Consider the following 57,671-nt stretch of genomic DNA (forward strand, 5'->3'; position numbering starts at 1 on the left):
CGTATCTCGGCATGGTGACATCGGTACGCGAGGCAGACGTGCTTGCGGCGAAGATTGGCTAAGAATATTTTAGAATCAAGAACCTCGGACTGAGAATAGGCAGTCCGAGGTTCTTGTGTATGAGAATTCTTTAATCAAGAATACGAGTGTGAAGTTCAAGTCTGTGGGTGCAATGGTCAATGTTGTACCCGTTGATGTGCAAAATTGCCAGATCGACGTTCAGAGTTGTCCGATATCTGGGTTTCATTGACCAATTTTTAGATTTCCGTGTCCAGTTTTTCTGGCTAGGGTGTGCAAATGCACCCCCTTTCACTATGCCGCGAAGCCTTGATTTATGCGGCTTCACGGCGTATACTCTCTTAACGATAGTCAGGGGGGTGCAAGGGGGTGCATCGTTAATCGGGTATAGGGGGTGCATCGTTAGATTGTATCAAAGTTAGGGATAAGACGGACATGTTATTTCAACTTTGCTGCAAGGAGCGCACAATATCTGCAAGGATGACGTTTGTGCATGTGGACATGAGCGGTGGTTCGCTTCTTCCTGCAGGCTCTGGACGAGTCGGCGGCGGATGCCGTTGAGGCGATCGATCGCTTGACGGAGCTGCATGAAAAAACGCGGCTTTCGTAGACACGTTGGGAAGGGTGAAAAAATGCCTCGCGCGTCTTTCGCTATATCGAAGCGAATCCGATCGCCGATATACGAAAGATGGCAGAGGCATGGGGGATGTCCTTCAATACGGCCACGGCGGTAATCCAGCGGCTGGCGAATGCGAAATCTTGGTAGAAACAAGCGAGAAGAGAAGAAGACGCATCTTTGCCTATGAAGCTTATTTGGACATATTGAGGAAGGGAACGTGAAAAAACGGCAAGTTGCAACGCATAGATGGTCTGATAAGCTGCCTTTCACCGTAAGAAATTGCGCCAGATCGTAAAAGCTGCGAAGACGATGAGGAGGAAGAAAACGAAGGGACGAGGCGGCTCTTTTCTTTTGCCTTGCAGAATCCAATGGAGATCGTCGCGCAGGAGAAAGATGCACAGAAGCGGGCCTAGAATGAATATGGCTTCATTCGCATGGAAGGCGGCAGCGAGGTCGCCTTCGGAGAGCGAGAGCATCAAACGGGTGATGCCGCAGCCGGGGCAATCGAGTCCTGTCATGGCGTGGAAGGGGCATGGCAGACTGAGTCCCGTCGTGCGGCAGAAGATGAGATAGGCGACGCCGACGGCGAGGAGTAGGGCGTAGCGCTGGAAAATGACCTTGGCGCGTGTTCGCTGCTCGGCAGCAAGCCATCTTGCTGCCCCTTCTGCATTGCCTGTGATGGTTTTTGCGGCAAAAAGAAACCGCCCGAAAGCGGACGGCTTCTCTCTTTTCGTATCGTTCATGATTTAGAAGGCCTGCGATGCGCCGCCATCGTGGTCGATGATGTCGTTGAGCGCACTCTGCATCAAGGCGTAACTGATGATGCCGAAGCCGAAGAGGGCGAGGACGAGATAGATGATGGGGAGGTTCGTGTCTGCCGTCATGCCGCGTTTCTGCTTCGCCATGACGATGGTCTCGCCCATCTTGTAGAGCCAGTAGAAGCTGTAGATGCCGCAGGTGAGGAAGGAGAAGAGGATGACCATGCCGCCTGAAGCGGTCGTACGTTCGCCCGCTGCTGCGTGCGCATCTTCGGTGAGCGTATAGACCCAATAGAGGGCGTAGAGACCGACGGTAATGAAGGAAAGAACGATGGCAAGGGGAATGCTTCTTTTTGTCATGAGGAATCTTCCTTTCTGGTTGAACAGGATAAAAACGGTGGCTCTTGGCGAGCGCTAGGCGTGCGGCTTTTGCAGAGATACGCGCGGTGCATCTGCCGAAAAGATGGGTTCGGACGGTGCGCCGCAGTTCTTTTGCTGCAGAAAGTCGTTGAGAGAGGCTTGCAGGAATGCCATGGTGAAATTGTAGGTGCGCAGAATCGCCATGAGCAGGTAGACGAGCGTCGGACTGTCGTCCTTGCGCTTGTAGACTGCCCAGAGGACGATGCCGGAAAGGATGGCCTGAACGATGGCGGTGACGAGAAGCCCGATGATGAACGCCAGGATGACAATGCCGATGGCCATGGCGTCCTCGGCAGAATCGTGATGCATCGGGGCGGCTTCCGTAGCGGCGCTGAGAATGAATTGGAAGGTGTATTCGAGCATCGTGAAGACGATGTAGATGACTGTCATGATAATGGTGACGATCGTATACGTCTTGTTGCTCACGGAGTCGGGAGGCAGGCCGTTTTCGCGGCGCAGTTCGACGAGTTCGCCGCCGATCTTGTAGAGCCAGTAGTAGAAGTAAAGAGAGCAGGTGAGGATCGTATAGAGTACGGCCGTGCCGCCGTCCACCGTGCGCGGCTTGCCCGAAAGAGCGTGGATCTCGTTCGTCAGCTTGTACATCCAGTAAAGTCCGTAGATGCCGCAGGTGATGACGGTCAGGACGATGGAGAGCGCGATGTCGCGCTTCTGTATCTGCATGAAAACCTCCTTATCAAATATTAGAGTTCCTTCAAAATGGCTCTTTTACGAGAGAAGCTCCATGGGGCACCTGCCTCATGGAGCTTCTTCTTCAGCGCACGCGTGCGGCAGGCTCTTCCTTCTCCTCTTCGGGGAAGACGACGCCCTGCACCTGTACGTTCGTTTCGACGACCTTGAGACCCGTCATGGACTCGATGGCGCGACGCACGTTCTTCTGCACGTCGGTTGCGACGTGGCGGATGTCGACGCCGTAGGTCACGACGATGGAGAGATCGACAGCGGCTTCCTGCTCGCCGACTTCGACCTTGACGCCCTTCGAGAAATTCCTGCGGCCAAGCATTTCGGCGATGCCGCCGATGAGACCGCCGCTCATTCCTGCGACGCCGTCGACGTCCATCGCCGCGAGTCCCGCGATGACGCTGACGACTTCATCAGCGACGCGGATCGAGCCGAGTCCTTCGTTGCTCGTCATGAGCGGAGCTGTATCTTCTGCCATGGAAAAAACCTCCTTGCTGCTGCTAAAACAACTTCTTCAATATCTCTGCCATTCCAGTATAACAGAAAATCGTATGGGTGGCAACGACATCGGTTTGCAAAGCGTCAGAGCGAGGCGGCAGCTCTTTGGGCGATTCGTTGAAAGAGCGCGATCGTCTCTTGGCGGTCGCGGCAGTTCTCGTCCATGACGACGAGAATCAGGTCGCCCGCGTCGCTCCACGCGATGCCGCCGTCGGCGTAGACGCCTGTGATTTCGCCCGTCTTGTTCGCGACGAGGAAGGCGGGGAGCGCCGACGGCAGACAGTCCTTGTCCTTCTGGCGCGAGAGGATCTGCAGCATCTTTTTGTCGTGCTCGTAGTCGACGCATTCGCCGCGGTAGATGAGCGAAAGAAGCGTGCCGATGTCCTTGACGCTGGAGAGGTTTGGCCGGCCTTGGTTGGAGAGCATCATCTTGTGCTGCAGGCGCGTGTCTGCGTATCCTTTCTGGCGGATGTAGCCGTCGATGTTCTCGATGCCGAGGCGGTCGATAAGGATGTTCGTCGCAGTATTGTCGCTGTCCGTGATCATGCGCTCTAAGAGCTGCTCGATCGTGAGCTGCTTGCCCCTGTCGTACCAGTTGAGCTGTCCCGCGCCGCCGACGATGTTCGTCTCGGTGATGGAGAGCGGTTCGGCAAGGGAGAGCGTTCCGTCTTTCGCTTGCTGCATGGCGTAGGCGAGAATGAAGAGTTTGATCATGCTCGCAGGCTGCATGGCATGCGACTGGTAGAGAAGCGGCTCTTTTTCTTCGCGCGGACGCAGCAGGAAGACGGAGCAGTCGGGAGCTTTTTGGGCGAGGATGGCGGAGAAGTCGGCACGCAGCGCTTCTTGATCGCTGCTGCGTTCGGCGAGCTTCGGCACAGGTGGCGCGCTCTTAGCCGCAGCCGAAGAATCCTGTTGCACGCTGCGTTCCGCCGCCTCCGCCTCGCCGCCCCTTTGCTTGGCGCGCACGGCGCTCGTAAGGCTCTGCCAATGCTCTTGCAGTTCTTTTTGCGCGGCGTCGCTGCCATCGAGAAGAGCGACGAGGAACGGAGAGGGCTTGTCTGGGTTCTGCTTCTGCCACATGTATTCGGCGACGCCGAGGCAGAGGGCAGTTTGCACGAGGATGAGCAAGGTGGTGCAGAGCATCGCTTTTTTCAGCCACGAGGAGGAGTTCTTCGGCGTCTTTTCATCCGCGTGGAGACGATCGAGCTTCCTTTGCAGTTCTGCACGTTCAGCGGCTTTTCCCGATTTTTGCGTGCGCTTCTTTACCACGGCTGCGCCGTCCGCGGCGTCATGACGCCGAAGGTGAAGCCTGCGCCCTGCAGCATGTCGATGATGGCGGGCAGCGCCTCGACCGTCGTTTCCTTGCCGTCCTTGCTGTGCATGAGGACGATGGCGCCGCGATCCTTGGGGCGGTTGGCGCAGGTGTAGCTGATCGAGCCGAGGATTTTCTGCACGCTGACGTTGTTGCCCGTCGCATCTTCGCTGCTGACGTTCCAGTCGTGGTTCACATAGCCGTTTTCCTTGAGCATGGCACTGTAGCCGGGCTTGAACATGCTGGCGGCGCCGCCCGGGGCGCGGACGATGAGCGGACGCACGCCGAGAATGTTGTAGATCACTTCATCGGTGTGGACAATCTCTTCGAGGAAGTTTTCCTTGTTCGGATAGAGAATGTCGTAGCGGTGGCTGTAGCTGTGGTTGCCGATGGCATGGCCTTCGGCGAAGATGCGCTTGAGGACGTCGGGGTGCGCTTCTGCCATGCTGCCGATGACATAGAAGGTGGCGTGTATGCCGCGCTCCTTCAGGATGTCGAGGATGGCGGGCGTGTTCTTCGCGTCGGGGCCGTCGTCAAAGGTCAGGTAGGCGACATTCGGCATCGTATAGGGGGTGAGGTCCGGCATCTCGGTGGGAAGGCCTTTTTCGCGGCGCTCGGCGAGCGTATAGATGTCGTAGACGGGCGTCTGCGCGTCGGTGATCTGAAGGTTGCTGAAGTCGTCACTGACGACAACGTAGTTGCCGCTCGGCGGCGTCTTTTTCGCAGGGTCGGCTGCGGGAGCGCCGCTGTCCGTTGTCTGTGCCGTCGAGGGTTCCGCAGCGTTGTCTTCCGTATGAAGCTCGCTCCATGCGATGCGCCAGCCTGCGATGCAGGCGATCATGAGGCAAGCGATGAGCACGAACATCTTCGCGTGGCGGTTCTGCAGGAAGTTCTTGCCGCTGGTGTTTTCCGTGTTCTTTTGCAAGACAAAATCATCCTTTCCGTATGTTCCGTGATTTCTTACATTCCGTTTCTCCGTCCTGGCGCATTTTTCATCTTTGGCTGAGGCAGCGGAGTTCTTCGAGAAGCTGCTTCATGTCCTCGTCCGTGCCGATGGTGATGCGCAGGTGTTCGTCGATGCGCGGTTTCTTGAAGTAGCGCACATAGATGCCGCGCTTTCGCAAGGTTTCGAAGAGCGTTTGCGCCGGGATGTCGGGATTTCGCGCGAAGAGGAAGTTCGTCTTCGATTCCGTGACGGAAAAGCCAAGCTTTTGAAGAGACGCCTTCGTTTCCTCGCGCGTCTTGATGATTTTTCCAAGCGTTTGCTGAAAGTAGTCTTCGTCCTCGATGGCGGCTTTTCCTGCGGCGAGAGAGAGCGTCGTCATCGTGTAGGAGTTGATCGACGCCTTGACGTCCTCCATGGCACGGATGAGCCGCTTTGCTGCGAAGGCGTAGCCGATGCGCATGCCGGCGAGAGCGCGCGACTTCGACATCGTGCGCACGATGACGAGGTTCTCGTATTTTTTGAGCAGCGGGAGCGCTGTTTCTGCGCCGAAATCGACGTAGGCTTCATCGACGATGACGACGGATTCGGGATTCGTCGCGAGGATTTCTTCAACGCCTGAGAAGGGAAGCGCGAGTCCCGTCGGCGCGTTGGGGTTCGCGAAGATGACGCCGCCGTTTTCACGCGCGTAGTCTTCGGGGCGGAGCGTGAAGTCTGCGGCGAGCGGCACGGTCTCGTAGGGGATGGCGTAAAGCTCAGCCCAGACATCGTAGAAGGAGTAGGTGATGTCGGGGAAGAGCACGGGCCTTTGCCCGGCAAAGAACGTGAGGAAGGCGAGCGCGAGAACGTCGTCGGAGCCGACGCCGACGAAGACTTCGTCCGGCTTGACCGCGTAATGCGCGGCGATCGATTCCTTCAAAGTGTGGCAGTCCGGCTCGGGGTAGAGGCGCAGGCGGCCGACGTCGCAGGCGGCGATGGCTTCGGCGACGCGCGGCGAGGGCGCGTAGGGGCATTCGTTCGTGTTCAGTTTGATGACCTTGCCCGCAGGCTGCTCGCCGGGGACGTAGGGGGTGACGCGGCGGATGTTATCGTACAGGCTCATGGCTTTCCCTCGTTTTCATTATGCTATAAGCGTTTTTCTTAAAGAATACATTCCTATTCTACGTCCTTTTTGCCCGAAGGGCAAGGGGGCGGCAGGAAAGCGGCGGCTTTTGCCGAAAATTTCTTTATTAGGGACAATGCGGGTGTGTGAAGATGGGTTGCTGCATTTATTCGGGATTCTTTAGGGAACGTCATTGTCGGTTTTGTTTTCGTGGGAGGAAAAGCGGCAGCATTGCCGCGTATTTGGCGAAAGGAGAGGATGGTCATGGAGGAAGGGACAAGGCTGCGTGAAAAGGAGCGCATCGAGCGCACGCTTGAAGCGTTTCACCGCAATCGTTACGACGTATCGCTGTTTCAGACGAAGGAGGAGGCGGCAGACTACCTCGCGCGGGAGATCGCAGGAAAGCGCGTGGGCTTCGGCGACTCGGAGACGCTGCGAGCACTGAGGCTCTACGAGAAGCTCAGCGTGAAAAACGAGGTCATAGATCCTGCGAGGAGCGGTCACAGCGGCGGTTTGGAGGCTTTCCTCGCGGCAGGCAGGGAGGCGCTGATGACCGATGTCTTCCTATTGTCGGCGAACGCCATCACGGAGGCGGGGCAGATCGTCAACATGGACGGCGCGGGAAACCGCATCGCAGGTTCTCTCTTTGGTCATGAGAAGACGTATTTCGTCTGCGGCGTGAACAAGCTCGTCAAGGATGTGGAGGCGGCAATCGAGCGCATCCACGCCATTGCTGCGCCGCAAAATGCAGCGAGGAAGAAGAAGCGCACGCCGTGCGCCGCAAAGGGCGACAGGTGCTACGACTGTACAAGCCCCGAGCGCATCTGCAACGCACTGACGATCCACTACAAGAAGATGAGCTATCGACCGATGGAACTGGTTTTGATTGAGGAGGAGTTGGGGCTGTAGATAGAGTTACGAAGGCGCTGCATGAACGCAAACAGCCTCCTGCACTTCGCTTGGCGAAACAGGAGGCTGCTTGCTATATCAGCTTGCCATGACGGCTGGCCTTCAAAATGGTTGCAATAAGATTCTCAGAACATGGTTTTCGTTATAGTAGAGGCTGGCGCTTTCCTTGCGGCAATTCCTATGCTATAATCGCCGTAGTGACTGGCTTCAGTCGGTTCTCCTCCATGCGAGGAGGTGATGTGTGTGACGCTTTATGAAAAGCTCTCACTTCTCATTGCAGCGCTTGCGCTTGCAGTAGACATCACTTTTCATCTGCTTAGATTCTAAGCAGAAAAAAGAACCGCTCTGCGGTTGCGGCGGCTCCTCTTTCCAATGAAACTAAAAATTTCCGAAGGAGAAACCGACGCTACCACCCGCCAGTCACTCTTCTTTTGTAATTATAGATTTTTTGTACGTTGCTGTCAATCTTTTAGGCTATGATTGCAAGCAGCTATTCGAGATATTCGATCTTTGCCTTGACGATGCGCCGGACGGAAGCGTCGAGGCGGTCTTTGGAGATCTCGCCGCTCTTCACGGCTTTCAGGAGGCCGTTGTAGACGGCGGTTTCGTGCGCGTAGTCGTGGCAGACGAGCACGAGGTCTGCTCCCGCCAGGATCGCTTCGACGCCCGCGCGGTCGAAGCCATAGTGGCGGGAGATTGCGCCCATTTCAAGGTCGTCGGTCACGATGACGCCGTCGTAGGAGAGTTCTTCTCGGAGAAGGCTCTGAAGGATGGTGGGCGAAAGGCTGGCAGGATTCTTGGCATCGAGCGCCGGGTACATCGTGTGCGTTGCCATGACGAACCAACCGCTAGCGCCTTTCGCATTCTTTGCAGCGTTCCTCCTGGCAATCATCTCGCGAAACGGCACGAGGTCACTCGCTTCGAGCGTGGCGCGGTCAGCGTGTACGGTGACCGTGTCCTCATGCGTGTCGCTCTCGCCGCGTCCGAGACCGGGGAAGTGTTTGATCGTCGCGAGAAGCCCGGCGTCGGAGTGACCTTCGAGGGCGGCGGCGACAAACTTTGTCGCGGTGGCGGCATCGTCGGCATAGGAGCGCCCATAGGTCGCACCGAGGTCGGCAACGGGCGCGAAGTTCAGGTTGAAGCCCATCGCCTTGAGTCCGTGCGCCGTGTCGGCAGCATAGCGGTATGCTGCTTGGGGGTCGCCCGTGCGGCCGATTTCTGCGGCGGCGGGCGGCGGCGGGAATGCCTCCTTCATGCGAGCGACGGCGCCGCCTTCCTCGTCAATGGCGAGAAAAAGCGGCAGGCCTGCATCCGAGGCATTTTTCTGCAGGGAATCGTTCAGTGCGCGCACCTGCTCCTGGCTCTTCATATTGCGGTCGAAGAGGATGATGCCGCCGATATGGTACTCCGAAAGCATGAAGCGGCTGTCCGCATCGAGCTCCGTTCCCTGTATGCCGATCATGAGAAGCTGCCCGACTTTCTCGGCGTCGCTCATCTTCTGTACAATGGCGGCCGCTTTTTCATCGGGCGAGAGGCTTTTTTGCGTATGGCTCGCAGCGGAATCTTTCGAGGCGGCATCGTCAGAGCGCGCAAGGCAGCCCGCGAGGAGCAGGCTGGTGCAGAAGATGGTCAGACAGAGGAGCAGAGGAACGAGGGAGGTTTTGCGGTTCGCGCGATTTTTCGTCATGGATGATTCCTTGCTGGGAGTGTGTTTCATAGCAACGACATATACTTGCTGCGAGCCATGGCGTCAATGCCGAGCAGATCCATGGCTTTCTCTGCCGAGACGCCCGCATTCTTCATCAGATTGCGGATGCTGCTGAGAAAGGCGCGTTCTTCGCCATGTGCTTTGCCGCGAGCTTCGCCGCGGGCTTCACCGCGAGCTTCACCGCGAGCTTCACCGCGGGCCTCACCGCGAACCTCGGCTTCGGCTACTTCGGCTTTGAGAATGTGTTCCAAGTCACTTTTGACGAGGTCTTCAATTAATTTGCACATGGTGGAGGCTCCCCTTTCGTTTTCTTTGAAAAATCTCGCTCGATTTGCTAAGACGCTGTAATGCATGTCGTTGGGGTTTTCACAGAAGAAATCATGCATCAGGCGACCGAGCGGCGTGTCGTCTTGATATGCGGCATTGACGTAGATAATATGTGCGCCGTCGTCGAAGGCGACTCCTGTTTCAGCGAAGGACTTCTGTACATGATATAGTGGTCGATTGCCTTTCCATACATCGTGTTCCGTAATGAAGATGACATAGGTTTCGGGCAGTTCCCTGAAGTCTTTCCCCTTGTCGAGCTCGCGTGCGTCCATCATGCAGCTGTTGTAGCGCGCTCGCATGGGATCGGCGCCCTCGTCATCGCGCTGGACTTCGACATCGAAGATGCGCTCACCGTCAGTGGCAATTGCATCGAAACGCACACCGCGTCCGAAGAGGTTTGGGACAGATCTTTGCGTCAATACTTCTTTGACGCGCAATTGCGGATTGCCAAAGATGATTTGCAGCAAAAGTTCCATACAGGCGATGTCGCCGTCAAAACAGCTGTTGAAAAAAGCGTCGTCAATCAAACGCAGTTTCTTGATGATGTCACGATAGATTTTTTGTCGCTCCGGCGTGTTGAAAATCGTCATGTGCCGCTCCTTTGCAACGAGGCTTCGCTTACCTCATATTTTATAAAAAATCCGTCCCATTGGCAAGCATTCGCGCTTCTCGATGCAGGAAAAGCCGGGTGCAGCTTTTTCTGCATCCGGCTTTGGCAGTCTGTTTGATTCCGCGTCTTACTTGAGCAGCACGCTCGCGTTTTCGAGCACGGTTTCGCCTGCCTGGCACGCGGGGCAGAAGCAGATCTTGTTGCCGGCAGCTTTGAACTCTTCGGCCTTCTTTGCGAGGTTTGCAGCTTCTTCGGCACCGAAGATGCTTTTCGCTTCGTCGGACTGGAAGAAGGCGAGTGAGGCGTCGATGCTGGAGACATCTTCCTTGAGAGCGGCGATGAGCTTTTCGGAGAGCTTCTTTTCCGCGTCCGTGCCGATGGCGGCGAGCCAGTCTTCGCCGAGTTTTCGGAGCCCTTCGTAGCAGCTCGGGGCGCTGACGATCTCTTTGACCTTTTCAATGAGGGTTTGCTTGTCCATGAACAACATCCTTTCTCTTTCGTTGATATTGCCTATTACGACTATAGAAGAAATGGGGCAGAATTGCAAGCGGTTATTGACAAAGCGCGGAAAATTTACGTAGTATAGTAATGGAAGAATGGTGGAAGCGCGGCTGAGATGGAGTCGTCCGGATATGCGAAGATGGGCGCTTGAGCTTATTCGTGCTTCCTTTGGGACGGAAAGGAGATTCAGGCATGAAGCATCTTCTTGTTATCGGACAGGGGCCTGCGGGCGTTTCGGCGGCTGTTTACGCGAAGCGCGGCGGGGCGGCGGTCACGGTCGTTGCGAATGGCATCGGTGCGCTCGAAAAGGCGGAAAGGATTGAAAACTACTATGGCTTCGGCGAACCGCTGACGGGCAGGGAATTGGCCGCACAGGGCATCGAGGGCGCGAAGCGTCTCGGCGTGGATTTCGTCGATGGGGAGCTTGTCGGCCTGCGCTTCAAGGACACGATGGACGGCTTCGTCGCTGAGCTCGTGCATCGGACGCTCGAAGCGGATGCTGTCGTTCTTGCCATGGGCGCTTCGCGCCTCGCGCCGCCGCTCTCAGGACTCAAGGAGTTGGAAGGGCACGGCGTGAGCTACTGCGCGATCTGCGACGCCTTCTTCTATCGCGGCAAGGAGGCCGCTGTCCTCGGCGCGGGTGATTATGCGCTTGCAGAAGCTGCGGCACTCCTGACGCACGCGGCGAAGGTGCATCTTTTGACGAATGGCGAGGCGGCGCCCGCGCATGTGCCGGCAGGGCTTCTCGTGCATACGGAACGGCTCGCCGCGGTCGAGGGCGAGGGCAGGGTCGAGCGCGTCGTCTTCGCGGGCGGCGCGACGCTTCCCGTCAGCGGCATATTCGTCGCCTTCGGCACGGCGGGCAGCACGGCGATTGCCAAGAAACTCGGAATTCTTCTCGACGGTGTATATCTGAAAGTGAATGAGAAGATGGAGACAAACGTGCCCGGCGTCTTTGCCGCGGGCGATGCGACGGGCGGGCTCCTGCAGGTGGCGAAGGCCGTGCACGAGGGCGCGGTCGCGGGGCTTTCGGCGCTGAAGTTTTTGCGCGGCAAAAAGGCTTGAATGGAAGACGTGCGGCTGAAGGAAAGTTTTCTTTGAAAAAATTGGGAAGAGACGCCCCTTCCATGCTATAATGATGGTCAAGGTATGTACGGCAGCTGGGCGCGGGCGTGTCCGGTTGGTTTCTTTGGGAAATGATGATAAGTTGAGGCCGCATAGAAGTGTAAGGATAGGCGGCCGAATTTATCCGTGCTTCTTTTGTCAGGAGGTTCGAAGGTGTTTGATTTTTTGAAGAGCAGAAAAGATGAGGAAGGGAAATCTTCTCTGCGCGACCGCGTGGATGCGAAGCCCTTGCCGCAGGTTCAAAAGGCGGCCGCGCAGAACGGAGCGCCGGCAGGCAGAGACTTGCAGGGCGCTGATGTCGCCGTCTGCTACCTGCATCGAAGCGAGATCGCGCGGGAAAACCTCGCGCCCATCGCCTCTCTGCCCGATGGCGTGGCGCTCGTCCTCGGCTTTGTCTCGCCCGATCTCGACTTGACGGACGTCGGCAGAGCCGTGCAGCAGGCGCTCGGCAAGGAGGTGCGCATCGTGCTCATGACGGACGCGGGCGAGCTTTGTCGTCCGCAGGGCAGTGCGACGCTCTACCAGGAAGCCGGCGAAGGACGCGCACGCGTGCTTCTGCAGGGATATTCGCGCCGCATGATCGAGGGCGTCTTCACGATGAGCGTTCCGCTTCACTCGCAGGACTTGAAGGCGGATCGCATCGACATGAGCCTTGAGGCGCGTCTCCAGGCGATCAAGGGCGAGCTTGAGCGGCATACGCCGCCGTTTCGCATCAGTCTCTACCACACGCTTGCGCTCGTCTACATCGATGGACTTTCGCGCTCGGAGACGTTCCTCATGCAGGCGCTCTACGAGTCGCGCAAGTTCCCGTGCCCCTATATCGGCGGCTCGTCTGCCCCCGATGCGCACGGGCGCGCCTGCGTCTACGACGGCGAAGCGAGCCTTGAAGATCATGCCGTCATCACACTCGTGCGTCTCAGGCGCGGCTACCGCTACGGCATCTTCAAGACGCAGGCGGTCGAAAAGACGGATACGTCCTTCATCATCGACAAGGCCTCGACGGCGCTTCGCTCCGTCGAGACGCTGCAGCTTTCGTCGGGCGAGACATTGCCGGCGTTGGAGGCTTTGAAACGCACGCTTGGCGTGCATTCTGCCGCCGATCTTGATGCGGCAATGCAGAAGTACACGTTCGCTTCCGATATCAACGAAGACTTCTTCATCCGCTCGGTCAGTGCGCTCGACCATGCACGAGGCCGCCTGAATCTCTACTGCGACATCGTGACGGGCGAGCGGCTTCATCTGATGAAGCGCGGCTCTCTTGCCGACACGCTCGCCAAGGGTCTCGCTGATTTCCAGCGCGGCAAGCCTGCACCGCTCGGCGGTATTCTGAACGACTGCATCCTGCGCCGCCTCTGCTATGCGTCGGAGACGGGGCACATTGACGAGTTCCGCGATGTGCCTGTCGCAGGCTTTTCGAGCTTCGGCGAAATCGCGGGCCTGCATGTCAACGAGACGCTGACGGCGCTCTTCTTCTATCATGTGCCTTCGGGCGTGAGTTTCCGCGATGACTACATTGATAACTTCGCGAGCATCTACGCCGACTGCGACGCCTTCTTCTTCCGCCGCATGATCGATCGGCAGGCGCATGTGGGGGCGCTCAAGGATGACCTTGTCGCCATGTTCCGCGACTATCAGCAGAAGATTCCTGCGATCATCGCCTCCATCACGCGCATTTCCGATGAGGTGCATGCGATTCAGGCGGCTCTCAAGAACCTTTCGGACGGCTCGGCCGAGCAGAAACAGCTCTTCGCTCAGATCGTGCACCAAGGCGAGGAGATCGGACCGACGCTCGAAAAGCTGGCGCAGGACACGAAGCGCATCGACGAGGTCATCCGCCTGATTGCAGGCATCGCTTCGCAGATCAACTTGCTCGCCTTGAATGCGACCATAGAGGCGGCGCGTGCGGGCGAGGCGGGACGCGGCTTCGCCGTCGTCGCGCAGGAGGTCAGCAAGCTCTCGGGCACGACGCAGGAAAACCTCACGGCATCCGACGAGGCGGTGCGAAAGCTGCTGAACGAAGTGCACAAGATTGACGCCATCATGGAGGCAAACGAGGAAATGGAGAAGAAGATTCGTGCTTTCGACGCGCAGTTCAACGAGCAGATGACTGTGCTGCAGAAGACGCTTGAAGGAAGCCTCGTGCACATCGCCGAGTCGGCGCGCTCAGTCAGCGAGCTGGAAAAGGTCAGCGAGTCGGCGAATATGCGCATGGAGGCGATCAACCTCCTGATCCGAAACATCGAGCGCGGCGCGTAGGTGGGCGGTACAGTCTGCTATATGCTGCTCATACAGTTCGTATTCATCTGAAGAAGCACGGATGGATGCAGCGCCTATCAAAAAAAGAGCCGCCACGGCTGCAAAACCATGGTGGCTCTTTCTCGTACGTCTTGAGGAAGTGCGGAATTTATCCGCGGTCCCTTCAGTCGAGCAGGCTCTCGACCATCTCGCGCGGCACGAAGCCGACGGATTCTTTCGTCTTCTTTCCGTCCTTGAAGACGATGAGCGTCGGAATCGACTGCACGCCGAACCGGACGGCGAGATCGGGCTGCTCGTCGATGTTGACCTTGCCGACCTTGAGGTCGGGATGCGCTGCAGCCACCTCGTCGATGACGGGCGTGAGCATGCGGCACGGGCCGCACCACGGCGCCCAGAAGTCGAGCAGCACCGTGCCCTTGGCGGCCGTGACCTCGCTCTCGAAGTTTTCCTTTGTAATCTCTATTGCATTCATGTTTATCCCTCGCAATCTTTTTTGATGGAACTCTTTCGCTATTATATCACATCCTTTTCCTCGGGAAAAGCGGGAAGGCGTGCGATTTCTTCCGTCTTGCCGTCAAATCTCTTGCAATATCGCGCTTTTTCCACTACAATGATGAACGAAAAATAATGATGGGGGAATCGCTGAATTTATCCGTGCTTCCCTGGAAAGGTGGATTCCATGACACGATTGGAAGAGATGCTGCAGGCGAATGAGGCGTACTGCAAGAACCCGCCCGTCGACTACACGGGAGAAGATGTGCACGAGAGCAAGCTGCCGAAGAAGAAAATTGCCGTGTTCACCTGCATGGACACGCGCCTTGTAGAGCTTTTGGAGCCTGCCTTGGGGCTAAAGCGCGGCGACGCGAAATTCGTCAAGACCGTCGGCAACACGCTCGTCGGCCCCTTCGACGGCGTCGTGCGAAGCCTCATGGTTGCGACATACGAGCTCGGCATTGAGGAGATCTTCGTCGTCGGACACGACGAATGCGGCATGGCGAAGACGACGGCGAAGAGCCTCATCGAGGCCATGCACGCGCGCGGCGTTGACGATGCGGCGATCACGCCCCTGCGCGAGGAGCTTGTGCATTGGGCGGACAGCTTCAGCCATCCGGCGGAAAATGTCAAGGAAGTCGTCCAAAAACTGCGCGAGAATCCGCTGCTGCCGAAGGATCTTAAGATTCACGGACTGATGCTGCACCCGAGGACGGGCAAGGTCGACCTGATTGAGAGCGGCGATGCGTGAGGGCGGCATCGGATATGAGGAGAAGTTTTTTGCTGCAGGTATGCCGAAGGAGAAGTCATGATGGCCGCTCAAAGAAAGAACCGTGAGTTTGCCGCGAAGGATCTTGTCTTGACGGCGCTGATGACGGCGATCGTCTTTCTCGCCACCTTCGTGCCTCACATCCCGATTCCGCTCGGCTACGCGCATTTGGGCGATGCCGCAATCTTCCTCTTTGCGCTCTTGGCGCCGCGGCGCTCGGCGCTCTTTGCCGCGTGCTTCGGCTCGGCGCTTGCCGACTTCATGAGCGGCTTCGCGCTTTGGATCGTGCCGACGCTCGTCATCAAGTTCGTCATGGCGGAAATCGTCTGCCGCATGGCACAGGAGCGAAGCGGGCTCTGGCGGATCGCGGCGGCGCTGGCTCTCGCGAGCCTTTGGATGGCGGCGGCCTACACGCTCGCAGGTGCTGTCCTTTACGACAGCCTTGCGGCGGCGCTGGCCTCCTTCCCCGGGCTTTTCGTGGAAGGCGTCGTCAACAGCGCCTTGGCGCTCGCCGCCCTGCCGTTTTTGCGCGGGCGTTTTTTGCGCAAGGATTGAATTTTATGGATGAGGAAAGAAGTGACGGAATTGCTCGCTCCCAAGGGCTATGAAGATATTGAAGAAAAGGTGCTGGCGAAAGAGCGCCTGACGCGCGAGGACGGCGTCCGCCTCTTTGACTGCAGGAACATCGCTTGGCTCGGTGCACTCGCCGACCATGTGCGGCGCGAAAAGTGCGGCGACGTCGTCTACTACAACGTGAACTGCCATGTGAACCTCACGAATATATGCTGCGCGCACTGCAAATTCTGCGCTTTCGGACGTGACGCCGAGGACAAGGGCGCCTATGAGATGGCGGCGGACGACGCCGTCGCCGTTGTCGAGGACGCGATGAAGGATCCGCACCTTGCGGGACTGCACGTCGTCTCAGGACTGCATCCCGCGTGGACGTTCGACGACTACCTCGCGCGGCTTCGTGCGCTGCACGAAAGATTCCCCAAGCTCTACCTCAAGGGCTTCACGGGCGTCGAGATCACGCATTTCTCCAAGATTTCGGGGCTTTCCGTGCACGAGGTGCTGCAAAAGCTCAAGGCGGCAGGACTTGACGCCATCGCGGGCGGCGGTGCGGAGATCCTTTCCGACCGCATCCGCGAAGAGCTGTGTCCGAACAAGGCGACGGCGAAGGAGTGGCTCGACGCTGCGCGCACGGCGCATGAACTCGGCATCAAGTCGAACGCCTCGATGCTCTACGGGCATATCGAGACGCTCGCCGAGCGCGTCGACCATCTGCTCGCACTGCGCTCTCTGCAGGACGAGACGGGCGGCTTCCAGACATTCATCTGCTTCCCGTTCCTGCCGAAGAACACGGCGCTCGCCGCTGAGAGCGGCATCTCTCAGACCTCGATGTGGGACGACCTCAGGACGATGGCGATCTCGCGCCTCATGCTTGACAATTTCACGAACATCAAGGCATATTGGGTCATGCTGACCGTCCCTGTCGCCCAAGTGGCGCTCGGCTTCGGCGCGAACGACATCGACGGAACGGTGCACAAGGAGACGATTTTGCACGACGCGGGCGCGAAGAGTCCGCGCGCGCTGACGGAGGACCGCATCATCCGCATCGTCAAGGAAGCCGGCCGCATCCCCGCGGCATGTGACTGCAACTTCAATATCCTTCATGTGTATGAATGAGGTGGAAAAATGAAAAAACTTTTTCTAGCATCTTATTTGGCCGGAGTGAAGACGTTGGTTGGAACATGGTTGGAGGAGAAAAGGCCGGAAGAGATTCTCTTCGTTCCAACGGCGGCGAATGTCGAAGAATATACCGACTATGTGGAGGAAGCGGCGGATACATTCGCCGCTCTTGGCTACCGTGTGAAACGTATGGATTTTAGCAAATTCGCACGGGAAGAATGTGAACGAGAATTGCAAATGTGCGATAGCCTTTATGTTTCAGGCGGTAATACCTTCTATTTGCTGCAGGAGCTGCGCCGCAAAAATCTTCTGGGGGCTTTGCATGAGAGAATTGAAGAGGGGATGCTTTATATCGGAGAGTCGGCAGGAGCAATGATCACGGCTAGGGATATTGCCTATGGTCAAATCATGGACGACAAAAAAGCCGCACCGGACCTAAAAGACATGAGCGGCTTATCTGTTGTGGATTTTTATATTTTGCCTCATCGAGGAGAAGAACCGTTTGTTGAAGCTGTGGAAGAAACGCTTCGTGTATACGATGGGAAACTGGAATTTTTGACAATGGACAACAGTGAGGCAGTGATTGTTGATGGTGCGGAGCACAGAGTGGAGAGAGAAGCGTAGGTGCGATCGGCTCCGCTTAGGCTTATAGGGACTCACTGTCGTCAAGTTTTGCAATTCTGCGTGCAGCGATTTTATATACGGCAGCATCGCTGCGCAGCCCAATGACGATGATAAGCATGTGATCGCGGTCTTGCACCAGTTTGTAGACGATACGGATGCCTGAGCGCTTCAGTTTGATTTTTAATAGACCGACGAGATTCGTGTCGGCATGTGCGCCCAATGGCTTGCCGTAGCCGCCCTCACTTGCAGGCAGTGGATTCTGAGAAACCTTGCAGATGGCTTTTGCCGTTTCCTGCTTCTGACTGCCGTCAAGACGCTCGAAGTCTTTTTGCGCTGCTTCCAGAAACTGTACTTGCCACATCATTCGATTTCAACGCTCTCAAAATCGAGAGAAGGAAGGTCGATGCCGTTTCGCTTGCAGACTTCTTCAAAGGGAATAGCCGCCTGCTCTTTGCTGTCGAAGTCTTTCAGTCTTTCGGAAGCGAGATGCAGAAGGTCAGTGTCTTCTAAGCGCTCGACAAGGGCGTTGTAATCGGCAGGCGACAGCAGGACGCACTCCGGTTCATTGTTCTTCATGACGACCGTCATGCCGGTTTGTTTTACGTTGGAGAAAATTTTTCCGGCTTGGCCGCGATTGAAGGCTGTGATGGGAATCATAGGGGGGAGCGGGTGTATTTGCGGCATGATGAACCATCCTTTCCAGATCATGCAGATACTCTGCGTTCAGTATAGCAAGATGTCGATAAAATGACAACGAATTTGTCGACACCCCTGCTGCGGGGATCGGAGCAGGGTATCCATTGGTATAACGCATGGTCGAGAAAAGAACTGTTTTATGCGTGTAGTTTATGAGTGAAAGGAGCATTTGCATGAAGAAGGGTCTTTTCGTATGCTATCCGCGCTGCACGACATGCCAAAAGGCGCGTCGCTGGCTGGAAGAGCGCGGTGCTGCAGTTGAGGAGCGCGACATCAAGGAGGAGCGGCCGACGGCCGACGAACTGCGGGCCTGGCACGCGAAGAGCGGCTTGCCGCTGAAACGCTTCTTCAACACGAGCGGCTTGAAGTACAAGGAACTTGGACTCAAGGACAAACTGTCCGCGTTGAGTGAGGCCGAGCAGTATGACTTGCTCGCTTCCGACGGCATGCTCGTCAAGCGTCCGCTTCTCGTCGCCACTGACTTTGTCCTCGTCGGCTTCAAGGAAAAGGAGTGGCAGGAGCACTTTGCATGAATTCCCGACGCAGATGCGTCGGGATGAGTGACTTCGTTTTATCCGCGCTTCCTTATGGCTGTGCCCGAGCTTTTTGCCTTGGGTGCAGCCTTTTTGCTTCTTGGAGGGAAGCATCTGACGGGCGGGGGGAAGCTATTGGAAAAATCCTTGAATCTTCCCTTAGGAATAGAGGCGTTCGCGACGATAGATACATTAGACGCATATATTTTGGCTACTTTTACGGAGAGAGGTACAAGATGAACGGAAATTTGAAAAACTGCCCTTCGTGCGGCAAGCTCTTTATCGCACAGCCGAAGCAGAGGCTGTGCATGGACTGTTTCGAAAAGCAGCGCGAGGAAGAAGAGCGCATCATCCGCTATGTGAATGCGCATCCGGAGGTGACGACGCTCGATGAGATCGCCGCAGGGACGGGGGCTGAGCCAAAGGAGATCCTGCGCATGATCCACGACTCCCGCCTCCTGCAGGCGGACCGGGAGATCCGCTATCCATGCGAGAGCTGCGGCACGCTGATCTCGCGCGGGCGCTATTGCGCGGGCTGTATGCGCGATTTCAAGGCGGGGGCGGACCGCATCGGCTGAGAGTGGATGGCCGCTTCTTTCCGGCGGCGCACTTCCGTGCCCGTTGGCAAGGAACAGGGCGCTTGAGAGCCGCTCTTTCGCAGAAACTTCTCATGGAGCGGCGCTTAAGCTGAAAGAATTTTTTTCCGATACTACTCATGAAAGACGGGTATGTGAGTGAGGATGCTCCGTTTCCGTCTATAACAAGAAAGGTGGTGAGGTGCGATGTCCATCCAGGTGCAGGGACGTGTGCAGACTCTTTACGGTGTCTATGCAGCGAATGAAGCTCTTTCCGCCGTGCAGACGCAGGACAGATACCGGACGGAAGCGCCGCGCAAGGACGCCGTTGTGCTTTCCGAGGAAGGCAGGACGTTCGGTGAGATTCTCAACCGCTTGAAAGCGGATAACGATAAGGTTCGAGAGGACAGAGTTGGTTTTTATGAAGAGCGCATCGCCGCAGGTGACTATTATGTTGCCGGGCGCGATATAGCTGCGAAAATGCTCGACCAGCGCATTTGAGAAAACCTTGTTTTGACGTGCTGTCACGAGGAGGATGCTTATGTGGCGTGAAATGAAGGAAGTCATGAAGGCACTTTCTTCGTGCTATGCGGAGCTTGCAAAAGTCAGCGGGGCAAAGCACAAGGCACTGGCCGCGATGGATCTCAAGGCGATCGAGCGCGTCGTGAAGGAAGAGGAACGGTTCGCGGCGGAGATCGAGCGGCTTGAGACGCGCCGCAAGGCGGTTCTCCGAAGCCTTGCGGAAAAGGACGCGGGCATAGAGGCGACGATGAAACTGCGCGAGCTTCTGGCACGCTGCCCAGATCAGCAGATTGCCGGAGAACTTGAGACGCTGCACGAGGAGCTTGATCGGCGCATGAAGGAGGTCGAGCGCCTCGGCGAGCGGAATACGCTGCTTGCCGAAGGTGCACTTGCCGCAGTGACGGCGAACCTCAATCGTATCGGCGGCACGGCGGCGGGCGCGTCCTACGGAGCGGGCGGCAAGGAAAGCGTGACGCGCGAGCGCCGCTTCGACTTCAAGGCGTGAAGCTATGGGAGAGATCATCAAGCTGCTCAGACAGCAGATCGACTTGTGCCAGAGGCTTCTCCTCGCGGTGGAACGTCAGCGCCAGGCTCTTTGCGACGGTTCGGGCGATTCGATGAGCAAGGAGACGAAGGCAATCGAGGTTCTGCTCATCGAGCTGCGGCGCATAGAGAAGCGCCAGGAGCTGCTCCTGAAGGGCACAGCAACGCACGACCTCGCGGAGCTCCTCTCGCGCACGGCTCCGTCTGAAGAACGTGCTGTCGCGAGACGCCTGCTGGAGGAAACGAACGGGATCATGCGCGAGATGCAGGAAGCGGTCGCCATGAACGACGCCCTGCTCGAACGCCACATGCAGTTTATCCTCTTCAACATCAATGTGATGGCGGGGACGCCTGCAGAGGCGACGTACACGGCGAAGGACGTGCGGAAAGGGAAGAAGCAGGCGGGCGCGGACACGAAAGTGTTTGATGCGAACGTCTGACGGGATAGATAGAGAAAGCGCAGATTCGCAAGAGCGAGGCGGCGCTTCCGAGGGAAAAGGGTGAAAGAATGCGATCAACATTTTCCGGACTGAACACGATGGTTCGCGGCATTTACAACAATCAGCTGTCCCTTGATACGGTGGGGCACAACATCACGAACGCGAACACAGAGGGCTATTCGCGCCAGCGCGTGAATCCTGCGACTACGCGGGCATTGGAGCACAGCAGTCTGTATGGCGGACTTTTCGTCGGTACCGGCGTCGATTCGGATTCGCTGACGAGAGCCCGCGATTTTTTCGCGGACAAGCAGTATTGGCAGGAGGAGGCGACGGAGTCCTACGCGAAGTACCGCCAGAAGAACTACGACAAGATCGAGGCGGTCTTCAATGATTCCAAGACCAAGGGCTTGCAGAACGAGATGCATAAGTTCTACAGTGCGTGGAACGACCTCAGCGTCTATGCGAGCGATCCCGCGAAGCGCGTCTCCGTCATTGAATCGGGCAAACAGTTCGCTGACCGCCTCGAGGAATCGGCGCAGAACGTGCAGAAGCAGCTTGATCTCGTCTATCGTGAGATGGATACCCAGGTCAAGGATGTCAACGAGATCACGCAGAAGATTGTCGAACTCAATAAGAATATCTCGCTCGCCGAAGCGAATGGTGCGATGGCGAACGACCTCCGCGACAAGCGCGATCTCCTTGTTGATAAATTGTCGGGCTACATGAGCCTGCATGTCTACGAGATGGATAACGGCATGTACCAGGTCGTCTCGGGCGGCGCGTCCATCGTCAACGGCGTCTCGCGCCTCGAGCTCAAGATGGACGGTCCCGTTGAGAACAAGCGTTACGGCGTCAATGACTACTCGTTGATTTTCAAGGATACGAACACACTCTTCGTGCCGGGAAATGGCTCGCTGCAAGCTGCCGTCGACTCCATCAAGGAGGACAAAGCGTACATGGATAAGCTCGCGAATATCGCGGCGACGTTCATGACGCAGTTCAATGACCAGCATCGCGCGGGTGCCGGAATTGACAAGGACAAGACGTCGAACCTCAACTTCTTTGGCAGAAATGACAAGTATTATATTTGGGACAAGGAACGTCAGTCGCTCCTCGCGGCGAAGGTGACGGGCACGGCGTCGACGACAGCCGGCTCGCCTCCCGTAACGACACATACGACGACGCTCTCTACGACGGCCGGCGATACGGAAGAGCTTGAAGGCCTTGAAATCATCAAGGCGATGAAGGTCAGTGCCGAACTCGTCGCACAGAACGGCGAGCTCAAGCTTGCTGCACGCGGCTTCGGTGACAACAGCGATGCGAAGAACTCCTACGTGCAGAATCTCGGCTACAACAATGCGACGATCCCGCCGAATCTTACGGGCGCGGGTACCGTCGTTCATACGACGAGCGACATGAACGGCACGGCGGACGGCAGCAACGCCGTTCTCTTGACGAACATCTTCAACATGGAACAGAAGGACACGGGCCTCACAATATACAAGAACCCGACGGCGGGCAGCCCGACGGAGCACCGTCCGACCGGCACGGTCTCGCTCAACAACTACTACAATTCGGTGACGAGTGCACTCGGCATCGATTCGAACGCTATGGACACGAAGGTCAAGTTCCAACAGGATGTCATGACGCAGATCGAGGCTTGGCGCACGTCGGTCTCGGGCGTCAACTGGAACGAGGAACTTTCCAACATGATCAAGTTCCAGCAGGGCTACAGTGCGTGCGCACGCTGCATGACGACAATGGACGAAATGCTCGACCGTCTCGTGAACAACACGGGGATGGTGGGAAGGTAAGGTGAAATAGATGAGAATCGGCAGCTTGCAGATGGTTTCGCGCTATCAGAAACAGCTGAACACCGCCGCGGAGGAGCAGGCGAAGCTCATGGAACAGTCGGACGGACAGTCGCTGCACCGCCCGTCGGACGATCCCGTGCGTTACTCGAACTGGCTTCGCTACAGCACGGAGCAAAACGAGAACGAGCAGTATCAGAAGAACGTCGACGCCGGCAAATCGTGGATGCAGCGCACGGACGGCGCCGTCTCGGGCATGGCAGACATCTTCAAGACGTTGAAGGAAAAGACGATTCAAGCGGCGCAGTCGCCGCACCAGGATACGGATATGGACGCAATTGCCAAGGAGATGACAGCAAAGCTGCATGAGATCGTCTCCCTCGGCAATTCGCAGCAGGGCGACCGCTACATCTTCTCTGGCCAGTCCGACCTCACGCAGCCGTTCCTCCTCACGGAGAAGAAGGTCGCGCGCGGCGTGCCCAAGACGCTCGACGATCAGCAGTCGAAGTTCTTCAACAATACGAACGTGTCGGGCCGCATGAAGCAGATGATCACGCTCCAGGGCGACGACAATAATGAATATTATCTCGACACGAAGACGGGCGACATCTATTCCTACGACTTCATGAAGGATGGCTACAAGAAGAAGGTCGCGGCAGGGCAGACGGAGGTCAACCCGTCGGCAGACCGTGCAGGCACCCTCGGTGGCGCATTCAACGTGTCAGACAACTTCCTCAATACGGGGCAGATCAAGGACGCCTCGACGACGCCGCCGGCTGCTGCCGGCAAGGGCGCAGGCTGGTCACAGAGCATCACGGTCGGTGGCAATACGGTTAACTTGAAGCTCAAGACCATCGACCAGCAGATCGTCAAGTACCAAGGCGATTTCAAACAGATCTCCATGGTCAAAAAGAACGGCGCCGTCGAGCCGACCGCCGACACCGTCAATGCGACGGCGGGCGACATCTTCGGCACAGACATCTTTGACGATGAAAATTCGGGCAACACCCAGTCGGGCACGGCGGCGATCAACGATATGCTGACCGTGGCGGCGAAAGTCGATTCCTCCGACGTCAACTGGCTGATTTCCGACGGCGTGACGCTCGCCGACGAGTCACACAACAACGTCGTCATATCGCAGGATCATATCGCGGCGCGCCACAATGTTTACAAGGGCATGGCGGACATCCTCGACGACTACGCCGTTTCCATCAAGCAGGATATTTCCGACACGAACAGCACGGATGTCGCGAAGCTCGCCGTCCAGCTCATGCAGGCGTCGGCAATCTACAACATGTCGCTCTCCGTCGGCTCGCGCATCCTGCCGCCGACTTTGACCGACTACTTGAGGTAAGAACAAGACAGAAGAAAGGAGGGACGCGATGCTTTCCAATATGACGTATCTGAATGTGCGCCATACCCTGCCCATGCTCGGCTGGCAGACGCGCTCCTTCCAGCTTAAAACGAGCATGACGCCGACACAGATGCGAGGGGTGCGGCGCGAAGCGAGCGCAAATCTCGGCGCGACGCAGGTGCGCATTGACATCGACAGCTACGAGAGCCGTAAGGCGTACGGTTTCCGCAAGGATGCCGATCTCTGCGCGGACTTCAAAAACGCAGGCCTTTCAGGCGTGAAAAGTGGCACGAGCCGCCGCTCATCGGAGGCTTGGCAGGCGATTGACGGTGCGGCGAAGCCAAATGCGGACTTTTTCCAAAAGCAGGCGAAGGGCAAGATCGAAGCTGAGATCAAGGAACAGAAGGAAATCGAGCTCAAGCCCATCCCGCGTCCGAAGATCACAGTGCATCCGGCAGAGCTTAAAGGATCGCCCGATGTCGGCGAGCACTCGATCGACATACGCTCCGATCCGTTCGCCACGTACGACTATGAGCCGGGCAGTATCGACTATCATATGAAAGTGGAAGGTTCCATTCATATGTGGACATCCATCGGCCATTATGATGTATACGCATAGGGGAGAAGAACATGAGAAAGATCACGACGACGCGCTTTGGAGAAATCGAGGAAGACGAGAGCAAAATTGTTCATTTTGCTGCAGGCCTTCCAGCCTTCGAAGACGAGCATGAGTTCATCATCATACCATACGACGAGGAAAGCCCCTACGTCTTTCTGCAGTCGGTGACAACGCCCGATCTCGCATTTCTGATGGCGATCCCGTTCATCTTCTTCCCTGACTACGAGTTCCGCTTGGAGGACGATGTTCTCGAAAGCCTTGCCCTTGAACGACAGGAAGATCTTCTGCTCTACACGCTCTTGACAATCCCAGGCAGTGACATACGCGAGATGACGGCGAATCTTCTCGCACCGATTGTCATCAACAGCCGCACGAACGAGGGGCGGCAGATCGTCCTCGACAAGAGCGGCTATTGCACGAAGCACAAGTTGTTTTCCAAGAAGGCGGAGGACAAGGAAGCAAGCGAGCGGGAGGCGAACTGAATGTTGGTATTGACGCGCAAGCCGCGCCAACAGATCATGATTGGCGACGACGTCGTCGTTCATGTCGTGGAAGTGCAGGGGGACAACGTCCGCATCGCCATCGAAGCGCCGCGCGAGGTCAAGATCTACCGCGGCGAAATATATCGCGCCATACAGGACGAGAACAAGCGGGCGGCAGCGCCTGCTGACATCGACCTCAGCGGCGCATTGCCCGGGACGGAGTGAAGCGTCTCATCCGAGGCAAGACTTTGGCAAGTCGTTCCTTGCAGGAGCAGGAAGCTCCTGTATTGCCCCGCGCAGGAAGCGCTCGGCAAACAAGGGATTGCATATATTTTATCTATGGAGGGAGAAACTATGATAAGCAAGATTCAGGACGCGCTCGGCGCGGCGGCCGTCATGCAGATGACCGATCTTGCCGTGGGGGGGAGTCCGGCACCCGCTCCTGCAGCACCCGCAAACAGCGGACAGCAGGCAGCGGCGACGGGCGTGGAAAACCCCGCGGCGAGCGGCCTTGCCGGCGAGGCTTCGCCCGCCGCCGTCGTCGACGAGCATCTGAGCACGCAGCTGCAGGCGCGGGAGATCAGCGAAGCGGCGAAGACGAAGAGCGAGGCGGCAGAGCAAGAGCGCAAGGAAAAGGCCGGCAAGGACAAGCCGGTCGACGAGTCGCAGATGACGTACCTCATGAAGGAGATCAACCGCATCATGAGCCGCATGAACTGCAACATCGCCTTCGAGTACCACAAGGAAGTCGACGTCATGAGCGTGCGCATGCTCGAAAAGAAGACGGGCAAGCTCATCAAGGAGATGCCGCCCGAGTACATGATCAAGGGCATGGAAAAGACGCGCGAATGGCTGGGCACGTTCCTGGATCAGCCGGCCTAAGGAGGAAGAATTATGGGTGTAAACGGAATTTACGGCCTTTCCGGCTCGGGTCTTGACGTAGAATCCCTCGTCAAGATGGGCATGAAGGGCAAGCAGAACCAATACGACAAGATGTACAAGCGCGAGATGACGAACGAGTACACGAAGACCGCGCTCAACGAGCTTTACAACAAGGTCAATACATACAACCTCTCCGAGCTTACGAAATACAAGCAGCAGTCCGACATGGCGGCGAAGAGCGCGTCAAGCTCGGACGACAAGACGGTTACGGTCAATGCGAACGGTGCGGCGGCCGTCATGAGCCATACGGTCACGGTCGAGAGTCTCGCGTCGAACGCCTATTTCGTGTCAAATGCGCCGATCACGCGCTCCTCGGATAATCCGAGTAAAGCACTGTCGACCGAGCTTGCCGACATCGCTTTCAAGCGCATCGATAAGCTGACGACGCCCGGCCCCGGCGGCGTGCAGCAGTATCACGTCTACTATGCGGACGGTACGGATGCCGTCGTCAATGAAGGCGACACGGCGATCGATATGGATCTCGCGGACAAGAGTTCGGCATCTGCCGACGATATCTACCACGTCAAGTATACGTTCAAGGATCTCGTGGAAAACAAGAAGACGCTGAATGACCTCGCGAGCAGCATACAGAACGCCAAGCGTCCGCCGAAAGGGCCGAAGGATGTCGCGCACAAGGCTAATTTCAACGCGAGTTACGATGCGGCGACGGGTTCTTTCAGCATCTACAACAAGAACGGCGGCGCTAGCAATGTCATCAGCGTCAAGACGCTCGACAAAGGTTCGACACAGCTCGTGAACAACCTTCACCTCGCGAAATTCGATCAGTCTACGAACACCTTGACGAACCTGCCCTCTTTCGTGCAGGGCACAGAGCAGCAGTTCGGCGGCACAGCAGGCAAGGTCAAGGTCGACGGCAGAGAGTACATTGTCGATGAGAATCGCCTCGTCGCGGGGGGCGTCACCTACAACTTCCTCAACAAGACGCAGACGGGACAGACCGTCACGGTTTCCGTTTCGCAGAACGTCGACGCCGTCGTCGACAAGGTCAAGAAGTTCGTCGAGAGCTACAACAAGCTCCTGGACGAGCTGCAGAAAGAATACAACACGCAGCACGACAAGGATTACGACCCGCTGACGAAAGATCAGGAAAAGGGCATGTCGGAAGAGCAGGTCAAGCGCTGGAACGAAAAGGCGAAGGGCGGGCTTCTCTACCACAACACCTACCTCGGCAGGCTCATCAGCAAGATGAGAGAAGCCGTCGCGACGCCCGTCGCGTCCGCCGAGTCGAAGTACAACTCCGCATCGACACTCGGCATCACGACGAAGGTCGGGAACAACCACGGTCATCTGTCGCTGGACGAGGACAAGCTCAAGAAGGCGCTGGCGGAAGATCCCGACTCCGTCTACCGCGTCTTTGGTTCGCTGGACGAGAAGGACGACTTCAAGAACTCGGGCGTTTCGATGCGCCTGTCGAAAGTCGCTCTGGACAGCCTCAAGGAGATCAGCAAGGAAGCGGGCACGAAGTCCGATTGGGACGATGCGTCGACGCTCGGCAACCTGATACGCTCGCAGAAAAAGAAGATGAAGGACTTCAAGAATCTCTTGGACGACTTCCAGTCACAGCTCTATAAGAAATACGACGCGATGGAATCGGCGTTGCAGCGCATGAACAGCACCTACAGCTCGATTTTCGGCGCGAAGTGATAGGGGAAGGCAGGGGGAAAACGAATGGTAAATGCAGCAGCGGAAGCATATAAGAGACAGCAGATCATGACGGCGACGCCCGAAGCCCTGACGCTCATGCTCTACAACGGCGCCCTGCGCTTCATGTCGGAGGGCAAGGAGGCTCTGGAGAAGAAGGACTACGAGTCGGCGAACAACTCGATCATCAAGGCGGAGAAGATCATCACGGAATTTCGCGTGACGCTCGACTTCGACTATGAGATCTCGCATCAGCTACTGCCGCTGTACAACTACGTCTACGACTGCCTCGTGCAGGGTAATCTGGCGAGCGACACGGCGAAGATCGACGAGGCGGCGGGCATCATACGCGAACTGCGCGACGCTTGGGCACAGGCGATGAAGAAGGCGCGCGCCGAAAAATCGGGCGAGAGCTTGGAAAGCGCGGCGCCGCCCGTGCCCGAGATCTCGACGACGCCTCCGACCGAGGGCGCGTGATGGAGATGCGCACGCCCGAAGCGCTTTGGCAGCTGTACCTGGAGCTTTCGCACGAGATGCTGAAGTTCATCAAGGAGGACGATATCGATCGCTTCCTCGATCTTGAAGCGCAGAGGGCCAAGGTATTTGGACAGATGGAAGAGTGCAGCATCGAAGCCTTCAAGGTGACGCAGGAGGGGCGAGCTCTCGTCGAAGAGCTCAAGCCCATCGAGATGCAGATCATCTACAACACGAAGGTCTGGCTGAACAAGTCGCGCACGCAGCATGAAACCGTACGCGACTATGAGGTCAGGGGTTTTGACCCCAGCGGTCATCTCGTGAATCGAGAAATGTGAAGAAGCACGGGGTGGTGCAGCCTTCCGTAAAATAAATTTTCACCGGCGGGAAAAAAGTTTCAAAAAACGCTTAAGAAAATAGAGCGTCCCACCGATAAACTAATTGAGCAAAGGCAAGAAGCACTTGTCGCTCATCAGATGTCAGCAGTCAGGCGGGTCTCCGATCAACCCGCTGCATGAAGCTAGCTAGCGGCGGCATGCAGCAAAGACGGAAAACGCCTGTTTTGCTTATTTGCGCCGCAAGGCGCAGGGACGGCAAAGCCGTCTCGAACGCCGGACAAGGATGCCCGGCAGAAGAGAAAATAGGAACAACCAGGGAGGAAAAGACAAATGGCATTGGTAGTTAAGAACAACATGATGGCGGTCAACACGCTGAACACGTTGAACAAGAATCAGAGCGCGCTCTCGACGAGCCTCAAGCAGGTTTCGTCCGGCATGAAGATCAACGGCGCTGTCGATGACGCTTCGGGCTATGCGATTTCCGAGCGCATGCGCGTCCAGATCCGTTCGCTCGATCAGGACAACCAGAACACGCAGAACGGCAACAGCATGATGAAGGTTGCTGAGGGCGCTGTTTCCAGCACGGTTGACATCCTCAAGACCCTCAAGGAGAAGGTCATCAACGCTGCGAACGATACGAACACGGATGACGATCGCGCGACGATCCAGAAGGAGCTCAACCAGAGCATCGACCAGATCAACGACAACGCGAACATCACGTTCAACGGCAAGTACCTCGTCGACGGCACGCACAACCAGAAGGTCACGGCTACGACGACGACGTTCACGAACCAGGCGATGAGCACGGCGACGGAGGGTGCTTCGGCTCTGACGGCGCTGCTTGACCGCACGGGCCGCAACCTCAACATCCATTCGCAGGATACGATCACGGTTTCCTACGTCAACCAGGGCAAGACGGTCACGACGTCCTTCACGGTTGGTCAGTGCAAGTTCAGCGAGATCATCGCCAAGATTTCCGGCGCTGGCAAGATGGCTTCGACCGTTGGTGGAACGTCCATCATCGGCACGAACGTCGCCGGCGATACGGTCTACACGGCTTCCGGTGAGAGTGCAATTTCGATCTACGCTGGCGGCACGGGTGTCGGCAACTCGATCGGCGGCATCACGTTCAGCATCACGGACACGCAGGGCAACATCAACAAGTCCGCGAATGCTGTCCTCGACGCTTTCACCGAGACGGTTCGTGCGCAGGATAACTCGCAGGACAACTCGATGAACTTCCAGATCGGCACGCGTGCCAACCAGGCGATCCGCGTCGGCATGACCGATATGCGCGCCCAGGCTCTCGGCCTCCAGGGTTCGGACGGCTCCACGCTGAACATCAGCACGCGCGACAAGGCGAATGCTGCCATCAACGTTCTTGACAACGCGATCAGCAAGGCACTCGACCAGCAGACGACGATCGGCGCTGTTCAGAGCCGCTTGAACTACACGAGCCAGAACTTGACGACGGCAAGCGAGAACGTCCAGGCTTCCGAGTCCACCATCCGCGACGCCGACATGGCAAAGGCGATGACGAACTACACGAAGAACAACGTTCTCATGCAGGCTGCTCAGGCTATGCTCGCTCAGGCGAACCAGTCCAGCTCCGGCGTTCTCAGCCTGCTCCAGTAATTTCGTCAAAATTACACAAAGAGCAAAAAAGAACCTCCCCAGAAGGGGAGGTTCTTTTTTGCTCTTTGTCGTTTTAAGTTTCGTTCTGCTTATCACGATAACAAGACATGAGCTTATCGGGAGGGCATCATGAAAATATCTGCCTGCTATATCACGAAAAATGAAGAGCGAAATATCGCCCGCTCCTTGCAGAGTCTGGCAGACGCTGTGGATGAAATCGTCGTGGTCGATACGGGATCGACGGATAAGACAAGAGAAATTGCTGAGGCGCTGGGAGCGCGCGTATTGGATTTTTCCTGGCAGGACGATTTCTCCGCTCCGAGAAATTTCGCTGTTGAAGCAGCTTCAGGGGATTGGATTGTTTTTCTTGATGCAGATGAGTGGTTTGTCGAACCGCAAGGTGTGCGCAGTACGATTGAAGCGGAGATCGGCGCCGCTCCCAATCTGGAAGCGATGATGCTTCTGCGCCTGAATCTCGACGACCAAGGCAAAGAATTTTCACGCGACAGAAGTCTGCGCATATTTCGCAATGCACCATGGCTGCGCTATCATGGAAAGATTCATGAAAATGTATACAGCAGCAAAGGCCGTCTGCGAGTTTCCTATCCCGAAGGACTCGTACTCAATCATGACGGTTATCGCGGCGGCATGATTGAGGAAAAAATCGAACGCAACCTGTCCCTGATGCTCAAGGACATTGAGAAGAATGGTCATGCGGAGCGATTTTATCCCGGACTTACGGATTGTTTCTACCACCTTCGACAATACGAACGCTGTTTGGAGATGGCATTTTCGGGGTTGGAATTCCCTACGTATCCACGAGATACCCGCAGGGGCCTTTATCATGTTGCACTGGAAGCCATGCGATCCCTTAGCCTTCCCTTGGACTTGATGTGTGATCTTATGGATTGTGCACAGGCGGAGTTTCCTCATCTTCCCGAATTCTATGCGGAAAAAGGCATTCTTCTTTCGTGTAGGGGAGAACTGGAGGAGGCAGTTTGTAATTTGGAGAAAGCAGCCGTCCTTTTTGAGGCTGCTCGGGAAGATGAGGTGTTTCCGTACTTTTATAAGGGCGGTGGGATTGCCTATGAACGTCTTGCACAGATCTATCGCGTTCTGGGGCGTTATGATTTGGCAGCCTTGAATTTTCTGAAAAGCAGCTGCTTTCATGGAGGGATGCCTCCTTCTGCAAAGGAACTATTGGAAGAAATGTGCCGCATTTGTGGGATTCAGATGAAGGAATTTGCAGGGAATGGGAGCACGATGATGCTTCCTGCCTTGCTGCAGAAGCGTTTGCTGCAGGGCAGGCGGTCGGCTTCACCTGCTATGGCACGGATGTGCCGCTGTGGTTTGCTTCTTGTGGCAGCGGCTCGTGTGCCGCGGGCAAAGGCAGAAATGCTCGCTTTTTTGCCAAAGACTTTGCAGGAAAAGTGGAACGGCTATGAGATTGTGAAGAAGAAAAAGGAGATCGATGATGCGCATATCGGCATGCTGGATTACACGAAATGAGGCGAAGAATATAAGCTCTTCCATCGCAAGTGTCGCAGCGAGTGTAGATGAGATTGTTGTCTACGATACAGGATCAGAGGATGATACGTGCCGCATCGTAGAGAAGATTCCCAAGGCAAAGCTCTTTCGAGGTTCTTGGCATGACGATTTTGCAGCAGCACGAAACGAGGCGCTTTCCCATGCGACAGGGGACTGGGTCGTCTTCCTCGATGCAGATGAGCGCTTTTCCGAAGAAACGCGGGGGAATCTGCGCGTCATCCTTGAAGAGGCAAAGGAATATGATGCGCTTGCCGTAAAGATCGTGAATCTTGATATCGACGGCGAGAAGGAGCGACGAATCGATCACACCTACGTCGTGCGTGCTTTCCGGCGTTCACCTGAGATTCGCTATGTGGGGTGTATCCACGAGCACATTGAGCGAAAGGGGGCGGAACTGCGGCTCGCATTCATCCCGGAGGCCATGTTGGTGTTGCTTCATACGGGCTATACGGAGAGCCGCTTGAAAGGAAAGGCGGAGCGCAACTTGAAACTCCTCCTGCGGGAATTGAAGCAGACGGAAAGCCCGCAGGATCTCTATCGCTATCTGGCTGAGGCGTATGAGGGGGTGGGTGATACGGAGCGCGCCCTGTACTACGCGCGGCTCGACATCGCAGACGGCCCTCGCCCCGTGCTTTTTGCGAGTCGCTGCTATCGCATGCTGCTCTACACGCTTCCTGAGGGTGAGGAGCGCACGCGTGTGCTGGAAAAGGCGCGGCGCGACTTCCCGAGCCTGCCGGAGTTCCATGCCGAATATGCTGAGCATCTCGCACGCGATTTGAGATTTTCGGAGGCTGCAGAGGTGATGCAGCAGGCCTTTCGCGCCTATGCTGAGCATGAGGAAGATGGCGAAGCCATGGAGTTTGATGATGCGATGCTCGCCGTGGCGAAGGAGCGCACAGCCCTTTGGCAGAAGATCGCGGAAAGGGAGAAGACGCTCAAAATTTCAGCCTGCACCATCGCGCGCGATGAGGCGCATGATTTGCCACACTGGCTCGAAAATACGGCGGTTTATAGCGATGAGCGCATCGTCGTTGATACGGGATCCGAAGATGATACGAAGGCACTCGCGGAGGCGGCGGGGGCGCGTGTTTACGATCATCCATGGAGCGATGATTTTGCAGCAGCAAAGAATGCGGCTCTTGCTCATACAACGGGAGAATGGGTCGCTTTTCTCGACGCCGATGAGTATTTTGTTGCACCGCAGCAGGTGCGGCCGTATCTTGCATCGCTTTCCGTCGAGCAGCCGGAGATTGAGGCAGTCATGCTGACGATCGTAAATCTCGACGAGGATGATCGACTCAGGGAGATCCAGCGTTTTCCAGCCATACGCCTCTTTCGACGCAGGAAGGATATTGTCTTTGCCGGCCGAATTCACGAAACCATTTGCAAGATGGATGGCAAACTTGAGATCAAAATGGAAAGAAGGCATCTGACCGTCCATCACCTCGGCTACTCATCGGGGCGCGTGATGAAGAAGATGGAGCGCAATTTTGCCCTGCTGCAGGACGATATCAAAGAAAACGGCGAACAGGACAGGCACTACCGTTATTTGGCAGACTGCTACATCGCTTTTGGCGATTGGAGGAAGGCGCTGTACTATGCTCTGGCGGCACTCGATTCTTCAGCGAATTCCATCGGCAGTGACAGCGATTTGTATCGAACGGCGCTGCGCGCGATGCGCGAATGCCGAATGTCGGCTCAGGATATGCTTTCCCTGGCAGAAAAAGCGGCGGAGAAATTTCCAAGTCTGCCCGATTTTCATGCGGAAAAAGGCAGGATTCTCTTTTCGTCAGGAAGACTCAGGGATGCTGCCGCTTGTCTTGAACAGGCACTCGATATTTTTACACATGAAGATGGCGCAGGACAGGCCACGCGCTTTGCTGCGGAGGCTCCCGTCGCCTGGCGCGAGCTGGCAGAGATTCGCCTCGCTCTCGGCGAGAAGGAAAAGGCGAGGGAGGCGATCGCTTCCTCTCTGCACCTCAACCCATTCAGTGAGGAAGCGCTCGGACTCTGGCGGAGAATCTGGGGTGTTCCTTGCGGTGAGGAACTGTATAAGTTCTTCCCGCATACGCCTGAAGCGCTGCGCTTTCTGGCACGTTGGGCGATTTCTGCGGGAGAGGCGCAGCTCGCTGCTGATGCTGCTGCAGAGTTTACGGACCTTTCGGGTGAATATTTGCCCGAGGCGGCATGCCTCGCCGCTTGGCAGGTGCAAGATTGGGAAAAAATGGCGGATGTGGCGATGAAGAACGTTGCCGCTGTGATGCAAGAACTCTTCCTCGTGCTGCTGCTGGCGCTGGCCAAAGGGGATTCCGTGCGTGTACATGCATCGGAGATGCAGCCGCTTCTGCCCGAGCTGCAGGAGATCCTGCGCAGCTTTGCTAAGAAGCAGCCGATCAGCGCAGAGCTTTGGGAAGAGTGCCGAGCGTTCCTTCCCGTGCTCGCACAAAGACTGCCGAACGAAGTCCTGTTGCAATACGTCAGTATCCTTTCTGCACTGACGCCGGAAAAGAAGTGCGAGGCGGCGACGCTCCTTTTGGCAGCGGAAAAGTGGCAAGCCGCTATGGCTCTTTTGGCGGAGATTCCTGCAGATTCTCCAGCAGCAGATGATACCTTTTGGCATGACACAGGCGTCGCTTTTTATCAATTGGGAGATTTTCCTGCAGCGCGCGAGTGTTTTTCGCGTGCGCGGGCTTTGGGTTCAGCGGCGAAAGATATCGCCGCCTATGAAGCATGGATGAAGGGAGTCGGAGCATGAAGCTTTCCGCCTGCGTGATCGTGAAGAATGAAGAAGAGAATATCGGCACGTGGCTCTCTTCAATGAAGAAGATTGCTGACGAGATGATTGTCGTCGATACTGGCTCGACCGACCGTACGGTCGAGATGGCGAAGGCGGCGGGCGCACGCGTCTTTCATCATGCGTGGCAGAACGATTTTGCCGCCGCGAAGAACTGTGCGCTGGAAAAGGCGAAGGGCGACTGGATCCTCTTCCTTGACGCTGACGAATATTTCAGTCCACAGACAATTGCCAAGGTGCGCCCGCTCCTCATGGAGGTGGAGAAGAGCACGAAGCCCATCGTCGGCGTAATCTGCCGGCTCGTCAACATTGACAAGGATCAGGGAAACCGCTTTACGGGAGCGATCTTCCAACTGCGCATTTTCCGCAATAGCCCCGACCTTCGCTACGAGGGCAAGATTCATGAGCATGTTGTAGATGCTCATAGGGCGGAGCATGAGATGTTCGCGACACCGGAACTTGTGATTTTCCATACGGGCTATTCACAGCATCTCGTACAAAAAAAGCTTGAGCGCAACCTCGAATTCCTTCGACAAAAGGAAGAAACGGAAGGCGAGTCGACGGATGACGCTCTGCATTATATGGATTGCTACTATGGCTTGGGCGATTTTGCCAAGGCGGAAGAATATGCACGCAGAGCGATTGAAAGCAAGATCATCTATCTGGGGCGTGAAGGTGCTGAGTACTGGGGATTGACGCGCGCTTTACTTGCCCAGAAACGGCCGAAGGAAGAGATCGTAGCCGTCCTGGAAAAGGCGATGGAGAAGTACCCTGATCTCGCAGAGTTTCCCATGGAGTATGGACTCCTGGCGTGGGAGGAGCACGACTATCTGCTTGCAGAAAAGATGTTCCGCCTTGGCATGAAGCTCAAGGAGAAGGCGCCTGCGTCGCTTCGATCGGACAACTCGCTGCAGATGTTTCCCTTTGTCTGTGCATCTCTTGGAAAGATAGCGGCAATGCAGGGAAGAGCGGACGAGGCATTCGATCTTTTCCTGCGCGGTCTCCGGGAATATCCGTATGACGAGGGGCTTTTCCTCGCCCTTTACGATGCTCTCGCAGGCCAGGAAGCGGCGGACGTCATCGCACTCCTCGATACGCTCTACGACAAGGAGCACGATGCGCTGTTTCTTACGAAGGCTTTACGCGCACGGGAGGCGACGCCGATCGTGCTTTACTATGCGCGATTTTTGCCGCAGGATCAGAAGGATGAAGCATATCTCTACATGGCGGCGAATCGCATGGATGCCGCAGCGGTGGAATTTTCTGCACGGCTCAAGAGCTTTTCTTCTGTGCTCGCCGAGGCGAAGGGCGAGATGCACATCTTGCCCGAGATGGATGGCGCCTCGCTCCTGCTTGCCGATGCTTACCGAAAGCAGTGGCGCAGGAAGGCGCTGCCTCTCGTCAGCATCATGATCCCGACGTACAACCGCCCGAAGTTCTTTGAGCTTGCGCTCCAAAGCGCCCTGCGGCAGACGTATGAGAATCTTGAGATTATCGTTTGCGACAACAGCGCGGACGATGAGACGGAAGCTCTTGTCGAAAAGTATCTGAACGATTCAAGGCTGCAATATCATAGAAACAAGGCGGCAAAGACGAAAGAGGAGAACTTCGTGCCGTTTGAGCAGCTTGCCAATGGTGAGTACCTGCAGTGGCTGATGGACGACGACATCCTGCTCGACGGCAAGGTCGAGAAGATGATGCAGGCGTTTCGCGAGAATCCTGCGGCGAGACTAGTGACTTCGAGGCGCGCTCAGATTGATGGGGAGGGCAGGGTGCAACCGAATCCTTGTACGGAGGGAGTGCCCGAAAGTGAAGCGGATTATTCCGTATTCGAGGGCGAGGCCGTCGGCAAGGAGACGCTGCTCGGCTGCAGAAACTTCCTTGGTGAGCCATCGGCTGTCCTCTTCCGGCGAGCTGATCTCAAGCACCACTATTGGCACGCCGAGAGCCGCGGCTACAAGACAATTTCTGACGTGGCGATGTGGCTGGAACTTTTGGAAGGAGGAGACTGCGTTTTCTTCCAGAAGCCCCTGAGCTGCTATCGGCGTCATGCGGCGCAGGAGGGGCAGCAGGAAGCCGTCATCCTCTTGAGCCGCTTGGAGTGGCTGCGACTCATCAAGGAGTATTTTGAGCGCCGCATATACATCACGACGGAAGAAGAGTATATACAGCCATTGGAGCTTCTTTACGGCGAGTATCTGACGGAGCGCGATCGTTTTGACCGTGCGGCGGCAGGCGATTATTGGCGTAAGTATGAAGATGCGATGCGCGGCGTGCGGCGCATCTTGGCGAAGCTGAAGGAAAAGGGGCGTGCGCATGGCAGGCAAAGAGGAAAAGGAAAAAAATAGGCTGCGCGAAAGAATCGGCGACTGCCTTGCCGTACGCGACTTCGATGGTGCGATGGACGCTGTGCGTGAACTGGCGGAGGATAAGTCGGCAGAGGCAGAAGCGCTCGGTGCCGCCGCGAGCATCCATATCGAGGCGGGCGACTTTGCGGGGGCAGCTCCTCTCGTTGCGGCGCTTCTGCAGAAGGAGCCGCAGTCCGTCTACGGCGCGTTCCTCCATGCGCGAATCCTCTTCGCTGAGGGGAAACTGATCTCGGCATATGACGCGCTGACGTCGCTCCTGAAGCGCGAGGAAGGACTCGCACCGGTATATGTCGAGAAGGTCTGCAACCTTCTAGGGCAGACGGCGCGTATCATGGGATTGGCAGAAGAGGCTGCTGCCGCTTACAAAAAGGCGGCGGCTGCGGCAGAGACTTCCGAGCTTCGCAGGATGGAGTGGAGCAATGTTCTCTTCGCGCTGCATTTTTTGCGCGTGCCGCAGCAAGAAGTGTATCGTGCACATTGCGCCTACGCGGAGTTTTTCCGCGATGTGACGCCGTTCCTCCACCGCCTTCGACAGAAGCGGCGCAAGATTCGCATCGGCTATATCTCGCCCGACTTGCGCCGTCATGTCGTGCTGCGCTTCGCCGAGGCGCTTTTCACGCATTACGATGCCGAGCGCTTCGAGGTCTACTGCTACCAGAACGGTCCTGAGGACGAGGAGAGCCGCCGCCTCATGCATCTCGTCGACAAATGGCACAACATCTCGCCGCTCTCGCCACAGGAGGCGGCGCGGCGCATCTACGAGGACGGCATCGACGTCCTCGTAGATCTCGCTGGTCATACGCGCGGCACGGCGCTTCCTGTGCTCGCTCATCGCCCTGCGCCCGTGCAGATGTCAGGCATCGGCTACTTCGCGACGACGGGGCTTCCCACGGTCGACTATATGATCGGCGATGTATGGCTCGACGGCGCACCGGCGGGTATCAAGGAAGCGCCGTTTTTTACGGAGAAACTGCTCGTGCTCGAGCATACACATCTCTGCTATACACCTGCAGCGGATGCGCCGCCTGCGGGTACTGCGCCGTGCATGGAGAAGGGATTCGTGACCTTCGGCAGTTTCAATGCTTTCGCCAAGGCTTCAGACGAAGTGCTCGCGGTGTGGGTGCAGATCCTTGCAGCCGTTCCGAGCTCGCGCCTGCTCTTGAAATCTGCCGCCTTTTCGAGTGAGGAGGGACGCACTGCCGCGCTCGAACGCTTGCGGACGGCTGGCTTCGATCTCGAGCACGTCGAGCTTCGCCCCGATACCCATGAATACCTGCATGAGTATCATGATGTCGACATCGCTCTCGATCCGTTCCCCTATCCCGGCGGCGGCACGACGTTCGACGCGCTCTACATGGGTGTTCCCGTCGTCACGCTCAAGGGAGATTCGCACGGCGCGCGCTTCGGCTTCAGCATCCTCGCCAATCTCGGGTTGGAGGATCTGGCGGCAGCGGATGCGGCAAGCTATGTAGAGAAAGCTGTGGCGCTGGCGAAGGAGGCGGAGCTTCTTGCCGCCCTGCACGGGAATCTGCGTTCCATGATGGAAAATTCGCCTCTGATGGACGGCGCTTCTTACGTTGCCGCTCTCGAAGCCGGCTATGAAACGGCACTTGCCGCGCACGATGCGACTGAGGCGCGGCCTTCGCCCGAAGGAGCGGCGAGGCTCGCCATTGCGCTCAAACGCTTTTTCGCGGCGGGGGACTTGCGTCAGGCGCTTGCCGCTGCCGACGCGCTCCTTGCTGCAGGCAGGGCATCGCGCGATGTATGGCGGCTTCTGGCAGGGCTTTACGTCGATGCCGAAGAGGGGGAGAATGCCGCGCGTGCGGCTGGACTGTACCTTGCAGACAAGGCGGATGGCTTTGGATTTCTCTTGCGTGCGCGCGCCGTATTTCTGCTCGGCCGTTGGCGTGATGCGCTCGAAGATGCACGCCGCGCACTCGCCCTCGGCACACTCTCACGGGGGGAGCAGGTGCTCGCGCACAACCTCGTCGCGCGCATCTGCCGCAGTATGGGTGAGATTGAAGAAGCTCTGTGCGCGGAGAAAGCGGCGTTTGATGTCGCCGATACGCTCGAAGACAGGGCGGCATCATGGAGCAACTACCTCTTCGCCCTGCACTATGTCGAGCGCGAGCCGCGCTTCCTGCTCGATGCGGCACGCCGCTACGGGGAGCTTTTCAAAGATGCGCCGCGATGGAAGGGAACGCCGAAGCGGCGCGAGAAGATTCGCGTCGGCTACATTTCGCCCGACTTCACGTTCCATATCGTCGCACTCTTCAGCTTCGCCTTTTTCACGCACTTCGACAAAGTCCGCTTCGAGGTTTTTGGCTACTCGCTTGCAGGTGAGAATGCGATGGCAGAGGAGCTTTCTTCTCATGCGTCGGCTTGGCGCTATGTGGGCGCCGAGACTCCCGCAAAGATTGCGGAGAGGATTCGCGCCGATGAGATCGACATCCTCTTTGACCTCGCGGGGCACAGCGCAAACAATGCGCTTCCCGTGCTCGCGCTGCGTCCTGCACCCGTGCAGATCTCGGGTATTGGCTACTTCGATACGACTGGGCTTTCCGCTGTTGACTACTTCCTGACGGACGTGCATACTGATCCCGTTGGGGAAAACGACGCCTGTTTTACAGAGAAGCTTCTGCGCTTGCCCGAGAGCCACCTTTGCTACCGTGCGAGCCGCGCGGGGAAAGATTCACGGATTGCGCCGCTGCCTGCGCGGGAGAAGGGCTATATTACGTTCGGCTGCTTCAACAACTTCGCGAAGGTCACAGACCGGGTGCTGCATCTTTGGGCGAAGATTCTCCGCACCGTGCCGCGCTCGCGTCTCTTTCTCAAGACGGCAGCGTTCGATGCGGCGGACGGCAGGCAGGAGGCGCTCCGCCGCATCGAGGCGGCGGGCATCGACCTCGCACGCATCAAGATGGAAGGCCATACGGCAGAGTACCTCGCGGCATACGTCGAGGTCGATATCGCGCTCGATACATTTCCATACCCGGGCGGTGGTACGACGTGCGACGCACTCTACATGGGCGTGCCCGTTGTCACGCGGACGGGCGTGCGCCATGGCGCACGCTTCGGCGTGAGCATTTTGGCAAATCTTGGCCTTGTCGACGCCTGCTGTGCGCATACGGCGGACGAATATGTGGAGAAAGCATGTGCGCTTGCCGCTGATGTACAGGCGCTCGCTGACCTGCGGCGTACCTTGCGCATGCGCATGGAGGCGTCTCCCCTCATGGACGCCGCGCGCTACATGCTCCATCTCGAAGCGGCGTATGAAAAGATCTGGGCGCATCGGCTTGGAGAAGATGAGGGAGAGGTACGCAAGGCGCTTGTGCTCAAGATGGAAAAAGAGACGGATGCGGCCTTCAACGCACGCGATTGGCGGCGTTTTCTCCCTGTCGCCGCACGTCTTATGGCTCTCCATGCTGCCTCGGGGCGGCTCTTGATGAGCATGGGCTTTGCCGCCCTGCAGCTGCAGCAAGTGGCACGGGCACGCCTTTATCTTGAAATGGCGCTTGAGAAGACGCAGGAGGAAGAGCCGGAAATCCTGCAGCTTCTCGCCGAAGCGCAGAAGCTGTCGGGCGATCATAAGGCGGCGCTCGCGAGTTTGAAAGAGGCGGCTGCGCTGACGGAAAAGACGCACGAGACGCGCCCCTTCCGCTATCGTCTTGCGCTTGCACATGGTCATGCCGCATACATGCTCGGCCATGCCGACGAGGCTGCTGCAGCCTATCGTGAGGCTGCCGACTTAACAGAGGATCTTCGCGCACGCACGGCAGCCTACAGCTCGCATCTGCTTGCTTTGCACAATACAGCGATTGGGCGGGAGGCGCTTTTTGCTGCGCATCGGGATTATGAGAGGATTCTCGAAGGGATCGAGCCGCTTGCCGCGCGTATTTTACAGACACGCAGCAAAATTCGCATCGGGTATGTGTCGCCCGATTTTCGCCGACACGTCATGTTCTCCTTCATCTACGGCCTTTTCGTACGCTATGACAGCACGCATTTTGAGGTCTATGCGTATTCGCTCGCAGAGGAGGAGGACGGCTTCACCGCTGCCCTAAAGGAGCACGCGACGGCATGGCGCGACGTCGCGGGACTTTCCTATGCGGAGATCGCCGAAAGGATTCGTGCCGATGAGATCGATGTCCTCGTCGATCTTGCAGGGCACAGCGCGGGCGGCGCACTCCCCATATTCTGCTATCGTCCCGCTCCTGTGCAGGTTTCGGGTCTTGGCTATGTCAATACGACGGGGCTTTCCTCGGTCGATTACTTCCTCACGGACGATATCGTTGACCCGCCGGAAAGACACGACGCGTTCTTCACGGAAGAGCCTGTATGCCTGACGAGCCAGTTCCTCTACACGGCGAAGAGTGATGTGCCGAATCCTTCGAGTGCACCATGCAGGGTGAAGGGATATATCGTTTTCGGTGTTTTCAACCACTGGTACAAGGTCACGGAAGAAATGCTCTTTTGCTGGCGCGAGATCTTGGAGCGCGTGCCGAAGAGTCGTCTGCTCATCAAGTGCCAGGAGTTTTTTGCGCCAGAGATGCGAGAAGAGGTGCTGCGCCGCATGGCAAAGGTGAAGATCGACATTGAGCGTGTCGACCTGGAGCCTGCGACGAGCGACTACATGGAGCGATACAGGACGGTCGACATCGCGCTCGACACCTACCCATACCCGGGCGGCGGCACGACGTGTGACGCGCTCTACATGGGGGTGCCCGTCGTCACGCGCTATGGCAGGCGGCGCGGCTCGCGCTTCGGACTGTCACTGCTGAAGAACGTGGGCGTTTCGGAGCTTGCTGCTGCTGACGCGAGGTCATACATTGAGAAAGCCGCGGCGCTCGCTCATGATGCAGATCTTCTCGATCAGCTGCACCGGACGCTTCGGGCGCGTCTTGCTGCTTCGCCCGTCATGCAGGCTGCGAACTATATGGAGGAGTTGGAACGTTTCTATTGCACGGCAGTCGAACGAAAGAAGGAGGAGTCGGACGAAGGATGAAAGATTTTTCAAAAATCGCTGGAGAGCTTGCTGTTTTGCAGGACAAGGGGAGATGGGAGGCGGGAATCGAGCGCGTAGAATACCTGCTTAGAAGGCGTGCGTCAGAGCTTGAACGCGGCGAGAAGAGTTTCCTCTGCGGCAGGCTCGGCTACTTCCTGCATTTCGTTGGCCGCATTGAGAAGGCGGCTGCTGCTTATCAAGAGGCGGTCGCCCTTGCGCCGTACCTTGCACAGCAGAGAAAGCTCTACAGTGACTACCTCATGATTTGTCACTATCTGCCGCAGATCGGTGACGAGGAGCTTGCCATACGCCATTTCACCTATAATCAGTTTTTCCGTTCGGAGGAGGAACTGCATCACGAGCGAGAGATTCACCGCCGCCACGAGAAGATCCGTGTAGGCTACCTCTCGTCGAACTTCAAGACGCACATCATGAGCTGCTTCATGATGCAGCTGCTCGCCATCGCTGACCGCAGTCGTTTCGAGGTCTATTGCTACGACTTTGGCAACGATTCCGATGCGGCGGCCGAGCAGATGAGATCCTTCGGTAACATTTGGCGCAGCATCGCCCTGCCTGAGGCGAAGGATCGCGCGCGGGCGATTGCTGCAGATGAGATCGACATTCTCTTCGATCTCAGTGGTCATACGGACGGCGGACATGGTTTGGCGACGCTTGGCTACAAGGCGGCGCCCGTGCAGCTCACGGGAATCGGCTACATGAGCACGTCGGGGCTCAAGGCGGTCGACTACTGCCTGTCGGATATTTTTCTAGATCCAGAGGGCAAGGGCGATGCGTATTTCTCCGAAAAACTTCTGCGCCTTCCACATTCACACTTCTGCTATACGCCGTTCGAAGCCGTGTTCAAAAGTACTATTGACTGGCAGCCGCATGAACGACTGGTGTTCGGCTGCTTCAATAACTCCGCAAAAGTTTCCGACGATATGCTGCGCCTCTGGCACACGCTCCTTATGCGTGTGCCGGACTCCAAGCTCGTGCTGAAGGCGTGGAAGCCTAAGAACCTGCGCAAAAGGGCACTTTCTCTCGGCTATCGTCCCGATCAGATCGAGGTGCGCCCCATGACGCTTGACTATATCCACGAGTATATGGACATGGATATAGCACTCGATACCTTTCCCTATACGGGCGGCGGCACGACGTGCGAGGCACTCTACATGGGAACGCCCGTCATCACGCTCGCGGGCACGCGCCATGGCACACGCTTCGGATTGTCGCTTCTGGAAAATGTCGGCCTTGGCGAACTGGCGGCACAGACTCCGACAGAATATATCGAAAAAGCTGCGGCGCTCGCTTCGGACAGAGAATTGCTGACAGCGCTGCACCGAAACTTGCGTCCCATGATGCAGCGATCCCCCGTGATGGACGGCAGAGGCTATGTGCGTGAGGTCGAGGCGATGTATGAGAAGATTTGGAAGGAATGGCTCGATGGGGAGAATCGTTGAGGAAAATATTGGAGTTACTATGAAAGTCCAAGAAGTAAAGCCCGAAGGGCGCAGGCTGATTGGCTCTTTCATGTATGGCCTGAAAGTTTATTTGTACTTCCTTAAGCCTATATCGAGCTTTTTCGATATAGAGACATATGATATAATAGACGTAAAGGAAATCTAGGAGGAATATATCTTGTCAAATTGGAATACGAGAAATTCGCAGGGAACGGTGATCTCGGCAGATGAGATGAAGCGCAAGCTTGCTGCGCAGATGGCAGATGAAGAGTATGCAGAGGCGCTTGGCACGGTTGCGGCGATGATTGAAAAGGGGATCAAGGATGCCGACGCCTTTTATGATGCAGCGTACAGCTACTTCATGAGCGGTGACTATGAACGCGCAACACAGTGGGTAGACAACACGCTGAGCCTTATGCCGCAGCACGTCAGGGCGCGCATCCTGCTCGCTCGCATCTGCCTCTTGGAAGAGCGCACGTCGGATGGCCTTGCCATTTTCGAATTCGTGCTGAAGAATTATGCGGCATCCCTTTCGACAGAAGATAAGGAAGACCTTTCCGAGGTGCTCGATTACTATGCTGCGACGAAGAAAGATGAGATCCGTGCAGGTTATCCCGCCATCGCGCATTTCCTGCAGCTCGATCATGCGGCATCGGAGAAGCAGACGGAGGCATTTCAGCCGTTGGCACAGCAGGTGCAGCGCATCGAAATGCCGTTGGCGCAGCAGAAGCAGTCTGTGCAGCAAAGTGCGGGGGATGATGAGAATGAGGCTATGTGCTTGACGCAGGAAATTCTTGGGAAGGATGTCGCGCTTTCGGAGAAGGTGCGTCTTTTGAATTCGTTCGCAGGGGGGTTCTTCCTCGCAGGTTCTTTCACTGCAGCGAAGCATCTCTTGAAGCAGGCGCTTGGTCTCGATGCGCACGATGAGATGACGCTCAAAAACATGGGATATACACTCGCTGCCCTTGGAGAGCGCGATGCAGCGCTGGAACTTGCCGCTAAGATGAAAGTGCCCGACTTTGGCCTTCTGGTCGCTGTCCGTGGCTGAGGCGCACTCTTTTGCGGAGGCGATGATAAGCGTTCGTGCCCTCCTTGCTGAAGGCAGGGGAGGAGCCGCGCTTGAGGCGCTGCGCCGCTTGGCGCGAGCGCCTCTTTCGCCGCGTGCCGCCTTCGAACTGGCGGCGGCGCAGGCATCTGCCTACACAGCCTTGGGCGATGCGCACGGAGTCGTCGAGGCGTACCGTGCAGCATGCTCGTCGGGCGGTGCTCTGCCGGAAGAACATCGCATGGCGTACAGCAACTATCTCTTTGCGCTTCACTACTTGCCGGGCGTGGAAGATGCCCGGCTTTTTCGTGAACACTGCGGCTTTGCGGCGCTTTTTGAGGGCGTGAGGCAATATGCGCACGATGCGCTGCTTCACCGCCATGAGAGATTGCGCATCGGATATATTTCGCCGGATTTCGCCATGCAGATCAATGCTTTCTTCATCATGCCGCTTCTTGTTCATCGGACGAAGGAGCGCTTTGAGGTCTACTGCTATGACACGCGCGGCGCAGGCGACAGCGTGACGGAGCAGATGCGCTCTCTCGCGGATGTCTGGCGAGATGTGTCGTCTTTGCCTGCAGCGGAGCAGGCGGCATGCATCCACGCGGACGAGATCGACATCCTCGTCGATCTTTCCGGTCATGCAGCGGGCGGAGAAACTCTCGTCGCTCTCGCCCATCGCCCCGCTCCCGTGCAGGTGACGGCGATCGGCTGGTTCGATACGACGGGGCTGCCTGCGATCGACCATGTGCTTGCTGACCGCCTTTCGGCTACGGCAGACAACGAAGAGCTTTTCCTCGAAAAACCGCTGCGTCTGCACGATCACTCCCTGCTCTGTTACATGCCGCCGTCCTCGGTGCAGTATGTGACGAAGCAGCGCGAGCGACACGCGGCGCCGGTGTTCGGCAGCTTCAATAATTTTTACAAGATTACGCACGAGCAGCTTCTTCTTTGGCGTGAGATTGTAGAGCGTGTGCCGGGCGCACGCCTCGTGCTCAAGAATACGGCAGACAGCGAGGTGCAGGAGCACCGCATGCGCCGCATGGCGAAGCGTGCGGGCTTCGCCGAGGGAGTGGTCGAATTTCGGCGTGCGTCGAGCGATTACCTCGCGCAGTATCTCGACATCGATATCGCACTCGATACTTACCCTTATCCGGGCGGCGGCACGACATGCGACGCGCTCTACATGGGCGTGCCTGTCGTCACGCGCTATGGCAGGCGCTTTGGCTCGCGCTTTGGCCTGAGTCTTTTGTCGGCTGCAGGGTTTTCGGAGCTTGCGGCAGCGACGCCTGAGGAGTATGCGGCGAAGGCCGTGTCGCTCGCTCGTGATACGGAACTTCTGACTGCGCTGCACGAGACTTTGCGTGTGCGTATGGAAGAGTCGCCTTTGATGGATGGCGCTGGCTATGCGCGCGAGGTTGAGGCGCTCTATGAAGAAGCGTGGCGGGCATGGCTGCAATAGGGAAAGCACCGTAGGAGGAGATGCGAGGGAATGAACAAGATTATCGCTATATCCCTAGTCGCGGACTGTGCTGACATCATCGAAAGCTTCGTGCGTCACACGCTGACGTACGCGGATGAGATGCTCGTGGTCGACCATGCGGCGGCGGACGGCACGGGAGATGTCCTGCACGCACTTCAAGAGGAAGGACTGCCCCTTTGCATTGAGCGCTACGAGGCGGCGGAGCTTCGCCATGACGAGATTATGACGGCTGTGATGCACAGGGCGTTTGACGAGTATGATGCCGACATCGTTGTTCCTGTTGATGCCGATGAGTTTCTCGTAACACAGGACGCGGCGAAACCTTGCCGTGCTGTCCTTTCGCATTTGCGCACCGATGTGACATTCTGCGCATGGCATTGGATGTATGAATTGGAGAAGCCGGAAGAAGATGCAGGAAAGTTTCTGCTCTCGCGTCCGCTGCGACGAAAGAAGCGGCATGAGCCGGTACAGAAGGCGATCATTGGGCGCGAGGCTGCATGTTCGTATCCGTTGTTGGCGCAGGGCACGCACTATCTCTACCGCATGGAAGGAGAGGAGCGCGTGCCGGCGCCTGCGCTCCCCATCAGCTTCCTGCACTTCGCGCATTTTCAATGGCGCGGCACTCTGCATACGGCGGTCAAGGTCCTGAACGGTTGGATTGGCAATGCGGCGAAGTATTCCGTGCACACGGCGCGCTGCTATTATTGGAAGGAGCACTTCGACACGGTATTCGAGGGCAGAGTGCCGCCCGTCGCGCTTTCGCCGGAGGAAAGCGAGGCAGTGCAGGGATTGGTCTTGCCGCAGGGACAGATTGAACTGCACTATACAAAAGGTGCGGCATTCTCTCCGCTGCAGAGTCTGATGCGTCTATCTGAGCAGCTCGCGCAGGATTTTGCCGAGGAGCGTGTGCTTGCGCGCCGGAGGCTCGTGAGCATTGTCGTGCCGTATCTTGGAGACTTTTCCTTATGGCAGCGTTCTTTGGAAAGCGCTGCAGCACAGACGTATCCGCATATTGAAGTCGTTGCGCTTGATTTCGTGGGCGATGAAGCGCGCCTGCAGGAATCTCTGGAGGCCTTGGGAGCGCCGCATGGAATTGTTCCCGCCGTCTCTTCGGGATGGGGCGCACGGCTTTCCGGCACAGTGCGCGGAGCATACGTTCAATGGATCGTACCCGGCGACCGGCTTCTTGCCGAGAAGGTCGTGCGGATGGTGACGACTTTGGAACTTGACGATGAACTTGATTTCGTGATTGCCGATCCAGAAGAAGCGGCGAATGCGGAGAATGATGCGTTGGAGAGCTTCGCCTTTCGCATGAGGCAGTCGCACTGCATCGTCGCCTCTGGCGCATGGCATCGCAGTTTCGTACTCTCGGAAGGGCGTTCGCCCGCAGGAGGGCTGTCGGGTGCACTGCTGCGCCGCAGCGTGCTGGACGAGTGCGCGTGGTTGGAACCGGCGTTCTTCCAGGGGCGCTTTTTCCCTCTGGCAGCGTTTGTCCTGCTCTTCCAAACGCGGGCGGATTTCCGTGCCGGCGTCTTCGAGATTCCTCTGCTCGCCCGCGGAATGCAGGATGCAGGCGAGATTTTATGGCATCCGGCGGAATGGGCGGCATTGCTCCTTTCGTGCGACGGCGAGGTTGACATGACGGCACGAAAGAGAGCTAGGGAGGCTCTGGCGCAGCAAGCGTATGACATCTTTGCGCGCGAAGCTCTTTGCAGCAGAGCGGATTTTGCGTGTGCGCGCCGCGTGTTTGAGGAACTTTTTGCGTCTCTTCCCGAATGAGGCGCTGTTCCCGAAGGCAAAGGAGGATGACTGAGATTATGCAAAAAGCGCCGTACATCGCTGAGCGCGCCATTGTCCTTGCGGCGGGGCGCGGCGAGAGGATGCGTCCCTTGACCGATGAGACGCCGAAGCCCTTGGTGCGCGTCGGCGAGCGCCGCATCATCGACACTCTGCTCTCGGCGCTTGTGGCGGCGGATTACCCTGAGATCTGTGTTGTGCGCGGCTACTTGAGCGAGAAGTTTGAGGCTCTCAAGGAGGAGTACCCGATGATCCGCTTCATCGATAACCCGCACTGGCATGAGGCGAACAACATCGCATCGTTGCTCGCCGTGGGAGAGCTTGTCGAGAATGCGATGATCGTCGAGGGAGATCTCTTTCTGCAAAATCCCGCGCTCCTTTGCCGTGAGCAGACAGGGACGAACTATCTGGCGATTCCTGTCGAAGAGACGGATGACTGGTGCTTCTTCCCCGATGAGGAGGGCGTCATCCGCCGCATGGCGGTTGGCGGTAAGGAGTGCTGGAAGATGGTCGGCATATCCTATTGGACGCCGAAGGATGGCAGGAAACTCTCCGAGTCTTTGCAAAGGCTCTATGAGACGCCTGGCGGGTCTGAACGCTATTGGGACGAGGCGGCTCTTTCGGCCGACATCGAGGATTTCTGCGTCCGTGTGCGTGCCTGCAGCGAGAAGGATGTGCAGGAAATCGATACGGTTGAGGAGTTGGAAACGTTGAGGCGGAAGTACGGGGAAATGGAGGAGAAGTGATGGCTACGCGCGCATTTCCGCCGGGAAACGCAAGGGGAGCGGAAGTTTTTCAGGTTCTGCTGCAGAAGAGTCGCGACGGTATGTACGATGAGACCTTTTTTGCTCTTGTTGAGCAGTATCGTCAAATGTATCCGTTATCTCAAAAGGGAAGGCTACAGGGCAGTGCCCAATCTCATGCGATTTTTCTCCTCGGGAATCATATTCGACAATCACTATGCTGCTGCAGAATATACATACCCGTCGTTGGCTGGAATGGAAACAGGACTTTACATGCATCGCCTGCAGGTGTTTGATAACTGTTTCGGCGGGGAGATCGATGGTGGGATCAAGACGCTTTCGGAAGGCGCGGCGGAGCTCGGGTACTACTGCGTCAACGTCATGGGAGCCTCGGAGGGCGTTTACAACGGTGTCACGCGCGGCTTCCATCGGCTCATCGTCAACCTGAATCACCTGTCGTCTGCCGAGGCTGTGGAAAGGACGATCCGCCAGATCGAGGCATTTGATGAATACGATCAGTATGTATTCCTGCATTTTTCCGATACGCATACGCGCTCCATATTGATGGATGCACTGCCTCTTGCGACGCAGACGCATCTGCCGTTGGAAGAGCGTTTACTGGGGGCGGAAGACGAAAAAACAAGCGTATTTCTCTCGGAACGCGCCATTTATTCCCATGCCAATCGAGAGGGGATACGTCGGGTGGATCGGATCCTAGGGGACTTTTTTTCGCATCTGGAGAGCCGCTTTGCGCCGGAGGAGTATGTGGTTCATCTCTATTCCGACCACGGGGTTCCCGTTTACGAGAAGGAGCCTTATCCGACGAGCGAAAACCAGGCCTGCGCCGCATTGATGCTACGCGGCGCGGGAATTCCAAAGATTGGGCGTTGTGCGGAACTCGTGAGCGGACTCGATTTTTATCCGATTGCGGCGCACAGCCTGGGATTCTTGCCCAGCGCGTCCATTGACGGCAATCTGCCGAAAGTCTTGGGCGGTAAGGAGCGTGAATATGTGGTTTCCAGCACGCAGTTTCCCGGGCAGCCGTATCGCGTAAGCATACGCACCCAATTGCATGAATGCCGCATGGAAAGTGTTTTTCCCGTGACGCAGGAAGGCACCGTCAATCTTGCGGGAGCATCTATCGAGATTTATACGCGCGAAGGCCATGAGCAGGTGGAAGATGAGGCGCTTTACCGTTATTTTATTTCTCTGCTCGATGACCATACGCGCTCATTTAATACAGAGGGGCATGAATGGCTAGAGCACTTCATGGAAAAGGTGAAGGAATCATGGCACGCATGAGGAGGAATCTATGGGAAATATTGCTTACGCCTGCTTCTGCACCGATGTGATTCACGAAGGGCATCGAAACATTCTGCGCGAAGCCAAGAAGCACGGTACGGTCGTTGCCGGTGTCCTTTCTGACCGCGAGATGGTGCGTTACAATCGCTTTCCCTCCATATCGCTTGAAGAGCGCATCGCGCTTTTGGAGGCCGAGTCAGAGGTCGAACGCGTCATCGTGCAGGACGCCATCATGTACGATGCGGTCATTGCATCTCTGAGACCTGATTTCGTCGTGCACGGAGACAACTGGCGCGGCGGTCCGATGTCTGCAATTCGCGAGAACGTGCTGGCCAATCTCAAGAAGACGGGCGGTACACTCATCGAGGTGCCATACACATGGAATCCGGATGTCAAGAAGATTGACGAGCGCGTGAAAGAGCGGCTCGTTATGCCAGAGTTTCGGCGGCGGCGTCTGCGCCGTCTCTTGGAGATCGTACCGATTGTCAAGACGATCGAGGTGCACGACGGGCTTACGGGACTTCTCGCAGAAAAGACCGTCGTCGAGCATGAGGGCGGTCTCGATCAGTTCGATGCGCTTTGGATTTCGAGCCTCTGCGACTCGACGGCGAAGGGCAAGCCCGACATCGAGCTTGTCGATATGTCGTCGCGTATCCGCACGATCGATGATGTCATGGACGTCACGACGAAGCCCATCATCCTCGATGCCGATACGGGCGGTCTTATCGAGCATTTCGTCTACCATGTGCACACGTTGGAGCGCATGGGCGTTTCCGCTGTCATACTGGAAGATAAGATCGGTCTCAAGAAGAACTCGCTCTTCGGCACGGAGGTCGAGCAGCAGCAGGATACGATCGAGCACTTCGCGGCGAAGATTCGGGCAGGCAAGGAGGCGCAGCGAACGGATGATTTCATGATCATCGCACGCATCGAGAGCCTGATTCTTGAAAAGGGACTGGCGGATGCCTTGGAACGCGCTTCTGCCTATGTGGCAGCGGGTGCGGACGGCATCATGATCCACTCGCGCAAGAAGGAGCCGGACGAGGTATTCGCCTTTGCCGACGTTTTCCGCAAGACGCATCCGGCTGTGCCGCTCGTCGCTGTTCCGACATCCTACAGCGCGGTGACAGAGGCGGAGCTTGCCGCGCATGGCGTGAATATCGTCATCTATGCGAACCAACTGACGCGCAGCGCCTTTCCCGCGATGGAGCACACGGCAATGTCCATCTTGAAGCACCATCGTGCTCTTGAGGCGGATGCGGATCTTATGCCTTTCAAGGACATCATCCGCTTGATCGATGATGTCTAGTTGTTTTGAATAGACGAAGACGCAGGCCCTAACGTACGAAAACAGACTGTGGGCGATGAATGGGTGAAAGGACGGAGCGTGCATGGATGAATAAAGAAAAGAGGGAAGAGGCGATGAAGGATCAAGAAATCCAGCCTCAGAACGAAGTCGTGCAGGACGCGAAGAAGATCGCCGTCATTGTCGCACGCCAAGGAGAGGAACTTCCTCAGGATCTCCTGATGTCGATTCGACTTTTGGAGCAGCCGGCGGGCTTCATGATGGAACTCGTCGAAGTCGAGGGCAAGGCCGGCATGGCGGCGGCATACGGACAGGCGATGGAAGCGAGCGACGCGAAGTACAAGGTCTATCTCGATGAGCGCGTGCGCATCCTGGACTCGCATCTCTTGGTGCGCCTCGTCCGCCTCTTTGAAAAGCACATCGATCTCGGCATACTCGGTGTTTCAGGCACGAAGCGCCTGCCGCCCGACGGCATCGCCTTTCATTCGACGCGGCGCATCGGCGCCCTCCGGCTTGCCGAGGGTGCGCGCACGGTGTCCTGGGGGCGGGTGCTCGGCGAGATGGAGAATGTGCTCGCCGTCGACGGCTTCCTCATGGCGACGCAGGTCGATCTGCCGTGGCGCGAGGATCTCTTTCATGGCGCGGCGTTCTTCGATGCGGCGCAGTGCCTGGAGTTCCGTCGTCAAGGGCTGCGCTCTGCCGTCGTGGGACAGGAGGAGCCGCTCGTGGAGTTCTTGGGTGAAAGCTTCCCCGCGGACGAGAAAGGAAGGCAGGCGTTCCTTGCGGAGTACGCGACGGAGGCTCTGCCTTTGGTGAGCATCATCATCCCGACGCACGAGAGACCGGAACTTTTCAAGCAGGCGCTCGAAAGTGCGCTCGCGCAGACGTATCGCAATATCGAGGTCATCGTCAGCGACAACAGCGAGGATGCGCGGACGGAAGAGCTGATGAAGGCCTATGCCGACGATGAGCGCATACACTATACGCATGATGCAGGACTCCCCGCCATGCAGAATTGGGTGAGGCCGCTCGAACGAATGCGCGGTGAGTATTTCGCCTATCTTTTCGATGACGACCTCTATGCGCCCGAGAAGATCGAGCGCATGGCGGACGCTTTGAGCATGGAGGACGGCATTGCCTTCGTGACCTCGCATCGCTGCGCCATTGACGAGGCGGGAAACATCGTCCCCGATCCGGCGATCGACCCCTTGCCCGTCGAGGAAACCGCACGCATCCCGGGCGATTTGGCGATCTGCGGGCTTCTCGAAAAGCAGGCGAACTTCATCGGAGAGTATACGACTGTTCTGTTGCCGCGCTCGGCGAAGGAAACGGTGCGCGAGGTTCTGACGGAGGAGCCTCGAAGTGCGCTGGTCGATGTCGAGTGCTGGATTCGCCTGCTGGAGAAGGGCGATCTTCTCTACATCGTCGATACGCTCAGCTACTTCCGCAAGCATGAGGGGCAGTCGAGCAATGATCCTGCCATCCACGCTGCATGCGCGCGCGCTTGGGCGAAGCTCTTGCGCGAGCGTGCGGCGCAGGAGAGCGGCATGAGACGCAAGAAGATGTTCGAACAGGCGGAACTCATCGAGATGTTTTTGCGTGCGAGAGGGAGATGACGTTATGAAAGAAAGAGAAGAGAAGCGTCAGGAACTTCATGACAAGATCCTCGCGCTCGTGCGCGAGTACGCCGACGAATACCACAAGCCTGAGCCATGGACGAAGGGCGCACGCATTCCCTACGCGGGGCGCGTCTACGATCACGAGGAGATGGAAGCCCTCGTCGACAGCTCTTTGGAATTCTGGCTGACGGCGGGACGCTATGCCGTACAGTTTGAAAAGGGGCTGGCCGCATTTCTCGGCACGCGTCACGCGCTTGCCGTCAATTCGGGTTCTGCGGCGAACTTGCTGGCGTTCATGGCGCTGACTTCACCGCTCCTCGGCGAGCGCGCCGTGCGCCCGGGCGATGAGGTCATCACGGTCGCGGCGGGCTTCCCGACGACGGTCGCGCCGATCATCCAGTACGGCGCCGTGCCCGTCTTCGTCGACGTGACGATCCCGCAGTACAACATCGACGTCACGCGGTTGGAAGAGGCGCTGTCGCCCAAGACGCGTGCCGTCATGCTCGCGCACACGCTCGGCAACCCGTTCGACCTTCGGGCGGTCAAGGCATTTTGCGAAAAGCATGGGCTTTGGCTCGTCGAGGACAATTGCGACGCGCTCGGTTCGCGCTATGAGATTGACGGCAAGCAGTGCTATACGGGCACGGTCGGCGACATCGGCACGTCGAGCTTCTACCCGCCGCACCACATGACGATGGGCGAGGGCGGTGCCGTCTATACGAAGGACGCGCTGCTCTTCCGCATCCTGCGTTCTTTGCGCGACTGGGGGCGCGACTGCATCTGCCCGCCGGGCGAGGACGGCTTCTGCGGCCACCGCTTCGACGGGCAGTACGGCAAACTGCCGAAGGGCTATGATCACAAGTATGTCTATTCGCACTTCGGCTACAATCTCAAGGTCACGGATATGCAGGCGGCGGTCGGCTGCGCGCAGCTCAAGAAGCTGCCCTCCTTCGTCGAAAAGCGCAGGCAAAACTTTGCACGCCTCAAGGCGGCGCTTCAAGGTATCGAAGAAAAGCTCATCTTGCCCGAGCCGTGTCCGCACAGTGAGCCTAGCTGGTTCGGCTTCCTCCTGACCTGCCGCGAGGGCGTCGAAAGAGAGCCAATCGTCCGTGCCCTCGAAGCGCACGGCATACAGACGCGCATGCTCTTCGCGGGCAACCTCGTCAAGCATCCGTGCTTTGACCGCCTACGTGAAGCGAAAAGTGGCTACCGCGTCGTCGGCGAGCTTTCGGCGACCGACCGCATCATGCGCGATACCTTCTGGCTCGGCGTCTACCCGGGCATGGCGGCGGAGCAGATTGACTATATGGCGGAGGTCCTGCACAGCGTCCTCAAGGGGTAGAGAAAATTGCGGCGCGGCAGGGAAGCGGATTCGTCAGCGGCTTTGCACCTTGCTAGTACAGGAGGATTTATGAAAACGATACTTGAGTCATTCGAGGCCTTTGGCGAGCGCCTTTCGCCCGGTGCGCCATTTCCCGCGCAGGATTTCGTGCGCGTCATGGAGCCTGTCTTTGCGGCGGAAGGGTACCGCACACCGCGCACCGCAGGCGAGAAGATGCAGATGCTCGTCATCATGGATGCGGGCGTCGGCGACTTCCTGTGCTTTTCGGGCGCTCTGCGCGAGCTTCGCCGCCTCTATCCTGCGGCGGCGATTACGCTCATGATCTTTCCGCCGGGATTCAAGCTTGCCGAGCAATGTCCGTACATCGACTTCCTGCTCGGCAATGAGCAGCTTCCCGTGCTGCGTCATGTGTCGGAGCTTTTTGCAGCGCACGCCGGGTATGCGGCGGAGCATCTTTTGGGGCAGCGCTTCGATCTCGCCTTCGTATTCGGGCACTATGCGAGCGCCTACCTTCTCGCCTACATGGCAGGCGCGAAGGAGCGCATCGGTCATATAGGCGATTTTTCGGCAGGCGGACTTTCACGCGAGAACTGCGCGGCGCTTTTGACGCGCCCTTTGGAAAAGCCCGTGCATCCCTTGCACATGGCTGATCTTTGCTTCGATGTGCTCGATCAGATGCTTGCCGCACCCGTGGCCGATCGTTCGCTGGAGCTTTGGCTGACGAAGGAGGACATCGCGGGCGTGCGCGAAAAGCTCTCATATCTCGGAGCACCTTCGGCAGGGCGAAAGCTCTTCGCCATCGGTCTGGGCGGCAGCACGCGGCGCAAGCATTGGCCGCCCGCCGCTTACGCTGCATTCTTGCGCCTGCTTTTGACAGAGGAGAGCGAGGCGTTCTTCCTGCTCCTGGGCGGCAGGGACGATGCGACGGAAGCGGCGGAAGTAGCCCGTGCGCTCGGCGAGGAGCGGGCGCTTTCCCTCGCGGGCGCGCTCGACTTTCGCGAGACGGCTTCTGCCGTCACGCTCTGTTCGACGTACATCGGCAACGATACGAGCCTCCTGCATATAGCGGCGGTCATTGGTCTGCCCGTGCTGGAGATCTGTTGCTACGGCGCCGATCTGCCGCTCGATGAAAAGGCGATTCCCATGCACCATTATCCGTACCGCACGGCTGCCGTCGTCGTGCAGCCCGCAAGGGCTCTGGCGGATTGCGCCGAGGAGCCGCGCGATGCTTACGGCTGCAAGCACACGGGGGAAGCGCACTGCATCGCCTCGATTGCGCCTGCGACGGTGCTCGAAGCGTATCATCTGCTGCTGCAGCAGGCGGCGACGGGGAAGCGGCAGCCGCTTTTCGTCTGTGAAGAAGAGGCGTGACGGCGTGCACGCTGCCGGACGTGGTAGCGCATGGAGATAAAGTGCTGACGCAATGAGGAGACGATACGATGCTCGATATGCCCTTCAATGAAGCCGTTTATGGGGAAATGGCGGCATTTTTCTCGGAGAAGGATGCCGGAGATATCTTGCTTTTCGGCATGGCGAGCGCTTGGGAGGAGCGCTTCCGGCAGGATTTTCCGAGCGATGTGTTTCAGACGGCTTCGCTGCATACGGAGGTGCCGGAGACCTGGCACGGCAGCTTTTCTCTGATCGTCGCGGCGCCCGGCATTGAGGAAGTGGCTGCCGTGGAGAGCCTGCTCGAATATCTGCATGTGCTTCTCACGCCCGGCGGCGCTCTGATCGTGCCCTTTCGCAACGTCTGCCACTGGAGCGTCTTTCAATCGTGGTGCGACGGTGAGATGCGTTACAGTACGAATCCTCTGCTCAGGGGGCAGGGCAGGCTCTTTTCTTTTCCTGAAATCATACGGCTCGCGAAGCTCTCGCACTACGAAGCTTTGAGCGTGAGAAGAATCGCGGAGGCCGGGGAGCCGCAGCTGCTTCGGCTGCTTCGCGAATGCGGTGCAGAAGATGAGGGGAAAAATCCCGAGATCGCCTGGTGGATCATCCACATGACGGCAATCCCGATGGGCATCGTGCGGCTCAAGGCGCGCTATACAGCAGAGGTGCGTCATCTGCTGGCGCGTCTTCTGCACCGCCTCGAAAACGGCGTGGAGGAAGAGGCATCGCTCGTATCGCTGCGGCAGCTGCTTGTTGAAAACGGCATCGAGGCCGGCTATCTGGAAGAATTCGTCAAGAGTGTTGCGGCGGACGCTGCGAGGCTGCTTGACATCCTGCGCAAGGAGGGACTGTTCGGATGAACGGGGACGCGAAGAAGATCGCCTTCATTGCCTGCGTGAACGATGAAGAAATGTATGAGGAAAGTGTGCGCTATCTGCGCCATCTGGAAGTGCCGCAGGGCTTTTCCGTCGAGCTCGTACCCGTGTACGGCGCCTCGTCGATGACGGCGGGCTATGAGGCGGCGCGGCGCGCGACCACGGCGCGCTTCAAGGTTTACATGCATCAGGATATTCTGCTGACGGAGAAGAGGCTCATCCCCCGTATGCTGGAAATCTTCCGCCTGCGCCCCGAAGTCGGACTCATCGGCTTTGCGGGCTGCCGTCATATCCCGGACAGCGGCGTCTGGTGGGATTCGAAGGAGTGCTATGGCTCGGTCTGGCATGTTCGTGAGCCGGAGTCCATGGAATTGGTCAGCCGCCTTGCTGTGCCGGACGAAGGCATCGAGGTGGCGGCGCTCGACGGTATCTTCCTGGCGACGCGGACGGATGTGCCGTGGCGCGAAGATATTTTCACGGGCTGGCACTTTTATGACATTTCGGCTTCCATGGAGTATCGGCGGCGCGGCATGCGCCTCATGATTCCGCGTTTTGAAAAGCCGCCGTGCATCCATGAGACGGGGCGCAAGCGCCTTGATGACGCATGGGAGACGGCGCGGCAGGTCTTTCTTGCCGAATACGGAAAAGAATTGCAGCATGGCTGAGAGGGGGAGCGCAGATGAAGAAAATGACGCGGCAGGATGACCTTGCCTTTTATCGCGGCAAACGCGTGCTTTTGACGGGGCATACGGGCTTCAAGGGGATATGGCTCTCGAAACTGCTGCTCGGCGCAGGAGCGCAGCTTACAGGATTTTCGCTCGCTTCGCCGACGGCGGACGGCGCACGGCTCTTTGAGAAGTTGAAGCTAGCGGAATCCATGCGCTCGATCGAGGGCGATGTGCGCGATCTCGCATCTCTTCGCGCGGCCTTTCGCGAGGCTCGTCCCGAGATCGTCGTGCATCTTGCGGCGCAACCGCTCGTGCGCGAGAGCTACCGCACGCCCGTCGAGACGTATGCCGTGAACGTCATGGGAACGGCACACGTCCTCGAATGTGTGCGGGAAAGCGATACGGTCAGATCCTTTCTCAATGTGACGACGGACAAGGTTTACGAAAACAAGGAATGGGAGTGGGGCTACCGCGAGGACGAGCGTCTCATGGGCTTCGACCCGTACTCAAACAGCAAGAGCTGCTCAGAGCTCGTAACGGCGAGCTATCGTCAGAGCTTCTTCGCGGACGGCGGCGTGCGCATCTCGACGGCGCGCGCGGGCAATGTCATCGGCGGCGGAGACTTCTCGCCCGAGCGCATTGTGCCCGACTGCATCCGCGCGGCGAGCGAAGGGCGCGCCGTTGTCCTCAGAAATCCCGCATCGACGCGGCCCTATCAGCATGTCTTGGAGCCTCTCTCTGCGTATTTACGCATCGCGCATGCGCAGGCATGCGATGCGTCGCTCGCCGGAAGCTACAACGTCGGGCCTGCGGACTCCGACTGCGTGATGACGGGCGAGCTGGCCGAGCTCTTCTGCCGCGCTTGGGGCGAGGGTGCTTCGTGGCGTGCTGAGGAGGAGTGTGCCGCGCCGCACGAGGCGG

At 57.5% G+C, this 57,671-nt stretch carries 52 protein-coding genes (1 of these 52 running past the window's edge); 39 read left to right on the forward strand and 13 right to left on the reverse strand.

The features are described from left to right. Window positions 1–903: 903 nt before the first annotated feature. The 7 genes from QZ177_RS00005 to hisC form a co-directional block, all read right to left on the reverse strand. Window positions 904–1,380 (reverse strand): DUF2752 domain-containing protein, encoded by a 477-nt coding sequence (locus tag QZ177_RS00005; protein WP_265070899.1) that lies wholly within the window; start codon window positions 1,378–1,380, stop codon window positions 904–906. Between the two features lie 3 nt (window positions 1,381–1,383). Then, entirely contained in the window at window positions 1,384–1,755 is a 372-nt protein-coding gene (locus QZ177_RS00010) for a DUF4234 domain-containing protein (protein ID WP_264919798.1), read from the reverse strand. Between the two features lie 54 nt (window positions 1,756–1,809). Further along, entirely contained in the window at window positions 1,810–2,496 is a 687-nt protein-coding gene (locus tag QZ177_RS00015; protein WP_265070900.1) for a DUF4234 domain-containing protein, read from the reverse strand. A gap of 91 nt (window positions 2,497–2,587) precedes the next feature. Continuing rightward, the gene (locus tag QZ177_RS00020) at window positions 2,588–2,992 is read right to left on the reverse strand and encodes an Asp23/Gls24 family envelope stress response protein (protein WP_006193774.1); all 405 of its coding nucleotides are present in this window, start codon (window positions 2,990–2,992) and stop codon (window positions 2,588–2,590) included. 104 nt (window positions 2,993–3,096) lie between these two features. After that, complete coding sequence (locus QZ177_RS00025; RefSeq protein WP_294174956.1) at window positions 3,097–4,281, reverse strand: serine hydrolase; 1,185 nt, start codon at window positions 4,279–4,281, stop codon at window positions 3,097–3,099. Next, complete coding sequence (locus tag QZ177_RS00030; RefSeq protein WP_294174957.1) at window positions 4,275–5,249, reverse strand: polysaccharide deacetylase family protein; 975 nt, start codon at window positions 5,247–5,249, stop codon at window positions 4,275–4,277. Before QZ177_RS00030 ends, QZ177_RS00025 begins: the two co-directional genes overlap by 7 nt. 67 nt (window positions 5,250–5,316) lie before the next feature. Beyond that, complete coding sequence (gene hisC / locus QZ177_RS00035; protein WP_294174958.1) at window positions 5,317–6,369, reverse strand: histidinol-phosphate transaminase; 1,053 nt, start codon at window positions 6,367–6,369, stop codon at window positions 5,317–5,319. A 264-nt stretch (window positions 6,370–6,633) separates the two neighbouring features. On the opposite strand from hisC, the gene QZ177_RS00040 reads away from it, so the two are divergent. Next, window positions 6,634–7,278: a lactate utilization protein gene (locus QZ177_RS00040; protein WP_294174959.1), complete on the forward strand. Its 645-nt coding sequence runs from the start codon at window positions 6,634–6,636 to the stop codon at window positions 7,276–7,278. Window positions 7,279–7,768: 490 nt separating this feature from the next. Here QZ177_RS00040 and QZ177_RS00045 read toward each other — a convergent pair whose 3' ends face one another. From QZ177_RS00045 to QZ177_RS00055, 3 genes are all read right to left on the reverse strand, one after another. Beyond that, on the reverse strand, window positions 7,769–8,965 hold the full coding sequence (locus QZ177_RS00045; RefSeq protein WP_294174960.1) for a glycoside hydrolase family 3 protein: 1,197 nt from the start codon (window positions 8,963–8,965) through the stop codon (window positions 7,769–7,771). A 26-nt stretch (window positions 8,966–8,991) separates the two neighbouring features. Further along, window positions 8,992–9,903: a hypothetical protein gene (locus QZ177_RS00050; RefSeq protein ID WP_294174961.1), complete on the reverse strand. Its 912-nt coding sequence runs from the start codon at window positions 9,901–9,903 to the stop codon at window positions 8,992–8,994. Window positions 9,904–10,050: 147 nt separating this feature from the next. Next, window positions 10,051–10,401, reverse strand: coding sequence for a heat-shock protein Hsp90 (locus tag QZ177_RS00055; RefSeq protein ID WP_294174963.1), 351 nt, complete (start codon window positions 10,399–10,401; stop codon window positions 10,051–10,053). Window positions 10,402–10,616: 215 nt separating this feature from the next. On the opposite strand from QZ177_RS00055, the gene QZ177_RS00060 reads away from it, so the two are divergent. Together QZ177_RS00060 and QZ177_RS00065 are read left to right on the forward strand one after the other, a co-directional pair. Then, window positions 10,617–11,489 (forward strand): NAD(P)/FAD-dependent oxidoreductase, encoded by an 873-nt coding sequence (locus QZ177_RS00060; RefSeq protein WP_294174964.1) that lies wholly within the window; start codon window positions 10,617–10,619, stop codon window positions 11,487–11,489. 213 nt (window positions 11,490–11,702) lie between these two features. Next, window positions 11,703–13,805 (forward strand): methyl-accepting chemotaxis protein, encoded by a 2,103-nt coding sequence (locus QZ177_RS00065; protein WP_294174966.1) that lies wholly within the window; start codon window positions 11,703–11,705, stop codon window positions 13,803–13,805. Between the two features lie 163 nt (window positions 13,806–13,968). Here QZ177_RS00065 and trxA read toward each other — a convergent pair whose 3' ends face one another. Beyond that, window positions 13,969–14,277, reverse strand: coding sequence for a thioredoxin (gene trxA, locus QZ177_RS00070; protein WP_294174968.1), 309 nt, complete (start codon window positions 14,275–14,277; stop codon window positions 13,969–13,971). Between the two features lie 207 nt (window positions 14,278–14,484). Between trxA and QZ177_RS00075 the strand changes: the two genes are divergently transcribed. From QZ177_RS00075 to QZ177_RS00090, 4 genes are read left to right on the forward strand one after another with little or no spacing between them, the layout of a single operon-like run. Then, window positions 14,485–15,048 (forward strand): carbonic anhydrase, encoded by a 564-nt coding sequence (locus QZ177_RS00075; protein WP_294174969.1) that lies wholly within the window; start codon window positions 14,485–14,487, stop codon window positions 15,046–15,048. Window positions 15,049–15,105: 57 nt separating this feature from the next. Beyond that, window positions 15,106–15,621 (forward strand): ECF transporter S component, encoded by a 516-nt coding sequence (locus QZ177_RS00080; protein WP_265070912.1) that lies wholly within the window; start codon window positions 15,106–15,108, stop codon window positions 15,619–15,621. A gap of 9 nt (window positions 15,622–15,630) precedes the next feature. Beyond that, window positions 15,631–16,752 (forward strand): aminofutalosine synthase MqnE, encoded by a 1,122-nt coding sequence (gene mqnE / locus QZ177_RS00085; protein ID WP_294174971.1) that lies wholly within the window; start codon window positions 15,631–15,633, stop codon window positions 16,750–16,752. Window positions 16,753–16,761: 9 nt separating this feature from the next. Beyond that, entirely contained in the window at window positions 16,762–17,379 is a 618-nt protein-coding gene (locus QZ177_RS00090; RefSeq protein WP_009646329.1) for a Type 1 glutamine amidotransferase-like domain-containing protein, read from the forward strand. Between the two features lie 22 nt (window positions 17,380–17,401). Here the strand turns inward: QZ177_RS00090 and QZ177_RS00095 are convergent, their stop codons facing one another. Both QZ177_RS00095 and QZ177_RS00100 read right to left on the reverse strand, forming a co-directional pair. Next, window positions 17,402–17,743, reverse strand: coding sequence for a type II toxin-antitoxin system RelE/ParE family toxin (locus QZ177_RS00095; RefSeq protein ID WP_294174977.1), 342 nt, complete (start codon window positions 17,741–17,743; stop codon window positions 17,402–17,404). Next, window positions 17,740–18,063, reverse strand: a complete 324-nt coding sequence (locus QZ177_RS00100; RefSeq protein ID WP_294174978.1) for a type II toxin-antitoxin system Phd/YefM family antitoxin — start codon at window positions 18,061–18,063, stop codon at window positions 17,740–17,742. The genes QZ177_RS00095 and QZ177_RS00100 overlap by 4 nt, the downstream gene beginning before the upstream one ends. A 185-nt stretch (window positions 18,064–18,248) precedes the next feature. Between QZ177_RS00100 and QZ177_RS00105 the strand changes: the two genes are divergently transcribed. The 32 genes from QZ177_RS00105 to rfbG all read left to right on the forward strand — a co-directional run. Next, a complete protein-coding gene (locus tag QZ177_RS00105) occupies window positions 18,249–18,608 on the forward strand; it encodes an arsenate reductase family protein (protein ID WP_294174979.1) in 360 nt (119 codons plus the stop codon). 236 nt (window positions 18,609–18,844) lie between these two features. Beyond that, window positions 18,845–19,186 carry a flagellar protein gene (locus QZ177_RS00110; protein WP_009646338.1) on the forward strand — a complete coding sequence of 114 codons (342 nt, stop codon included), beginning with the start codon at window positions 18,845–18,847 and terminating at the stop codon, window positions 19,184–19,186. A gap of 204 nt (window positions 19,187–19,390) precedes the next feature. Beyond that, on the forward strand, window positions 19,391–19,684 hold the full coding sequence (locus tag QZ177_RS00115) for a flagellar biosynthesis anti-sigma factor FlgM (RefSeq protein WP_009646328.1): 294 nt from the start codon (window positions 19,391–19,393) through the stop codon (window positions 19,682–19,684). 40 nt (window positions 19,685–19,724) lie between these two features. Further along, window positions 19,725–20,210, forward strand: coding sequence for a flagellar export chaperone FlgN (gene flgN / locus QZ177_RS00120; protein WP_294174981.1), 486 nt, complete (start codon window positions 19,725–19,727; stop codon window positions 20,208–20,210). A gap of 4 nt (window positions 20,211–20,214) precedes the next feature. Then, window positions 20,215–20,688: a flagellar protein FlgN gene (locus QZ177_RS00125; protein WP_294174982.1), complete on the forward strand. Its 474-nt coding sequence runs from the start codon at window positions 20,215–20,217 to the stop codon at window positions 20,686–20,688. 68 nt (window positions 20,689–20,756) lie between these two features. Beyond that, a complete protein-coding gene (gene flgK / locus QZ177_RS00130; RefSeq protein WP_294174984.1) occupies window positions 20,757–22,502 on the forward strand; it encodes a flagellar hook-associated protein FlgK in 1,746 nt (581 codons plus the stop codon). A 10-nt stretch (window positions 22,503–22,512) separates the two neighbouring features. Beyond that, window positions 22,513–23,853 carry a flagellar hook-associated protein FlgL gene (gene flgL / locus QZ177_RS00135; RefSeq protein ID WP_037370207.1) on the forward strand — a complete coding sequence of 447 codons (1,341 nt, stop codon included), beginning with the start codon at window positions 22,513–22,515 and terminating at the stop codon, window positions 23,851–23,853. A gap of 28 nt (window positions 23,854–23,881) precedes the next feature. Then, entirely contained in the window at window positions 23,882–24,472 is a 591-nt protein-coding gene (locus QZ177_RS00140) for a DUF6470 family protein (RefSeq protein ID WP_265070922.1), read from the forward strand. A gap of 11 nt (window positions 24,473–24,483) precedes the next feature. Then, window positions 24,484–24,954, forward strand: a complete 471-nt coding sequence (gene fliW, locus QZ177_RS00145; protein WP_265070923.1) for a flagellar assembly protein FliW — start codon at window positions 24,484–24,486, stop codon at window positions 24,952–24,954. Next, window positions 24,955–25,179: a carbon storage regulator CsrA gene (gene csrA / locus QZ177_RS00150; protein WP_006193745.1), complete on the forward strand. Its 225-nt coding sequence runs from the start codon at window positions 24,955–24,957 to the stop codon at window positions 25,177–25,179. Between the two features lie 129 nt (window positions 25,180–25,308). Next, window positions 25,309–25,836 (forward strand): flagellar protein FlaG, encoded by a 528-nt coding sequence (locus QZ177_RS00155; RefSeq protein WP_265070924.1) that lies wholly within the window; start codon window positions 25,309–25,311, stop codon window positions 25,834–25,836. A 12-nt stretch (window positions 25,837–25,848) separates the two neighbouring features. After that, the gene (fliD, locus tag QZ177_RS00160; RefSeq protein WP_265070925.1) at window positions 25,849–27,561 is read left to right on the forward strand and encodes a flagellar filament capping protein FliD; all 1,713 of its coding nucleotides are present in this window, start codon (window positions 25,849–25,851) and stop codon (window positions 27,559–27,561) included. 24 nt (window positions 27,562–27,585) lie between these two features. Further along, window positions 27,586–28,035 carry a flagellar export chaperone FliS gene (fliS, locus tag QZ177_RS00165; RefSeq protein ID WP_265070926.1) on the forward strand — a complete coding sequence of 150 codons (450 nt, stop codon included), beginning with the start codon at window positions 27,586–27,588 and terminating at the stop codon, window positions 28,033–28,035. Then, window positions 28,035–28,370, forward strand: coding sequence for a hypothetical protein (locus QZ177_RS00170; protein WP_265070927.1), 336 nt, complete (start codon window positions 28,035–28,037; stop codon window positions 28,368–28,370). The genes fliS and QZ177_RS00170 overlap by 1 nt, the downstream gene beginning before the upstream one ends. Window positions 28,371–28,700: 330 nt before the next feature. Beyond that, a complete protein-coding gene (locus tag QZ177_RS00175) occupies window positions 28,701–30,005 on the forward strand; it encodes a flagellin (RefSeq protein WP_265070928.1) in 1,305 nt (434 codons plus the stop codon). 129 nt (window positions 30,006–30,134) lie between these two features. Then, window positions 30,135–31,514, forward strand: a complete 1,380-nt coding sequence (locus tag QZ177_RS00180) for a glycosyltransferase family 2 protein (protein ID WP_265070929.1) — start codon at window positions 30,135–30,137, stop codon at window positions 31,512–31,514. Further along, a complete protein-coding gene (locus QZ177_RS00185) occupies window positions 31,480–34,308 on the forward strand; it encodes a glycosyltransferase (RefSeq protein ID WP_294175000.1) in 2,829 nt (942 codons plus the stop codon). Before QZ177_RS00180 ends, QZ177_RS00185 begins: the two co-directional genes overlap by 35 nt. Further along, window positions 34,305–36,695: a glycosyltransferase gene (locus QZ177_RS00190; protein ID WP_265070931.1), complete on the forward strand. Its 2,391-nt coding sequence runs from the start codon at window positions 34,305–34,307 to the stop codon at window positions 36,693–36,695. The genes QZ177_RS00185 and QZ177_RS00190 overlap by 4 nt, the downstream gene beginning before the upstream one ends. Continuing rightward, the gene (locus tag QZ177_RS00195; RefSeq protein ID WP_265070932.1) at window positions 36,664–41,721 is read left to right on the forward strand and encodes a hypothetical protein; all 5,058 of its coding nucleotides are present in this window, start codon (window positions 36,664–36,666) and stop codon (window positions 41,719–41,721) included. The genes QZ177_RS00190 and QZ177_RS00195 overlap by 32 nt, the downstream gene beginning before the upstream one ends. After that, entirely contained in the window at window positions 41,718–43,181 is a 1,464-nt protein-coding gene (locus tag QZ177_RS00200) for a UDP-N-acetylglucosamine-peptide N-acetylglucosaminyltransferase (RefSeq protein ID WP_265070933.1), read from the forward strand. Before QZ177_RS00195 ends, QZ177_RS00200 begins: the two co-directional genes overlap by 4 nt. A 178-nt stretch (window positions 43,182–43,359) precedes the next feature. Then, on the forward strand, window positions 43,360–44,229 hold the full coding sequence (locus QZ177_RS00205; RefSeq protein WP_294175005.1) for a CDC27 family protein: 870 nt from the start codon (window positions 43,360–43,362) through the stop codon (window positions 44,227–44,229). Between the two features lie 22 nt (window positions 44,230–44,251). After that, window positions 44,252–45,688 carry a hypothetical protein gene (locus QZ177_RS00210; protein WP_265070935.1) on the forward strand — a complete coding sequence of 479 codons (1,437 nt, stop codon included), beginning with the start codon at window positions 44,252–44,254 and terminating at the stop codon, window positions 45,686–45,688. A 30-nt stretch (window positions 45,689–45,718) separates the two neighbouring features. Then, window positions 45,719–47,488, forward strand: coding sequence for a glycosyltransferase family 2 protein (locus tag QZ177_RS00215; RefSeq protein WP_265070936.1), 1,770 nt, complete (start codon window positions 45,719–45,721; stop codon window positions 47,486–47,488). Between the two features lie 26 nt (window positions 47,489–47,514). Next, the gene (locus QZ177_RS00220; protein WP_265070937.1) at window positions 47,515–48,252 is read left to right on the forward strand and encodes a phosphocholine cytidylyltransferase family protein; all 738 of its coding nucleotides are present in this window, start codon (window positions 47,515–47,517) and stop codon (window positions 48,250–48,252) included. A gap of 87 nt (window positions 48,253–48,339) precedes the next feature. Then, window positions 48,340–49,551, forward strand: coding sequence for a sulfatase-like hydrolase/transferase (locus tag QZ177_RS00225; protein WP_265070938.1), 1,212 nt, complete (start codon window positions 48,340–48,342; stop codon window positions 49,549–49,551). A 10-nt stretch (window positions 49,552–49,561) separates the two neighbouring features. Then, window positions 49,562–50,860 (forward strand): phosphoenolpyruvate mutase, encoded by a 1,299-nt coding sequence (aepX, locus tag QZ177_RS00230; RefSeq protein ID WP_265070939.1) that lies wholly within the window; start codon window positions 49,562–49,564, stop codon window positions 50,858–50,860. Window positions 50,861–50,946: 86 nt separating this feature from the next. Further along, the gene (locus QZ177_RS00235) at window positions 50,947–52,473 is read left to right on the forward strand and encodes a glycosyltransferase (RefSeq protein ID WP_265070940.1); all 1,527 of its coding nucleotides are present in this window, start codon (window positions 50,947–50,949) and stop codon (window positions 52,471–52,473) included. A gap of 4 nt (window positions 52,474–52,477) precedes the next feature. Then, window positions 52,478–53,818, forward strand: a complete 1,341-nt coding sequence (gene rfbH / locus QZ177_RS00240; protein ID WP_265070941.1) for a lipopolysaccharide biosynthesis protein RfbH — start codon at window positions 52,478–52,480, stop codon at window positions 53,816–53,818. A 69-nt stretch (window positions 53,819–53,887) separates the two neighbouring features. Then, window positions 53,888–55,189 carry a glycosyltransferase family 9 protein gene (locus QZ177_RS00245; protein ID WP_265070942.1) on the forward strand — a complete coding sequence of 434 codons (1,302 nt, stop codon included), beginning with the start codon at window positions 53,888–53,890 and terminating at the stop codon, window positions 55,187–55,189. Window positions 55,190–55,257: 68 nt separating this feature from the next. Beyond that, complete coding sequence (locus tag QZ177_RS00250) at window positions 55,258–56,067, forward strand: hypothetical protein (RefSeq protein ID WP_294175008.1); 810 nt, start codon at window positions 55,258–55,260, stop codon at window positions 56,065–56,067. After that, a complete protein-coding gene (locus tag QZ177_RS00255; RefSeq protein ID WP_294175009.1) occupies window positions 56,064–56,747 on the forward strand; it encodes a glycosyltransferase family protein in 684 nt (227 codons plus the stop codon). Before QZ177_RS00250 ends, QZ177_RS00255 begins: the two co-directional genes overlap by 4 nt. Before the next feature lie 14 nt (window positions 56,748–56,761). Next, window positions 56,762–57,671 carry the 5' portion of a CDP-glucose 4,6-dehydratase gene (gene rfbG, locus QZ177_RS00260; protein ID WP_265070945.1) on the forward strand. The gene runs 179 nt beyond the window's last position, so the window shows 910 of its 1,089 coding nt (coding positions 1–910); it begins with the start codon at window positions 56,762–56,764; its stop codon lies off the right edge, out of view.

It is taken from the genome of uncultured Selenomonas sp., from assembly GCA_905372355.1.
Classification (GTDB): Bacteria; Bacillota; Negativicutes; order Selenomonadales; family Selenomonadaceae; genus Selenomonas.

Excerpts from the sequence above, each read along its gene's own strand:
- QZ177_RS00190 (WP_265070931.1), top strand. The coding sequence starts at position 34,305 with ATGAAGCTTTCCGCCTGCGTGATCGTGAAGAATGAAGAAGAGAATATC.
- QZ177_RS00055 (WP_294174963.1), bottom strand. The coding sequence starts at position 10,401 with ATGGACAAGCAAACCCTCATTGAAAAGGTCAAAGAGATCGTCAGCGCC.
- QZ177_RS00155 (WP_265070924.1), top strand. The coding sequence starts at position 25,309 with ATGATAAGCAAGATTCAGGACGCGCTCGGCGCGGCGGCCGTCATGCAG.
- fliD (WP_265070925.1), top strand. The coding sequence starts at position 25,849 with ATGGGTGTAAACGGAATTTACGGCCTTTCCGGCTCGGGTCTTGACGTA.
- QZ177_RS00250 (WP_294175008.1), top strand. The coding sequence starts at position 55,258 with ATGCTCGATATGCCCTTCAATGAAGCCGTTTATGGGGAAATGGCGGCA.
- QZ177_RS00245 (WP_265070942.1), top strand. The coding sequence starts at position 53,888 with ATGAAAACGATACTTGAGTCATTCGAGGCCTTTGGCGAGCGCCTTTCG.
- QZ177_RS00220 (WP_265070937.1), top strand. The coding sequence starts at position 47,515 with ATGACTGAGATTATGCAAAAAGCGCCGTACATCGCTGAGCGCGCCATT.
- QZ177_RS00210 (WP_265070935.1), top strand. The coding sequence starts at position 44,252 with ATGATAAGCGTTCGTGCCCTCCTTGCTGAAGGCAGGGGAGGAGCCGCG.
- rfbH (WP_265070941.1), top strand. The coding sequence starts at position 52,478 with ATGAAAGAAAGAGAAGAGAAGCGTCAGGAACTTCATGACAAGATCCTC.
- QZ177_RS00110 (WP_009646338.1), top strand. The coding sequence starts at position 18,845 with ATGAACGGAAATTTGAAAAACTGCCCTTCGTGCGGCAAGCTCTTTATC.
- flgN (WP_294174981.1), top strand. The coding sequence starts at position 19,725 with ATGTGGCGTGAAATGAAGGAAGTCATGAAGGCACTTTCTTCGTGCTAT.
- QZ177_RS00255 (WP_294175009.1), top strand. The coding sequence starts at position 56,064 with ATGAACGGGGACGCGAAGAAGATCGCCTTCATTGCCTGCGTGAACGAT.
- fliW (WP_265070923.1), top strand. The coding sequence starts at position 24,484 with ATGAGAAAGATCACGACGACGCGCTTTGGAGAAATCGAGGAAGACGAG.
- QZ177_RS00170 (WP_265070927.1), top strand. The coding sequence starts at position 28,035 with ATGGAGATGCGCACGCCCGAAGCGCTTTGGCAGCTGTACCTGGAGCTT.
- QZ177_RS00215 (WP_265070936.1), top strand. The coding sequence starts at position 45,719 with ATGAACAAGATTATCGCTATATCCCTAGTCGCGGACTGTGCTGACATC.
- QZ177_RS00195 (WP_265070932.1), top strand. The coding sequence starts at position 36,664 with ATGGCAGGCAAAGAGGAAAAGGAAAAAAATAGGCTGCGCGAAAGAATC.
- QZ177_RS00060 (WP_294174964.1), top strand. The coding sequence starts at position 10,617 with ATGAAGCATCTTCTTGTTATCGGACAGGGGCCTGCGGGCGTTTCGGCG.
- QZ177_RS00045 (WP_294174960.1), bottom strand. The coding sequence starts at position 8,965 with ATGACGAAAAATCGCGCGAACCGCAAAACCTCCCTCGTTCCTCTGCTC.
- QZ177_RS00095 (WP_294174977.1), bottom strand. The coding sequence starts at position 17,743 with ATGATGTGGCAAGTACAGTTTCTGGAAGCAGCGCAAAAAGACTTCGAG.
- QZ177_RS00050 (WP_294174961.1), bottom strand. The coding sequence starts at position 9,903 with ATGACGATTTTCAACACGCCGGAGCGACAAAAAATCTATCGTGACATC.
- QZ177_RS00100 (WP_294174978.1), bottom strand. The coding sequence starts at position 18,063 with ATGCCGCAAATACACCCGCTCCCCCCTATGATTCCCATCACAGCCTTC.
- QZ177_RS00125 (WP_294174982.1), top strand. The coding sequence starts at position 20,215 with ATGGGAGAGATCATCAAGCTGCTCAGACAGCAGATCGACTTGTGCCAG.
- trxA (WP_294174968.1), bottom strand. The coding sequence starts at position 14,277 with ATGAATGCAATAGAGATTACAAAGGAAAACTTCGAGAGCGAGGTCACG.
- QZ177_RS00040 (WP_294174959.1), top strand. The coding sequence starts at position 6,634 with ATGGAGGAAGGGACAAGGCTGCGTGAAAAGGAGCGCATCGAGCGCACG.
- QZ177_RS00075 (WP_294174969.1), top strand. The coding sequence starts at position 14,485 with ATGACACGATTGGAAGAGATGCTGCAGGCGAATGAGGCGTACTGCAAG.
- flgK (WP_294174984.1), top strand. The coding sequence starts at position 20,757 with ATGCGATCAACATTTTCCGGACTGAACACGATGGTTCGCGGCATTTAC.
- QZ177_RS00225 (WP_265070938.1), top strand. The coding sequence starts at position 48,340 with ATGAGACCTTTTTTGCTCTTGTTGAGCAGTATCGTCAAATGTATCCGT.
- flgL (WP_037370207.1), top strand. The coding sequence starts at position 22,513 with ATGAGAATCGGCAGCTTGCAGATGGTTTCGCGCTATCAGAAACAGCTG.
- QZ177_RS00175 (WP_265070928.1), top strand. The coding sequence starts at position 28,701 with ATGGCATTGGTAGTTAAGAACAACATGATGGCGGTCAACACGCTGAAC.
- QZ177_RS00185 (WP_294175000.1), top strand. The coding sequence starts at position 31,480 with ATGCGCATATCGGCATGCTGGATTACACGAAATGAGGCGAAGAATATA.
- QZ177_RS00115 (WP_009646328.1), top strand. The coding sequence starts at position 19,391 with ATGTCCATCCAGGTGCAGGGACGTGTGCAGACTCTTTACGGTGTCTAT.
- QZ177_RS00015 (WP_265070900.1), bottom strand. The coding sequence starts at position 2,496 with ATGCAGATACAGAAGCGCGACATCGCGCTCTCCATCGTCCTGACCGTC.
- QZ177_RS00080 (WP_265070912.1), top strand. The coding sequence starts at position 15,106 with ATGATGGCCGCTCAAAGAAAGAACCGTGAGTTTGCCGCGAAGGATCTT.
- aepX (WP_265070939.1), top strand. The coding sequence starts at position 49,562 with ATGGGAAATATTGCTTACGCCTGCTTCTGCACCGATGTGATTCACGAA.
- csrA (WP_006193745.1), top strand. The coding sequence starts at position 24,955 with ATGTTGGTATTGACGCGCAAGCCGCGCCAACAGATCATGATTGGCGAC.
- QZ177_RS00180 (WP_265070929.1), top strand. The coding sequence starts at position 30,135 with ATGAAAATATCTGCCTGCTATATCACGAAAAATGAAGAGCGAAATATC.
- QZ177_RS00005 (WP_265070899.1), bottom strand. The coding sequence starts at position 1,380 with ATGAACGATACGAAAAGAGAGAAGCCGTCCGCTTTCGGGCGGTTTCTT.
- QZ177_RS00235 (WP_265070940.1), top strand. The coding sequence starts at position 50,947 with ATGAATAAAGAAAAGAGGGAAGAGGCGATGAAGGATCAAGAAATCCAG.
- QZ177_RS00140 (WP_265070922.1), top strand. The coding sequence starts at position 23,882 with ATGCTTTCCAATATGACGTATCTGAATGTGCGCCATACCCTGCCCATG.
- fliS (WP_265070926.1), top strand. The coding sequence starts at position 27,586 with ATGGTAAATGCAGCAGCGGAAGCATATAAGAGACAGCAGATCATGACG.
- QZ177_RS00200 (WP_265070933.1), top strand. The coding sequence starts at position 41,718 with ATGAAAGATTTTTCAAAAATCGCTGGAGAGCTTGCTGTTTTGCAGGAC.
- hisC (WP_294174958.1), bottom strand. The coding sequence starts at position 6,369 with ATGAGCCTGTACGATAACATCCGCCGCGTCACCCCCTACGTCCCCGGC.
- QZ177_RS00105 (WP_294174979.1), top strand. The coding sequence starts at position 18,249 with ATGAAGAAGGGTCTTTTCGTATGCTATCCGCGCTGCACGACATGCCAA.
- mqnE (WP_294174971.1), top strand. The coding sequence starts at position 15,631 with ATGAGGAAAGAAGTGACGGAATTGCTCGCTCCCAAGGGCTATGAAGAT.
- QZ177_RS00090 (WP_009646329.1), top strand. The coding sequence starts at position 16,762 with ATGAAAAAACTTTTTCTAGCATCTTATTTGGCCGGAGTGAAGACGTTG.
- QZ177_RS00010 (WP_264919798.1), bottom strand. The coding sequence starts at position 1,755 with ATGACAAAAAGAAGCATTCCCCTTGCCATCGTTCTTTCCTTCATTACC.
- QZ177_RS00020 (WP_006193774.1), bottom strand. The coding sequence starts at position 2,992 with ATGGCAGAAGATACAGCTCCGCTCATGACGAGCAACGAAGGACTCGGC.